Genomic DNA, 57,671 nt, shown 5'->3' on the forward strand with positions numbered 1-57,671 from the left:
CTGCTGTGACGTGTTGGCAGCATGAACTGCGAATCCCATGCCCGATGCCACTTCACAACAGGCTTTGAGCACAGGAAGGTCGTCATCGACGACGAGAAGTTCAAGTTTGGGCTCGGACGGGGAGAACTGCGGAATTTCCGATCCTTCCGGGACGGAAGTGAGCGGCGAAGAAGCTGTCCAACGACCGACATTACTAATATCGGAAATATCCGAGACAGGGCCCGACGGGGTCAACAACCTTTCTTTGGAAAGACCGGGGCGCTGGAAATTATTCAGGGGCTTCAATGGTTCGGGCATCGTTCTTGGGGTTACTCAACTAACGTACTATTTGCGACCTAAGTAATGCTCGCAAAGTAACCGAAAGCTGCACGAAGGAGACGTAGTAATTCTGGTTCGCTACGGGAAAATATTCCCATTTTGGGACAAACGGCCAAGGAAATGCGCTGGATAACGCCAATCGGCGATACTTAAAGGGATAAGTGAGGGTAAAGAATTGGTTTTTCGTAGTAATGATCGCGGCACCAGCGAACTTCGTCCAACACGGTTAATCCGGGATTTTGTGGCCACTGCTGAGGGTTCGGTTCTGGTGGAGGTTGGGAATACTCGCGTTCTGTGCAATGCCACTGTGGAACCCACTGTGCCGGGATGGCTTCGGAACAGTGGTAAGGGATGGGTTACCGCCGAGTACAGCATGTTACCGCGGGCAACGCTCACCCGCACGCCCCGAGAGAGCGAGCGCGGCAAGATTGGCGGCCGAACGCATGAGATTCAGCGGCTGATTGGTCGGTCACTGCGCAGCGTGGTGGACCTGAAGGCGCTGGGCGAGCGGTCCATTGTGCTGGATTGCGATGTAATCCAGGCTGACGGCGGTACACGTACCGCCGCGATTACTGGCGCGTGTGCGGCGCTAGCGCTGGCGCTGAACCGGTTGGTGAAGGCGGGAACGCTGCCGAAGTCGCCGATGCGGGAGCTAGTGGCTGCTACGTCCGTTGGCATTGTGGATGGGCAGGTTCTGCTGGATCTGGCTTACGAGGAAGATTCGCAAGCCGAAGTGGACATGAACGTGGTGATGACGGCTTCCGGCGGATTGGTGGAGACGCAGGCGACGGCGGAGAAGGTGCCGTATTCGCGGGCGCAACTGAGCGAGATGCTCGACCTGGCTGAGAACGGCATCCGACAACTTATCCGGTTGCAGGAAGAGCTGCTGCAGGGCTAAGGTATTCGCGCGTTTATCGGTGCGTGAAGGCGTGCAACCGTATCGCACCTTTCATGCGGTGTTCTTGCGCCGATAGAATAATGAAGCGATTCAAAACAGGGAGGATGACAGTGGCAACGAAGCCAACACCGGGAAAGATCAAGGGACTGAAGGCTGTATCCGATGCGCGTGGCGTGATTGCCGCAGCGGCCATGGACCAGCGCGGATCGCTGCAGAAGTCGATTGGCGCAGCACGCGGTTCGGCAGCATCGGGTGATGATCTGGTCATCTTCAAGGAACTGGTGACGAAGACGCTGACGAAGTATGCGTCGGCAATTCTGCTGGATCCGGAATACGGTCTGCCTGCAGCGCGCCAGCGTAACGATGCTGGACTACTGCTGGCCTATGAGAAGACCGGCTATGACGCCGCTACGCCGGGACGCCTGCCGGATCTGCTGGACCTGTGGAGCGTTCGTCGCCTGAAGGAAGCGGGCGCGGACTGCGTGAAGATTCTGCTGTACTACACGCCGTACGAAGACGCCTACGTCAACAACCTGAAGCAGGCATGGATTGAGCGCATTGGCGATGAGTGCCGTTACCACGACATTCCCTTCTTTCTGGAGCCGGTGGGTTACGACGAAGCCGGCAAGGGCGAGAAGACGCTGGAGTATGCGCGCAAGAAGCCCTCTGTGGTAACGAAGACGATGGAAGAGTTCACCAAGGACCGTTACGGCGTGGACGTGCTGAAGGTTGAAGTGCCCGTTGAGATGACCTTTGTGGAAGGCACAAAGGCGTTCAAGGGTGAATCCGCTTACACGCGTGCGCAGGCGCTGCAGTATTTCCGCGATGCCGAGACGGTGACGGATAAACCGTTCATCTATCTGTCAGCCGGTGTGACCAATCCGATCTTCATTGAGACGCTGGCGCTGGCAGGTGAAAGCGGCACGAAGTTCAATGGCGTTCTGTGCGGTCGTGCAACGTGGTACGACGGCATCAAGATCTACGCGCAGCAGGGTGTAGAGGCCTTTGAAGCATGGCTGAACACCACGGGCGTGGAGAACATTCAGAATGTGAATGAGGCTCTGAAGGCGGCTTCGCCTTGGTACCTAAAGTACGGTGCTTCGTCGTTGGCTGAAGTGTAAATTCCCAAAGAAGGATTCGGAAGGTCATCGCATATGCGATGACCTTTTCCTTTTTTGCGCGGCAAGGTTAGACTCTGCGCTATGCTCCGATTTCAATTTGCTGTTCCTGCGGTCATGCTACTGGCTGCTGCTTCCCTTTCTGCCCAATACACCGTGAAGCGCATGGTATTTCAGGGTGGCGCTCCCTACTCGCAAAAACAACTTGAGGCTGCTAGTGGTCTGACACCTGGACAGAAGATTGGCCAGAAGGAGATGAGCGATGCCGCGCAACACATTATAGACAGCGGCGCGTTTGGCGACATTGAAATGTCTCTAAATGGAGCGGCCAGCGGCATTGATGTGATCTTCAAACTGAAGCCTGCTGATCCTGCGACGATGCTGCCGGTTTCCTTTGAAAACATTGCGTGGTTGACACCGGAAGAACGCGAAGCTGGATTGCAGCAGCACGTGCCTCTTTATTCAGACAAGCTGCCTGCTGCGGGCTACCTGCAACAGCAGGTGCAGGATGCACTTCAGGAAATGCTGAAGGCGAAGGGTGTAAATGCAAAGGTAGAGGGCTTTCAGAAGCCCTCTACGCCGGAGCGTCCAACAGCAGCCGTAGCCTTTCGCGTGAGCGAACCGCGACTGGTTTTGAGCAATGTGAAACTGGCTGGCGTAAGCGCCGAGTTGGCTCCCGGAGAACGGAAGTCGATTGGCCAACTGGTTGGGACGCCCTTCAATGAAGGCATTGATAGCCATCTTTCCGACACGTTGTTGAGTGCTTATCGCAACGCGGGTTATGTGGATGCAAAGTTGGAAAATGTGAGCCGCACAGTTGCGGATGGCGCGACTGGTTCGGCGAACGTTACCGTCGCGGCGCAGGTTGTTCCAGGAGAACCGTACCGTGTGGCTTCCATTACATGGCCGGGGACCGCATTGTTCTCAGCCGACGACTTTGCGAAGGCGAACAAGGTGCAAGCCGGCGATACAGTATCCGTTGCTGCGTTGCGTGAGAGTTATCAGCCCATCCTTGATGCTTACCATCGGCAAGGCTATGTGGACGCGGCAATCGTGCCCGCGTTGAAGGCCGATACAACGAATCATACGGTGGCTTACAACCTGACGATTTCGCCCGGTCAGGTTTATCATGTGGACAGTGTCCACACAACGGGTTTATCGGGGCAGGCACAGAAAGACTTTGACACAAATTGGAAGCTGAAACCAGGAGCTGTATGGGATTCCGTTTATGCTGCAAAATTTCTGCAAAACAATACAGCGCTGCGATCGCTGGCACCGTACACGGCAAAGTTTGATTCCGTAGCGCATCCAGAAACACACACTGTAGATGTAACGATTACGTTCTTTGCAAATAACAAGTAGAGGCCAGAATGGGGAAGGTTCGGATTGCGGGGTTTTCGGTTTCGCTGGATGGATTTGCTGCGGGCATTGAGCAGAGCTTGCAAGATCCGCTGGGTAAGCGCGGGCCGGAGTTGATGCAGTGGTTCTTTCCTACGAAGGCATTTCGTGCCATGCAAGGTATGGCGATCGACGGTGAAGATACGGCAGATGACATCTTTGCTCGTCGTGCGATGGAAGGAAATGGCGCGTGGATTCTGGGCCGCAATATGTTTGGGCCAGTGCGCGGGCCCTGGCCGGATGATAGCTGGAAGGGGTGGTGGGGAGAGGAGCCGCCCTATCACGTACCCACCTTTGTGCTGACGCACCATGCGCGTGATCCGATTGTGATGAAGGGTGGCACTACCTTTTACTTTGTGACGGATGGCGTTGGCTCGGCGCTGGAGAAGGCGCAGCAGGCTGCGGGTGAGAAGCATGTTCGCATTGGCGGCGGAGTGTTGACGGCTCGGCAGTATCTGCAGGCAGGACTTGTGGACAGTGTCCACCTGGCGATGGCTCCCGTGATGCTGGGGCGTGGCGAGAACCTGTTGGCGGGAATTGATCTGCCGTCGCTGGGGTTCAGCGTGAAGGAACATGTGGCGACCAATGCTGCGACGCATGTGGTTCTGGAGAAATAAAACGATTCCTCTGCAAAAGTGAACGGCCCGAAGAGAGTATCTTCGGGCCGTTTCTTTTTATTCCCACTCGATGGTGCCAGGTGGCTTTGAGGTGATGTCGTAGACGACGCGGTTGATGCCGCGGACTTCGTTCACGATGCGGCTGCTGATGGTCTTGAGCACTTCGTAGGGGAGCGGCACCCAGTCGGCGGTCATGCCGTCGTCGCTGTGCACGGCGCGGACGGCGCAGGTGTAGGCGTAGGTGCGCTGGTCGCCCATGACGCCGACCGACTTGACCGGCAGCAAGACTGCGAAGCTTTGCCAGATCTGCTTGTAGAGGCCGGCCTTCTTGATTTCGCTGACGACGATGTCGTCGGCATTCTGCAGGATTTCCACGCGCTCGGGGGTGATTTCGCCAACGATGCGAACGGCGAGGCCGGGGCCCGGGAAGGGCTGGCGCTCAAGCACTTCGTCGGGCATGCCGAGATCTTTGCCGACACGGCGGACTTCGTCTTTGAAGAGGTCGCGCAGAGGCTCAATGAGTTTGAGCTTCATGTTTTCCGGCAGGCCGCCAACGTTGTGGTGGCTCTTGATGGTTTGCGATGGGCCTTTGACGCTGGAGGATTCGATGACGTCGGGGTAGAGCGTGCCCTGCACGAGCCATGCAATTTCGTTGCCTGCGGCGTCGTGCTGCAGTTCCCCGCTCTTTTCCTGGTCGGCGAGAATGCGTGCGGCTTCGTCGTCGAATACGGAGATGAATTCACGGCCGATGATCTTGCGCTTGGTTTCAGGATCGGTGATGCCGCCGAGCTGCGAAAGGAAGCGCTTGGATGCATCAACAGCAACGACGTTGAGGCCGAGCTTCTTGCGCATGTTGTTCTGCACCTGCTCGAACTCGTTCTTACGCAGCACGCCGTTGTTGACGAAGATGCAGGTGAGGCGGTCGCCGATGGCGCGCGAAACGAGCACGGCTGCGACTGCCGAATCAACACCGCCTGAAAGAGCGCAGATGGCGTGGCCATCGCCGACTTGCTTCTTGATGGCTTCAACCGTCGAGGTGATGAAGTGTGCCGGTGTCCAGTCTGCCTTTGCGCCGCAGATGTTGAGCACAAAGTTCTTCAGCAGCTCAGTTCCCTGCTTGCTGTGCGCAACTTCGGGGTGCCACTGCACCGCGTACATGTTGCGCTTTTCGTCGGCGATGGAGGAGATGGCGTTGTGTGTTTCGCCTGCGATGACGAAGCCCGCAGGGAGATCGACGACGCTGTCGCCGTGGCTCATCCATACATCAAGCTTTGCAGGAAGACCGGCGAAGAGCTTGTTGGTCTTCTTTACGTCGACTACAGCGTCGCCGTATTCGCGCTTATCGGCGGGCGTTACCTTGCCGCCGAGATGATGCGCCATGAACTGCATGCCGTAGCAGATGCCGAGCGTGGGCAGGCCTAGCTTCAGGACTGCGGGGTCGGCCTTGGGCGCGTCCGCGTCGTAGACGGAGCTGGGGCCGCCGGAGAGGATGATGCCGATGGGGTTCTGCTCGCGAATGCTCTCAAGCGAGGCGGTGCAAGGCAGAACGACGGAGAACACATTGAATTCACGTACACGGCGAGCGATGAGCTGCGTGTACTGCGCTCCAAAATCCAGAATGACAATGGTTGAACTGTCCACAAGCCTGATTGTAACTTCCGCGGGTTACAGACGTGTCTGTGAATCTTCGCCGGGAGTTCGCTATTCGGATTTGTCCTTCTGTCGCGTATTTGCGACGCCGGTAACGATGCCCGCGCCGAGAAGGACGATGACAAGACCGGCGATCCAGTGCTGCGGCACGTGGGCGAGATGCAGCAGGTAGGCTGCGCCGATGATGATGACGATGTAGCCGAAGACGTAAAGACCAAAGGACATAGCCGTAGTCCCTCCGCAAGCTGTGATGCGGAGTGCAGAGGGATTGCTGCCTTTGGTCGCCGAGGATTTTTGGGCTTCTCAGAGCGTTGCAGTAAGCGAAAGGAATGCAGGTCCTTCGGCTTCGCTCAGGATGACGACCTCTGGTCGTATGAGCTTCGCTTGAACAGCCTTGGTTATGTGAGTTCCCGCTGGACGAACTTCGTTCGTAGGATCGCTTTCGCGATACCCAGGTAGCTTCGCGAACCTGGGGCACCCGATTTGATGCGAGGAACTTTGGAGTGTATCGGCGAAGGAAATGTGTGGGGATTCTTCGCTTCGCTCAGAATGACCGGCCTTGGGCTTATTCGGTGGTTTGCGGCCGGATGAGCTGGAGGTAGCCTGCGAGGCGCGCTACGTGGAAGAAGTCAGACGCGATGAAGTACCACACCGCTACGGCGCAGTTCCAGTAGAAGAGGAACTGGTCTGTGAGTTCGGTCTGGAATGGCAGAGGGCAGGCCGAGAAAACAACTGCGAGGATCATCAGCGCGATCTTCACGATGCCGAGGACGAGGTTGATTTCAATGAGACCGCTACGCAGACCGCCAGTGCGGATCGACTGTGAGATGCTGCCGCCCACGCCGGTGCCGTTGAGTACAGAAAGCAGCGGTGCGAGGCTGAAGATCCAGCCGATGAGTGCGGAGACGACGAAGAGGCCCAGCGTGAGGACGATAACGCCCCCCACGTAGCCCATGATGATGGGGTCGCCGCCGTTGGCGATGGGGTTGACGATGGTCCAGCGGCCGAGTGCCTGCACGCCGAAGAACCACACGATACATAGTGCAGCGAGCGGCAGGATGCGCAGCAGTTGCAATGCGATCATGGTGCCGATGCGCGGTTGCAATGTGGCATCCATGCGGCGGAGGACGAGTGTGCGGCCCGCGCCGGAGACGATGGCCCAGGCAACGAGCATGACTGGTGCGAGCCAGGATGCGATGTGCAGCAGACCTGGCAGAACGATTGCTGCGAAATCAGCGATGGTGGCGGAAGCCTTCATGGGATCGGTGAGGAGCTGGTTCACCGTGAGGGCTTCAATGTTGGTTGCGCGCCAGGGCACCGAGGCGAAGACTTTGGACGCCTGCACGTAAACGATGGCAACTGCGGGGATGCCGAAGAGCCATCGCCAGGTAAGTTCCAGCAGCACCCACGAAGGATGGTTGCGCACTTGTGTGAGTGTGGCGACGAATCCCTGCGTGGCGCGCTGCTGTTCCTTAACCAAGTGAACTATCCCTTCACCACGAGGTTGACCATCTTGCCGGGGACGAAGATCTCCTTGACGATGGGCTTGCCTGCGATGCGCACAGCGACCTTCTCGTCAGCCTTTGCGGCGGCCTTGATGGTGTCGGCGTCCGCGGCTGCGTCAACCTTGATGACGATAACGAGTTTGCCGTTGACCTGCACGGGGATTTCGATTTCGTCTTCGCGCGCGAGTTCCGCATCTGCGACGGGCCAAGGCTGGCGGAAGACGATGCCGCTGTGACCAAGTTCCGTCCACAAGTCCTGCGAGAGGAATGGTGCGAACGGTGCGAGCAGTAACACGAGACCGCGGAAGACTTCGCGGATGGTGGCGGGCGAGATGTCGCCTGCGTCCATCTTTGCTTCGCTGGCGGAGATTTCATTCACCAACATCATGATGGAAGCGATGCAGGTGTTGAAGTGCCAGCGACCGCTGAAGTCGAGCGTGATCTTTGCGATGGTCTGATGCAATGTGCGCAGCAAGTGCTGACCGTCGACGCTTAAGCCTTCGAGGGTTTGCGTGTGTTCGGTTGCGCGATGCAGAGCGGCGTATTTCGTGGTGAGGCGATGTACGCGTGAGAGGAAGCGATAGACGCCGGCGACGCCTTCTTCCTGCCACTCCAGATCGCGATCCGGCGGTGCAGCGAAGAGCGCGTACATACGCGTTGCGTCTGCGCCATACTTGGCGATCATGTCGTCGGGCGATACGACGTTGCCCTTGGACTTGGACATCTTCGCGCCGTTCTTGATGACCATGCCCTGCGTGAAGAGGCGCGTTGCGGGCTCGCTATTCTTGATGAGGCCGATGTCGCGCATGACCTTTGTCCAGTAGCGCGAGTAGATCAGGTGTAGGATCGCGTGTTCGACGCCGCCGATGTACTGGTCAATGGGGAACCAATAATTTGCGGCTTCCGATGCGAACGGCGCGGTGTTGTTGCGCGCGTCGGTGTAGCGATAGAAGTACCAGGACGAATCGACGAAAGTGTCCATGGTATCTGTCTCGCGGCGCGCTGGGCCATCGCACTGCGGGCAGGTGGTGTTAACGAACTCTGGCACGCGTGAGAGCGGTGAGCCATCGACCACGGCGAGGTCAACATTCTCTGGCAGCAGTACGGGCAACTGATTTTCCGGTACAGGCTGCATGCCGCACTTGTCGCAATAGACGACAGGGATGGGCGTGCCCCAGTAACGCTGGCGCGAGACGCCCCAGTCCTTCAAGCGATACGTCGTGGTCTTTTTGCCGAAGCCGTTCTTCTCTGCGAAGGACGACATCTTTTCCTGAGCTTCGAGGACAGCTTCGCCCGTCCATTCACCACTGTCGATCAGCACGGATTCTGCCTTGTCCGTGTAAGGTAACGGCAGATCGTTGGTGTCGAGGTTGGGCGCGATGACGCGCTTGATGGGCAAGCCGTACTTCGTCGCGAATTCGAAGTCGCGTTCGTCGTGCGCGGGCACGCTCATGACTGCGCCGGTACCGTAGCCCGAGAGTACGTAGTTGGCAATCCACACCGGCAGCTTTTCGCCCGTGAAGGGATTGATGACACTGCGGCCTGTGGGCACGCCGTGCTTGGGCAGTTCGCCCAGCATGTCGGTGTCGCGCGCGGTCTTTTGTTCGGCCAGCATCTTGTCCACTTCAACGGACAATTCTGCATCGCCGGAAGCCCAGTGCTGGACGATGGGATGGTCCGGCGCAAGCTGCAGCGACGATGCGCCGAAGATGGTGTCAATGCGCGTGGTGAAGACCGTGATGGTCATGTTGTCTGTGCATTGATCCACGGCAAATGTAACTTCCGCGCCTTCGCTGCGGCCGATCCAGTTGCGCTGCATGACGCGCACCTTCTCGGGCCAGCCTTCGAGGTTGTCGAGTCCGTCGAGCAGTTCATCCGCGTAGTTGGTGATGCGGAAGAACCACTGCGTGAGGTCGCGCTGTTCCACCAGCGTGTCTTCATGGCGCCAGCAGCAGCCGCTGATGACCTGCTCGTTGGCGAGCACGGTGTTGCAGTTCGGGCACCAGTTGACCTTGCTCTTGCGGCGGAAGGCGAGGTCGCGCTTCAGCATTTCGAGAAAGAGCCACTGGTTCCAGCGGTAGTATTCCGGCAGGCAGGTGGTGACTTCGCGCGACCAGTCGTAGCTGAGGCCCATGCGCTGCATCTGCTTGCGCATCTCTGCGATGTTGTTCAGCGTCCATTCCCGCGGCGCGGTGTTGTTCTTGATGGCGGCGTTTTCGGCGGGCAGGCCGAAGCTGTCCCACCCCATGGGGTGCAGGACGTTGAAGCCGTTCATCCACTGGTAGCGCGCGAGGGCGTCGCCGATGGAGTAGTTGCGGACGTGGCCCATGTGCAGCTTGCCGGAGGGGTACGGCAGCATTTCCAGCACGTAATACTTCGGCTTTTTGCTGGTGGCGATGGGGTCAGCGGCGTAAAGCGACGGGTCAGCATCCCAGGCGGCCTGCAGGCGCGGCTCAATCTCGTGGGGCTGGTAGCGCTTCGGCTCTTCGGGCGCGGTGGTCTGTTCGACGATCTGTTCGGAAGACATGCACCTTTTATTGTAGGCCGCGCCGGTGTTTCTACTCCACACCGACGCGGATGCGAGGTCAGGCGGCGGTTGCGGCGTATCTGCGGACAGCGGGGCGCAGGAGCTGGCGCGGTGTTTTGTGGGCGTCGCGGCGGAGGAGTTTTTTACCGCGCATGATATGCCCCTCCACGCTGCGAGGTGTGGCTCCGCGATGGGCGGCGATGGCTTCCACCGAAAGGTCGTCAAAGTAGCGCATGCGGAGGACTGCCTGGGTTCCTGCGGGCAAACGTTCCATGCGCAGGAGCAGGATGCTGTGGTCTTCATTGCGCAGGAGTGTGCGCTCCGGTGTTTCCATGTGGTCGGCGCGCTGCATTTCAAACTCGGAGAGCAGCAGCGGATCTTCGTCGATGGACGCGGCGAGGCGCACCTTCTGCGAGCGCAGCAGGGCAAGCGATTTGTTGATGACGATGCTGGTGAACCAGGTCTTCCACTGCGCGTCTTCACGGAAACCGTCGAGCGCTTTCCATGCGGAATAAAAGGCGTTCTGCAGGGTGTCTTCCGCGTCGTGCTCGTTGTGCAGGATGCGATGAGCGATGCGCAGAAAGTAATTGCGGTGGTCCACGACGAGTTGCAGGAGGCGCTGCTGGCGCTCTGAAGTGGTGGGGCAGGCAGATGTCATGACGAAGCTCTCCGTTGGTGCCAAACGAGAAGGAACTACGCGCAAGCAGAGGCTGCGCGAGGGCTTCAGGCGACGGAGAGTGTTGGCGGTGGTCGGAAAAGCAGTGGTGGCGGCCACAGACCCGGCGATGCGGGGAGGGCTGCTTCTGTACGTTGCCGAACGGGCGTTACATGCAGCTGGGGAGCCTGTACGGCGATGTCGAGGTCAGAGCCAAGGGCAAGCGATTCATCTGCCTGCGTGGACTCCGCAACCTTCTCCACACGTTCGCGCTGCGCCATGGAGGCGACCGTACCGCCGGCGCGGGCGTTGAGCCTGCCGGGGATGTGGTTGAACTTCAGCGTGTATGTGGATTGGACCGTGAACATGCTGAAGAGGCCGGCGACTGCCAGCATCAGCCAGAATGCGCGTGTTGTGAGTCGACGCCGCACCATGTTCTGTCTCCTATGAGACTCCGAATACTGCTGAAGGTCAACCCACTGGCTGCTAACCTGAGTTTTATGAACCTGATTGTGAGTACGCAGTGGGTGGCGGATCGGCTGAGCGACAAGAAGCTGGTTCTGGTGGATGCGACGATGCCTCCGGTGGGTGTGACGCCTGCGGTGGATACGCGCGGGCGCTATGTGGCAGAGCATTTGCCGGGTGCTGTGTTCTTTTCCATTGATGACCTGAGCGATCATTCGTCAGGCTTGCCGCATACGCTGCCTTCCGCTGAAAGCTTTGGCGCGAGCATGGAAGCGCTGGGCATTGGGAAGGATGACACCATCGTGGTGTATGAGCAGGTGGGTGTGTTCTCTGCCCCGCGCGCGGTGTGGATGCTGCGCAGCTTCGGCGCGAAGGATGTGCATCTGCTGGATGGTGGATTGGCTGCATGGAAGTCTGCGGGCTTGCCTACGGAGAGCGGCGAGGTGACACGCGAGCGTGCTTCGTTTGCAGCGGAGTTGAAGCCGGGAGCGATGACCACATTTGCGGAGTTGCAAGGAAAGATTGCTCGCGGCGAGCAGATTCTGGATGCGAGGGCGAAGGGCCGGTTTGATGGCACCTCGCCGGAGCCTCGTGCCGGCTTGTCGTCCGGGCATATGCCGGGTGCGGTGAATGCTCCGTTTATGGAGCTGGCGGTGGATGGAAAGATGAAGTCGCCGGAGGAGTTGCGCGAATACTTTGCGGCGAAGGGTATTGATCTTTCGAAGCCCTGTACGACTTCATGCGGGTCCGGTGTAACGGCAGCGGTGGTTTCGCTGGCGCTTGAACTGGCAGGGGCTGAGAAGTTGAGTTTGTATGACGGTTCGTGGGCGGAGTATGCGTCACGACCGGAAGCGGTGATTGTAAAAGATTAGCTTACTTAACTTCTTTATCTTCCCGAAGTATCTCGTGCGGGATAGGAATGCAGGTCCTTCAGCTCCGCTTCGCTTCGTTCAGGATGACGGTCTTCGACCGTTGGAGCTTCGGTTGATGACGGCCTTTGGCCGTACGAGCTTCGCGGGTGTTGTCTCTCTGAACAATACAAAGGGCACGGATGTCTCCGTGCCCTTTGTATTGTTTGATTCGCTTAGCGTGCGATGGCCATGGGGCCTCGCCATGTGGCGATGCGGTTGCCTGCAGGGTCGAGGACGGTGACTTGTATGTCGTACTCGCCTGCGGTGAGGTTGGTTAGCGGCACCTTCATGCGGATGGGTGTCGTTCCGAGGCGGCTTTCAGCGATGGGTTCGGCTTTGACGGCCTGCGTTTCCATTGCTTTTTTGCCATCGCGGAAGATGGAGACGTATGCCACCAGAGGTCCGCGTGCTGGAGCTGCCGGAGCAGCGCCGGGTGTCGCTGCAGCGGCTGGCGCTGCGCCCTGATACGCCTGCAGCAGAATCTCAAGGTCGCGGTCTGTGCGGAAGACACGTGTGACCGACGGGATGAGTTTGCCTTCGGCGCTCATCAGCGGATTCACCGCGTCTGACTTGGCCTGATCCTTACCCTTCATGGTGTTGAAGAGTGCGGACTTGGTGTCGACGCGCTGGTTGCTGAGGACGACTGAGCTGATGGGAAGCTTCTTCGTTTCCTTGTTCAGGTTCGGAATGATGAAGCTGGTTTGGTAGGTGCCGATGCGGCCCGTTTCGTCGTCGCGTGCGAGGAACTTGATGTTGTAACGGCCGGGCAGCAGCGTGAAGCCGGTGCTGTACTCAATGGGACGCTTCGTGAGTTCTGCGGCGGTGTCGTCGCTGATCTTTACATCGACGTTGTCGCGCAGGTTCGTGACGGTGTTGCCGCCGATTTCGTCTTTGATTTCGCAGACGAAGTCGATGACAGTGTGTTCACTGCCAAACTTCTTTGCGAGTGCAAGTTCACGACCGGGGATTTTGACCGTGAGGGGAACGAAGTATTCTGCGCGATTGAGCTGGAAGTAATTCAACTCCATTGCAATGGTGAGTTCGGTGATGGGGTCGCCGAGCATGAGCGCGTCTTCCAACTGGCGCTCTTTTTCGGTGCCGTTGAACTTACCGAATTCCTTGTTCGCGTAATAGCCCTTTCGATAGTCGAGTGTGGCGTTGAGCGAATCGGCAACGGTGATCTTGATCTTGCGGAACGCACCATTCAACGAAGTGTTGGTGGTGTAGTAACCGATGAGGTAGTAGTCCGTGACGGCCTTCTGTGCGCGGACGATGCCTGCATTGAGATCGTTGTTGTCAAAGAAGGCTTTGCCGCCGGTGTCTGCAGCGAGCGCGTAGAGCGTGTCCTGCGACTGCTGGAAGCGATCGTTAACAGCGGTGGCAGATGCGCCGCTGTACATGCCCTGTCCACCGGGCGAACCCTGCGATGCATCACCGAGCGGCGGAGTAGCCACGAGGCCGCGCGCGTCAATGGGCCAGAAAGCCACGCCGGATTTCACGGCAGTTTCAACGGTTGCGTGGAGCTGCGCCTGATTGTCGTTGCCATTAAGACGGAGGCCGCTGGCGAAGTAGAGAAGGATCTTCTTCTCATTCATTGCGCCGAGCATAGTGGCCGCTGTCTGCAATGCAGAAAGCTGACGATCGGTGTTGAAGATGTTGAATTCGCCTGGATCCTGACCGAAGGCTGCTCCTGTGTCTGCGCTGCTGTCGTCAGTGACGGATTCGTCATTGCCCTGCCCTTCACCCACGATCATGGTTTCAAGGATGGAGAGCATCTTGTTGCGGTCCTGCGAGAAGTCCTGCAACACATCGACGGAGCCACCCTGATAACGCAGGATGGAGACGAGATCGGCAGAGGTCATCTGTGTGCGGATGAATTTTTCCGCGGACTGCAGTGCGCGCAACTGATCGTCAGGACGCATGGCCGTCATGTCGAAGTACATGGCGATGAGACGCTTGTCCTTGTACTGCGCGGATTGCTGGAATGATGTGCGCGCCAGCCTCTTGTAAATCTTGACCTGTTCGTCGTTGGGGTCCTGCTTGGGCAGAGGCGCGGCGTCAACGGGCAGCGATTCATGTTCGAAGACGCGAATCTTCTGTGGTGTGCCGTCTTCTGTGATGGTGAAGTCGTTGGCGGTGAGGTTCGGAATGAACTTGCCGCTCTTGTCCTTGATGACGACCGCTTCGGTCACGAGTTGTGACTTGACGCTAAGCGTGTATGAGCCGTCCTGGCCCTGCGGCTGATTGGTGCCAATCTGCTGCGATACGGCCGAGGTTGCGAGCGCGAGAGTTGCGATGAGTACGAGAGATTTCATGGTTAGAAGCGAAGCCTCCCGCTGAGTTCGAATTGACGCATGCCCTTCGCTGAGGCAGGCAGACCGAAGGTAGTGCTGTTTGTAGTGGTGACCCATCCGGTGTAAACCACGTGGTTCAGGATATTGGTGCTGTCGACGCGTAGCTCAAAGCTGTATGGGTCGCGGAATTTGAAGACGCGCGCCAAGGAGCTATCGAGCGTGATGGAGTTGGGCCCTTCAATGGAGTAACGACCCGCGTTGCCGAATTGGCCGTTCGATGGCGTTGCGTATGCGGCGGAGTTGAGATGGTAGCCAGCGGGTGCTGCATAAAGATCTGCACCGGTGCGGTTGGGGCGAAGGATATTGGTAAAACCTGTGCCAGGGATCGTCGCCACGTAGATGGGCGTTTGTGGCAGGCCGCTGCCCGCAGCGAACTCCGACGCGATGGTCCACTGCTTGAGCAGTTTGCCGCGCCAACCCGTCATGAGCGTTCCGCCGCCCATGCCCATACCGCTGGTGTATTGCAGCGTGAACTTCAACAGATGACGCTGATCGAAGGAGGAGCGGCTGCGCTCTGCACGGAGGTTCAGCCAATTCTGTGCGACGGATTCTGCCGGGGTGTTGTACGCCGTGAGAGCCGAAGAGACGGCTGCCGTGTTTGTGCCTCCACCGCCGAGGAATGCGGCGTTGTCGATGGAGTGCGCGTAGAGGTAATCCAACGTGGCGGTGAGTCCACTGCGCAGACGGCGGCGCAACTGCACTTCACCCGCATGGCGAATGGCATTGGCATACGAGGTGCGATACACAAAGCCGCGTGGGCAGGAGGCGCAGGTGGGTGTGCCTCCCGGTGCGTAGGTGTTGGGAAGAAATTCCTGCGGCACGTGTGTTCCCTTGGAACCGAGATACCTTGCGGTGAGCACCAGGGAGCCGGGCAGATCCTGCTGCACGCTCAGATTCCACATCTGCGCGTAGCCGGTGCGGAAGTTTGGATCGATGGCGAAGGTGTTCGACGTTGTTCCAGCGCAATTAATGAAGCCGTTCGCCATGGTGAGCGGGCACGTTGCGCTACGGGAGACGTTGAGGCTGGTGGAGAGCGGCGATTGCTGCGACATGGATTCTGCCGCATTGAGATAGACAGAGGTGTCCACGTAAATGCCGTAACCACCGCGGATGACAAGCGGCTGTGCGGGCAGGGGACGCCATGCGAAGCCAAAACGCGGCTGGAATTTGCGAAGGTCCGGACGTACCAGCGAGGAGGGATAGTGCTGGCCGGTGACTGGGCCGACCGGGTTGTAGCCAAGTACCGGTTGGGCGTTGGTGAATCCTGGTGCGACATCGAGATTGACGAGGCGACCCTTTAGCTCCGTGTTCGGTGCGCCGTAGTCCCAGCGGATGCCGGTGGTGAGCGTGAGTTCGGGCTTGATGCGCCAGTCGTCTGTGACGTATAGATCGCTGACGGACTGACGGAAGTACTTATCCGCGTTGCCATAGGCGACTCTGCTGGCATCTGGTGTGCCCTGCAGGAAGTCTGCGAAGTCGTTGCCGGATGCGGCACCGGTGAAGGTGAAACCGCCGCGCGGGTTGGACTGTGCGAGCTGATTGAACTCCTGCCTGCGGAAGTCGCCACCAAAGGTGACGGTGTGGCGACGATGCGTCCACGTGGCTTCAATGGAGAGCGCGTCCGTGCGGTTGCGATCGAAGGCACTGATGCCGTCCGTGAGGCCTGCGATGCCGCTGGAGAAGCTTAGCGTTGGCGGGCCCCAGTTGGTGGAGTCTTGGTTGTTGCCCGTGATACCCGCGTTGCCGCTGATGTTAGTGCGGTTCGCGAAGAACGGCGTGATGTCAGTACGCAGACGCGTGAAGCGGTAGCCAGTATCGACGAACAACTGGTGCGGGAAGCGATGCTGCCAATGCACATTGGTGTCGATACCAAAGGTCTTGGTGGTGTCACGGAACTGGAAGAGATTTGCAGCGTCCGAACGCAGATTGCGGAAGGCAAACTGGCCGAAGAACGAATCGCGACGACCAACGGATTTGTCCATATGCAATTGCATGGCGTCCGCGTGCGTGCCGTTCACTACCTGCGTCTGGTAGTTGTAGCTGGTGTTGCCGGTGATGTTGGGCAACGGATACAACGCGAGCAACGCCGCGGCCTGCCGGCTGACGGGCACAGGACCAACAACGGGAAGGCCAGTCGTCGGATTGACGATGGTACCGGCAACGATTCCGTTACGCTGATCCGCTGTGGGAACAAGGCCGGTGTAGATGGTGGCATCGTTATCACGCGTCCACTGATAGGCGAGGAAGAAGTTTGGCCCGTTGTAGAAGAGATGCGGAATGCGGATGGGGCCACCAATGGTGGCGATTCCAGTGAACTGCGTATACGACGCCTTGGGCAATTGCAGACCGGCCACGGAGTAGGGCTTGGCGTCGAACGGCGACGCGCTGACCTGGAAGCCGACGCTGCCGGTATACAGTTTTTTGCTGCCAGCACGACGTGAACCGAAGGCCTGTGCCAGCGAATACTTGCTGGTGGCGGCGTTGTTTTCGCTGCCGTTGATGAGCATGCCGTCGGCGCTCTTGTCCGGCTCGGACGAAGCAGCCGAATCGGATGGCGGTGGCGGCGGGGCAGAGTTGTCGCCAGCGTCCTTCGCCTTGCCTTTTGCTGCGGGTTTTTCCACGGCGGCGGTAACGACCGGCGCGGGCGCGTTGGGTAGCATGGCCTTGGCAGAAGCGAGCACTTCTGCCAACGGCATCATCTGCAGTTCCACTGGCGCGGCGGCCGTTGTCTCAGGGATGGTCACTGTCGCGTCGACAGCGCGGAAGCCCTGCATCTCCATGTGCAGGTGCCACTGCCCCGCATCAATCGTCGGGAACTGAAAGATGCCCTGTGCATCAGTGGTGGCGACCAGCTTCTTGTCGCCCTGCGTGGCAGTGACCGTGACACCGGGTAACGGCAGGCCGTTGGTCAGTACGCGTCCGTGATGCTCCGCGGCAGATGCGGTGACTGCGGAAAGAAACAGCAGTGCTGCCGCAGAAGAACGCGCCTTCGATGGGATGGACAATGCTCGGATCAATCAGTTCTCGCTTGGTTTTTCGACGTGGTCGAGGATCATGACATCAACAGCGGTCTTTTCCGCGTCGAGCTTCAAGCCGCTCTGCTGCTGAATGGCAGTAAAGATGGGTGGTGGTGCGTCGGGTGATTCATCCGGAACAATTTTTACATTGAAGACAGCGAACTGGGTTTCATCGGGCGTCCATGTGAGGGTGCCGTTGTAACGGCCCTGCAGACCGGTGTGGTTTACCACCGGACGATCAAACACCGCGCCCTGGAAGCCATGGCAGATGTCATCCATGGTTTGATTGCGCATGATGAGATGGCCGAGCTTGGTGAATTGGAAGCCGCCACCGCTGTGTTCGTCGCCATCGGTCTTGGTCATCTTGATGCCGTCCTTGGCGACGGTGAGGACGTAGGCTGACATCTGCTGCTTGCCCTCATGGAACTTCAGGCCAAAGCGCTGTGCCATCAGCTTGCGCAGCATGGCTTTTACCTGCGCGCCGGTGGGAGCGCCGGGAGCATCCGGTTCGCCGGTGACGATGTCAAACTTGTCTGTCTCCATCCATGCGGGGCCACCCACGATCTGCTTGGGATTCACCTCGTAGGCAAAGCTGATCATGTCATTGAGCGTGGTGTTGCGCGTTTGAAAGTGGCGCGGTGGCCCGCCAAAACCTTTGCCCTGTTCATCGGGCGGTGCGGGCTTAATGGTGGCGACGTCCCACGACGGATTCGCGTCAGCGGCCATGGGAGGGACGGGCTTTGGAGGCTCCGGGATGGCCCATGCGGTGTCCGGCGTAGCGCGTACCAGGATGAGTGGCAACGGCTTGTCACCCTGCTTCCACTGGCCGGTGATCGTAGTGCCATCCGGCGAGAGAGTACCGGTGTACAGGCCATCAATGGCATCGATCTTCAGGACAAGCTGACCCCCCTGAAAGGTGGTGGCATCCACGGGAATGGCACGACCTCCCTGATCGATGCTGAAGAACTGTGTCCTCAACTTGCCGTCCGCGTCTTTGCTGATCTTGATGACGGTGCGGAGGTCTTTTTCCGCGTGCAGCGTCCCCTGCCAGGTGTCGTCAATGTTGGTCTTTGCCGCGGCGGCCTGCACAGCGGCAGCGTGTAGTCGCATAGGGGGAAGACTGACGACGCTGAAGGCAAGCAAGGCAAAAGCCAGGGAACGCATGGACGAACTCCTAAAGGTTTAGGTTACAAGGCTGCACAGGGATATACGCAAAGAAAGCCGATCCGTTCCATACTTTCTTCCGATTCAAAACGGGAATCCTTTCCCTGCAGACTTGAGCGCACTTAGTTGTCGCTGGGTTTCTCCACGTGGTCGAGGATCATGACATCGACGGCGGTTTTTTCTGCGCTTAGTTTTAAGCCCAACTGCTGGTCCATTGCGGGCGTGATGGGCGGAGGTGCGTCAGCCGATTCATCGGGAACGATCTTTACACCGAAGATCTGAAACTGCGTCTCATCCGGCGTCCATTTCAGCGTCCCATCAAAGCGACCGGGTATCTCCGTGCGATTCACCACGGGGCGGTCAAAGACGCCGTTCTGCATCCATGAAGCAAAACCATCCATGCTGATGTTGCGAAAGACCAGGCTGCCAAGCTTGGGGAAGAAAAATGCTGTGGGATCATGAGGATCCGACTTGCTGGCGGTGAGCTTCGGGCCGCCTTTGGCCACACTGATCACATACGCCGACATTTGTTGTTGGCCTTTGTGGAACTTCAAGCCAAAGCGGTCAGCCAGCAGTTTGCGCATCATGGAGCGCACCTGATCATCACTGGGCGCGCCGGGAAGATCAGGCTCGCCAGTGGTGATATCGAACTTATCGGACTCCATCCAGGCGGGACCATTGATGATCTGCTTGGTGTTTACCTGGTAGGCAAACATAACGAGATCGTTCAGGGTGGTATTGCCAGTACGGAAGTGACGCGGTGGACCACCAAACCCTTTGCCTCTTTCGTCCGGCGGGGCGGGCTTCACAGTGGCTACATCCCAGTTGGGATCACCATCCGCCGCCATCGGCGGAACGGGTTTAGGTGGCTCTGGAATGGCCCATGCAGTCTCCTTGGTGGCGCGAGCCAGGATCAGGGGCAGCGGCTTGTCCCCCTGCTTCCATTCGCCCGTAATGGTATTGCCATCGGGCGCCATCTTACCGGTGTAGACACCGCCGATCAGGTCTACCTTGAGCGTTAGTTCGCCATCATGAAAGATCGTATCCGTGACATCGATGGGACGTGGATTCTGATCGATACTGTAGAACTGCGCCTTGAGTTTGCCGTCTGCAGTCTTGCTGATCTTGACCACGGTGCGCAGGTCTCGACCTACTTGCAGTGTTCCCTGCCATGTGTCCGCGATGTCCGTTTTTGCAACGGCAGCTTGAGCGGATGCTGCTCGCGCAGACACGACAGTACAAGGAATAACCGAGAACACTACTGCGGCGAACGCGATGCGGGCCGATACACCAAAGCGCATGAAAGTTACTCCCCGAAGGAACCAGATTAAGAAGGCTGCACCTAGATATACGCGGCAGCGTGAGTTTGGTTGGGAAAAATTGCAATCGTTTTCAAAAAATTAAGCAGCCGGTTCTATATTGACTTTCTTCTCTCCGGCAACCAGCTGTTCCTAGAGATTTAGTTGTCTCCGGTTTCTCCCTGCGATCCACAACCGAAACATCTACTGCTGTTGAAACGTGGCAATCATACCTATGTAGTTTTCTATACGCAATAAAAATCGCTTGCCCTTATTTCTCATACAGAACAGAAACGGAAATGCCGGACTCATGACTAAGTCCGGCATTCCGTTGGCTTGCTATGTATTTACAGGTTTTATGCAGGCAGGGCTTCGAGTGCGGCCTTTGCCTTGTCGTGGAGTAACTGCGTTTCCGACTGCTGTTTCTTCAGGCCTTCGATGACGTTTGCCGGAGCCTTCGCGAGGAATGCCTCATTGCACAACTGACGGTTTGCCGCCTCCAGGCCCTTGGTGAGCTTGGCGATCTCTTTGGTGAGGCGCTCGCGCTCTGCCGGAACGTCGATCTGGCGCTCATATATCACGCGTACGTCGAAGCCCACGCCGGAACGTGCATCCGTTCCGGTAAGGGTCTCTGTCGCGAAGTCCACATCGCTAACGCGAGCGAGCTTGGCCAGCATGTCACGATGCGCGTCGGCCAGTGCGAGGGTGCGGTGGTCGCCGTGGATGAGGATGGGCGCCGCTTCCTTTTCAGGAACGCCGAGATCCTTGCGCAGGCCGCGGATGGTGTTGATGAGTTCCTGCAACGTGGTAATAGCGGAGACCGCGGTGTCATCTGCCGGAAAGTCGCTTGGCTGCGGGAATCGTGTGAGCGCGATGCTCTTGGCGTAAGGCTTGCCTTCGTACAGTGCGTGCCACAGCTCCTCTGTGAGGAAGGGCATGAACGGCGACAGCAAGCGCAGCGATGCTTCGAAGACTCCAACCAAGCCCGCGAGCGAGATGGCCGTCTCCGGGTTCTGAATGGGCTGCTCGCCTTCCTTTACTTCAGGAAAATCGAGACGCAGCTTCACCAGTTCGAGATACCAGTCGCAGAACTCGCCCCAGAAGAACTGGTAAACGGCGTTGGCCGCTTCGTCGAAGCGGTATTCCTTCAACGCCTTATCCACTTCAACAGTCACGGCGTTGAGGCGCGCGAAGATCCAGCGCGTTTCAATGGGCGTGATCTCCGGCAATGCGCCTACCGGATTCGCGGCGCCCATGGTCATCTTGTAACCGGCGGTGCGTGCACGATCGATCTGCAGGAAGAGGAAGCGCGCAGCGTTCCAGATCTTGTTAGCGAAGGCACGATAGCCTTCGGTACGCGCTTCGCTAAAAGCAATGTCTGTACCGGGTGATGCCTGCGATGCGAGTGTGAAGCGCACCGCGTCCGTACCGAAGCGTTCAATGATCTCGATGGGGTCGATCACGTTGCCCTTGGTCTTGGACATCTTCTGACGGTCCGCATCGCGCACGAGCGCGTGGATGTAGACATCGCGGAATGGTACGGCGTCTTTCAATTCGCGCTTGCTGCCGTCTGGCATGGGCACATCGAGCATGAAGTGCGTGCCCAGCATGATCATGCGCGCCACCCAGAAGAAGAGGATGTCAAAGCCAGTGACGAGCAGATCCGTCGGGTAGAACTTTGCGCTGTCTTCCGTAGGCTCGGGCCAACCGAAAACCGTGAACGGCAGCAGACCGCTGGAGAACCATGTGTCGAGCACGTCGGTTTCCTGCTGCAGTTCTGCGTGATCGCAGGAGCCGCAACGTTCCGGACGCGTCTTGGCAACACATGTTGTTCCGCACTGCGGGCAGTGGTATGCCGGAATGCGGTGGCCCCACCAGAGCTGACGCGAGATGCACCAGTCGTGAATGTTGCGCATCCACTCAAAGTACGTCTTGGCGTACATGGGCGGCGTGAACTTGATGTGGCCTTCTTCAACTGCAGCGATGGCCTTGTCGGCAAGTGGCTGAATCTTGATGAACCACTGCATTGAAAGACGCGGTTCAATGACTGCGCCGCTACGCTGCGATGTGGCGATGGCCAGCGTGTGATCCTTCACTTCAACGAGCAGGCCCTGCGCTTCCAGGTCTTCGAGGATGCGCTTGCGTGCTTCGTAGCGATCGAGGCCGTGGTAGGGCGAGCCGGGCAGGTCAATGTGCGCGGTCTCGTCCATGATGGTTAGTTCAGCTAACGAATGACGCTTGCCGATCTCGTAATCATTCGGATCATGCGCGGGTGTGACCTTCACCGCGCCTGTGCCGAACTCGGGCTTGGCCCATTCGTCTGCGAGCAGCGGGATTTCACGTGCTGGTTTTCCAGCCGCGGCGCTGAGCGGTAGCTTGATCGTCTTGCCAACGAGTGCCTTGTAGCGTTCGTCTTCTGGGTTCACGACAACGGCAACGTCGCCCAACATGGTTTCAGGGCGCGTGGTTGCGATGACGATGGAGCCGCTGCCGTCTGCGAAGGGATAACGCAGGTGATAGATCTTGCCGACGGTTTCCTTGTGTTCGACTTCAAGGTCAGACACGGCGGTCTGCTGGATGGGATCCCAGTTGACGATGTAGCTGCCGCGGTAGATGAGGCCCTGTTCGTGCAAGCGCACGAAGGCTTCTGTCACCGCGTTGGACAGGTTCTCGTCCATGGTGAAGTATTCGCGGCCCCAATCGACGGATGCGCCGAGGCGCTTCATCTGCGTGGTGATGGCGCCGCCGTACTGCGACTTCCACTGCCACACGCGCTCAAGGAACGCGTCACGACCGAGTTCCTTGCGGTTGGTGCCTTCTGCCTTGAGCTGCTTTTCCACCATCATTTGCGTGGCGATGCCGGCGTGGTCGGTACCGGGTACCCAAACGCTTTCTTCGCCCAGCATGCGGTGCCAGCGCGCGAGAATGTCCATCTCCGTCTGGTTGAGCATGTGGCCCATGTGCAGGCGGCCCGTGACGTTGGGCGGTGGCAGCAGCATGACAAATGGCTTGCGGCCATCGGAGGGCTGGTTCAGCGGAGTATCGAAAAGTTTTTCGGCGACCCAGAAGTCCGCCCATTTCTGTTCAATGGCGGCGGGGTCGTAGGCTTTGGGAAGTTCGTTCGGCATATGAAAAGGAGCGCGGTTGTGCGCTCCTTTCAGGATACCGTGAATGGCCCGGACTCAACTCTTCGCAGCCTTTTCCGCCTGCCGGATGAGCTTCATAGCGGCGTCCGCGCTCTTTGTGCCCAGAAGCTTGAACTTTTTGCCTTCCATGTTGTGGTAGTTCACGAAGAATACCTCTAACTCGTCAATCCACTTACGCGGAAGATCGTTCAACTTCTTCACGTTCGCGTACATGTGGTTGGCCTCTGCAACGGCGACCAGGCGGTCGTTGCGGATTTTCTTCTTGCCATCGATCTGCTCACCTTCGATGACGCCGATGAGCCGCGCCATGACGGAGATGCCGGGATAAGCTGGCTCGTCCATCAGGAGCAGGACGTCAATGGGATCGCCATCACCGCCTTTTGTGCGTGGCAGAAACCCGAAGTCATATGGAAAGGTCATGCCTGCGGGCAGAACGGCTTTCACCGTGAAAATTTTCTGATCCGGGTCAAAGGCGAATTTGTTGCGGCTGCCTGCGGGTGTTTCAATGATGACCTGAACCAGGCCCTCTTTTTTGTCGACCGGCTTTAATCCGGTTGGATCTGCCAAAGAACTCACGTGCGTACCTCCTGCACGCTTCATTGGATGGGTGCGCAGTAATAAACGTGGTGCCGGATTGGAGGAAACCCATCACATGTTCAGCAATCTAAGAGAAAAGGAGAACACAGTGACCTCCGTGATCACTGCGTTCTCCTTCTTATTTCCCGTTTCTACCGGAACAACAGTGGCGTGAAGTCCACCAGGTCGTCGCGCCAGACCATCCAGGTGTGCATGCCGGGGGTTTCGCGAGTTTGCACGTCGCCTTTGATGTTTGCCTTGGCCCACTTGCCGAAGGCGCGGTTGGCGGTGATGAGTGAGTCTTCTGTGCCGCAGCTCATCCAGAAGAGTTTTACCGGCTGCTGTGTCTTGTAGTTGGGCACGATGGCCTCAAAGCCCTTGGCCCATGCGTCATCATTCGCTGCGCTACGCCAGCCCTCATTTGCCAGCGCAGGCGAGACGACGGCAGAAGAGAACGCACCTACGTAAGCGAAGGTCTCCGGGTGATTCAGGCCGGTGTAGATGCTGTGGCCTCCGCCCATGGAGAGGCCTGCAATGGCGCGGTGGTTGCGGTCCTTTGCGATGTTGTAGCGCGCTTCCGCCATGGGGATAACTTCGTGCAGAAGCTGGTCTTCAAAGAGCTGCTGGTTCTTGAAGATCATGCTGCCGACGCGGTTCCAGCCTGCGTGAACGATGCTCATGGTGCCGTAGCCGAGCGGCATGACCACGACCATGGGCTTGATCTTGCCGTCGTGCAACAGCGAATCCATGATGAGGTTCGCCTGCCCAGCCTGTGTCCATCCGTTGGAGTCGTCGGAGTAACCGTGGTTCAGGTAGAGGACGGGATACTTCTCTTTGCGCTTGGCGTCGTAGCCGGGCGGTGTGTAGACCCAGATGTTGCGATAGCCATCGTCCTCCGCGCTGGGGGTCACGAGCTTGGAACGGTAGTAGAGGTGTGTGACTTCGCCGTGCGGAATGTCCTGCATCTCCCACGGGAGCGGCGTGGCTCCGGAGATGTGGACGACCGTGGTGGGGCTGATGAGGTTTGGGCGGATGTTCGCGTTGCGCGGGTCGAGCGTGCGCTTGCCGTCAATGGCAAATGTATAGCCGTAGTAATCGGGGCGGAGCGGACCTACGGATGCTTCCCAGACGCCGTTGTTCTGGTTCTGCTGCATGTCCACGGCCTTGGCCATGCCTTCCACCGTGACCGTAACTTTCTTCGCATTGGGCGCTTCGACGCGGAAGGTCACCGTGCCATCGGTTGCAACGTCAGGCGAGACAATTTGCGGTGGGGCGACCATGCCCTGCGCGGAGGCAGGAGACGAAGCGGTCTGTCCGTGGGCAAGGGGGAGAACAGCAAAACAGGCGGCGGCGAACAGGCTTAAGGGTCGCATGGATTGCAAGTGTAGCGCGTCATGGTGACGCCGTGTAGTGCAACAAAAGAGGCAGCCCGTGGGCTGCCTCTTCATTGCATTGATTCGCTGCTTTAGAAGGGATTGAGCTTCTTGAGGCCCTTCTTTTTCTTCTGCGTGCTGGAGGATTCTTCGTCCTTGTCGATCTCCGGCTTCACCTTCTTCGGCTTGCCGTTCTTATCGAGCACAGGTGCCTGACCAGCGGGTGTCTTCTGTCCAGCGACGTCGTTCACCGTTTCGGGAGCGTCTGCAGCTTTTTCCACTGCGGGCAGTTCCGTATTGTTGCGCGGGCCTACACCGGAGATGGTGCCTGCTGGGACGCTGCCTGCGGGCGGCGGCGTGTTGGAGTTGCCAGTGCTGTCCGTAGCCCCCGGCGAGAGGATGGTCACGCCGGTGCTGCGGCCTCCGCTGGAGGTCGGCGTTGCGACGCCAGCCGGGGTATCGGTGAAGCTGCTTCCGGTGGAAGCAGGAGCAGCGTTGTCCGCAGGGATGTCCTGAAGCGAGGCGGGAGCGCTTCCGGCTCCAGCAGCAGTGGTGCCAGCGGCGGGAGTTTCATCCGCAGCGGGAGCTGCGGCGTTGTCCGCAGGAGCATTCGTGCCAACTGCAGGAACCGTCGCCTTGGGATCCAGCGCAGCCTTGTAAGCCGCTTCGCTACGACGCGCCACTTCCGGCGCAAGCGTTGCCTTGGGATCAGACAGTGTGGGGTCGCCGATACGGGCGGTCTGTACCGTGTCCGGTCCGCGGAAGATTAGGCCCTTGGCGCGGTTGGCCAGGCTGTATGTCTGGCGGCTGTCTTCCAGTGCCTGGCTGGCAGCAAGCTGCTCCGGCGTGGGCTCTGGGATGGGCCGGTTCATGGCGTCCAGGCGGTCGCGCGCATCTTCCACATGGGGCGAAGCGGCGTATTGCGTGGCCACGCGAGAGTAAGCGGCAGCAGCCTGATCGTCATAGGTCTTCAGCAGGCGCGCTTTCGCGTCTTCCGGCAACTGGAGCGTGCGGATGAAGCGCGACTGTGCCTCGTAGGCGTCGCCCAGGCTGATGAGCACCTGGTCAATGTGGCTGTAGAGCGGGTAGCTGTCCACCACGGTCTGAAGACGCGCAATGCTGGCGACCCAGTTCTCGTGGCTGGCGTAGAACTCGCCGATGGAGTGTTCGCGCTGCGCGAGAACTTCCTGCACTTCACGCAGATGCTGCTTTGCCTCCGGAACCAGCGAGGAATCCGGGTACTGCGCGAGCATGTTGCGGTACTCTTCCTGCGCGTGGATGCCCTTGGTGTAGTCGCGGTCAGGGCGATCCATCTGCTTGAAGTAGATGTCGCCGATGCGCATCTGCGCTTCTGCGGCTTCCGGCGCGTTCGGGAAGAAAATGATGAAGTCGTGGTATTCGGTTTCGGCCTGTGCCAGCGCGGCGCTGCCGCCTTCGCGATACCAGCTGTCTGCAAACGCCAGCTTGGCGCGCATCTGGTATTCGGAATCCGGATAGGTGGAGAGCAGCGTCTGCAGATCAAGGCGGGCGACTTCGAAGCGGCCCTTGTTGATGGCAACCATCGCCTTGTCATACAGCAGTTTGTCCGGCTGCTGGCTCTTCACATCGCCCAGCGGATTCAGCTTCATCTGCTGCTTGCGGGCCTTCTCGCTCTTGACGGTGTCCTTGGACTGAACGACCTTGTCGTCCTTCTTCTCCTGCGAGGACTTGCGCGTCTTCTTGCCGGAGTTGTTGCTGAGGACAGCGGTGGGCGTCTGATCGTCAGGTGTGGCAGTGGTGGTTCCCGGAGGAAGCGACTGCTGCGCGCATGCGGAAGCTGCAATGCCGCCCATCAAGAGAGCGACCGCGACCCCGCGGCGAATGAAGAAGGAACGCGGCGATGCCGACTTCCCGAAGAGTGAAACCATGCCTGAAAACCCCTGGGTCCGGCGGCCGATCTTGCTGCCGGAATAAAGCTCAATTCATTCTAAAGCCCACTCGCACATTGCGCGGGCGCCGTTGGGACGGTTTCCCTGTTGGACGGTGAAAACCGTGGGATGTTGCTAGACCAGGATTTCACCGGCAGAACGCGCCACACGAAGGAATTCCTCAGCGTTCTTTGCCGTCTGCGCCTGATTTCCGGGGCCTGCAAAGATGGCTGACCCCGCCACCAGCAGGTCAGCGCCGGCACGAACGACCTCTCCCACGGTATCCACGGCGATACCGCCGTCGACTTCAATGCGGAAGTTCAGGTTCATCTCTTCGCGCAGCGACGCAAGATGCCGCACCTTCTCCACGCAGCGCGGGATGAAGCTCTGACCACCGAAGCCGGGGTTCACCGTCATGATCAGCACGTGGTGCACCATGGGTAGCACTTCAATAATTGTCTCCACGGGCGTAGCCGGATTGATGACGACGGCAGGCTGCATGCCATGCTCGCGAATTTGCGAAAGCGTGCGATGCAGATGGCGGCAGACTTCCTGGTGGACGATGACCCAGTCCGCGCCGGCCTTGGCGAAATCCGGGATGTAGCGATCGGGGTCTTCAATCATCAGGTGGACGTCCAGTGGCAGGCTGGTGCAACGGCGCACAGCTTCCACAACGGGCGGTCCGAAGGTGATGTTGGGCACAAAGTGGCCATCCATCACATCCACATGGCAAACGGTGCCACCGGCACGCTCGGCCGTGGCGATCTCTTCGCCCAGGTTGGCGAAGTCAGCCGCAAGAATAGAAAACGCAAGGTCGATCATCTAGAGCCGAGTTTATCAAGCCGGTATGGTGGAAGTAGGAGAAACCATGTTGACCGGCGATTCACTGGCCCTGCCCGCAGGCAATTTCAATGCGTACCTGTTTGATTTGGATGGAACAATTGCGGACTCGATGCCCGCACACTTCATCGCGTGGACGAATACGATTCGCGCACATGGCGGCACGTTTCCAGAAAATCTGTTTTACGAGTGGGCAGGCGTTCCGCCGGTGGGCGTTGTGAAGCTGCTGAACGAACGGTTTGGCTACACGATGGATCCCGAAGCCGTGGTGGCCGATAAAGAAGCGCAATATTTGCTGGGCGTGGAGAACATCAAGCCGATTGCCTCCGTCCTGGCACACATCACCGCGCAATACGGAAAGATTCCGTTGGCCGTGGTGTCAGGCTCGCCGCGCGAAAACATCATCAAGACGCTTACCGCGCTGCAGATTCTGGACCGCTTCGAGGTACTGGTGGGCGCTGAGGATTACAGCAAGGGCAAGCCCGATCCAGAGCCGTTTCTGAAGGCCGCGGAACTTCTGCGGATTGCACCGGAAAATTGCCTGGTGTTTGAAGATGCCGATGCGGGTATTGCCGCTGCGAAGGCTGCGGGCATGCATTGGGTACGTGTGCCGGTGGTGTTACCGGGAGCGGGTTCCCCAGCTTTGTAAGGAGTTGCCACACCGTCTGTTGTACGCAAGAGACGGTGTGGGCTAGTTCACGAAGCGGGTCATGCGTACGTTCATCACGATGCCCAGTGCGAGGAACGTGAAGATGACGCTGGAGCCGCCGTAGCTGAGCAGCGGCAGCGGGATGCCGGTGACCGGCATCATCCCCAGCACCATGCCGATGTTAATGGCGATCTGGAAGATCATCACCGCTGCGACGCCCATGATCAGCAGCGTTCCCGGCGGGTCCTTGGCTGTCTGCGCGTTTTGCACGAGACGGATGAGGATGAGGAAGTAAAGAATCAGCACCAGCGCCGCGCCGACAAATCCATGCTCTTCACAGAGCGCTGCAAAGATGAAGTCGGTGTATGGAATGGGAAGGAAGTCGCCCTGGGTCTGCGTTCCCTTGGTTGCGCCCTTGCCCCAGATGCCGCCGGAACCCACGGCGATCAAGGATTGCCGCACCTGGTAGCCGCTCCCCTTGGGGTCGTTCTCAGGATGCTGGAAGCTGGTAAGACGCGCCTTCTGGTACGGCTTGAGCACCTTGCCGCTGGTCCATATGCCAGCCACCATCACCACGAACGTGATGATGAGGATGGTCGCCTTCTTCCACGAGATGCCACCGAAGAATAGTCCCGCGATGAGGATCGGCGAGTACGTCATGGTGGTGCCGAGATCGGGCTGCTTCAGCACCAGCAACATGGGGATACCGATGAGTGCGAAGGCTTTGCCGATGTCTTTCCAATCAAGCTCGTCCTTGCCAGAAAGCCCCCAGAAATAGCGCGCCGCAGCCACAATGAGCACTAACTTCACCCACTCTGACGGCTGGAAGTGGATGCCTCCGGGAAGCGCAATCCATCGTCGAGCGCCAAGTACTTTCTTACCAACGACAAGCACTGCCAGCAGAGACGCGATGCTGATGCCGTAAGCCCAGTGCGCAATCTCCAGCAGGCGGTGGTAATCGATGAGCGAAACGATGAACATCAATGGCACGGCTATCCCAAGGAACATCATCTGCTTGGTATGGAAGCCGTGAAACTTGGTGTGCAGTGTGGCGGAGTAAATCTCCAGAACGCTGATGAGGCTCATCAGCATCACAAAGCCGAAGAGCGTCCAGTCAAAGTCACGATAGGCGGAAAAACGGGTCATCTGCGGCTGAGTTCAGTATAAGTGGCGACAACGATCAGACCAGAGGCCTAAGCGGCAGGCTTCTGCTCTTTCGGCTTCAGCGCTACAGGCTGCGATGCAGGTTTTGCTACGTCCTTGTCCGCAGGCGCAGCCGGCTTCGCGCTGGCGGAAGGCTGCGCGGACGTGTCGTCCTTTTGCTCGGGGTTCTGATTGGGAGGTGTGGGCAGCGCCGCCTGCACCAGACGCAGGTTTCCTGCCTTCTTACGCTGCTTCTCAACGAACGCGTTGATGACCTGCGCGGCGAGCTTCGCGGAGTTGTTACCCCAATAACCGTGCTCCCACAGAACCGCTACGACGATGTCCGGATTGCGGCGCGGCGTCATGCCGACGAACCATGCGTTGGGCAAAGTGGCCTTGTCTGCAGTTCCCTTTTTGCGTCCGCTGATAACGTCTGCCGTGCCGGTCTTGCCTGAAAAATCAATGCCTTCCAGATGCGCTTCGTAGGCCGTGCCAATCGCGCTTTGGGTCACGTTCGCCATGGCGTCGGTGATGGTTTCCCAGTTCTCCGGCGTGATATCGATGCGCTTCTTGCCAGTGCCGGGATAGGTCTCTTCGAGAGCCTGCTGCATCTGTGGGTCAATCTGGTCTGCAATGACCGAGTGAGGCCGAACGAAAACACCGCCAGAGGCGATGCCGCTGAGTGCTCGCGCCAACTGGATAGGGCTGGCCTGCGTGGCGCCCTGACCGATGCCGACCGAGATGGTCTCGCCCGCGTACCACTTGTCGCGCTGCGCCTTCAGCTTCCATTCCGGCGAAGGCATGATGCCGGAGGCCTCGCCGGGAAGGTCGACGCCCGTCTTCTGCCCGATGCCGACCTCATGCCCGTATTTCGCAATGGTGTCGATGCCGAGTTTGTTCGCCAGTGTGTAGTAATACGTGTCGCAGGAGAACGGCAGAGCGTTGTGGATGTCCACGGAGCCGTGATGACGATCGCAGCCGAAGAAGTGGCCGTAGAACGTCGCGCCGCCGTTGCAGACCACGCGCAGGTCCTGCGCGGCATTCTCCTGCAGCCCCGCAAGCGTCATGATGACTTTGAACGTGGAACCGGGCGCAAGCTGCGCCTGAATGGACTTGTTCATCAGGGGATGGTTCGTGTCTGTGATGATGCCGTTCCAGTACGAACGCGAGAGGCGCACCGCGAACTGGTTCGGGTCAAAGGTCGGGCGCGACACCATGGCGAGGATTTCTCCGGTGTGCGGGTCCATGGCCACCAGGCCACCGTTCTTGCCCTCCATCACCTTTTCCGCGACCATCTGCAGGTCCAGGTCGATGGTCAGCTTGAGGTCCTTACCGGGGACTGCGAGTTCTTCACCGAGCTTGCCGATCTCGCGGCCGTGGCTGTTCACGATCACATCGCGCGAGCCGTCCGTACCGCGCAGGATGGCGTCGTATGCCTCTTCCACGCCGAACTTGCCGACGACGTCGCCGGGTTCGTAGAAGTCGTACTTGGGGTTCTTGAGGTCGTTTTCGCTGATTTCACCTACATAGCCGATCAGGTGGGCAGCGAAACCGTCGCGCGGATACAAGCGGCGCTGCTCTTCCAGCGTCTCAAGTTCCGGTAACTCATTGAAATGCGCAGAGATAAACGCCTGTTCGTCCGGCGTAATGTCCTGCTTCAGAGGGATGGGCTGATACTTCGGCGCGTACTGATAGTGACGCAGGATGTACTGGAGCTGATCCATGGGAAGGTGCAGCCCTTCGGAGATCAGCGGCAGGTCGGCGTCACGCATCTGTTCGCGCAGAAGGAAGCAGGTGACGGAGGAGTAGTTATCCACCAGCAGGCGGCCTTCGCGATCAAACAGACGACCGCGTGGCGCGAGAATGGGAACTTTGCGGACACGGTTGGCTTCCGCGAGCAGGCGATAGTTATCCGCGCCAAGAATCTGCAGCCGCCACAATCCGGCAAATAACACCAGCAAAATTGCGGCGATGACATATTGCGCAGCAGCCAGCTTGCCCGGCGCGATTTTCTCGCCGCGCTGGGAAAAGGTCTGGTTGTTCGCGTCAGTCGGAAGCATGCAGAGACATTCTCATGGACGAGTGTAAAAGCAAAAGGCACGGATAGCATCCGTGCCTTTGTGCGAGATATGAAAACTTTTGTGTGAGCTTAAGCAGCCTTGGTGGCCAGAGCCTTCACGCGAGCGTTGAGGCGGCTCTTGTAGCGCGATGCGGTGTTGTCGTGCAGCACGCCCTTCTGGACGCTCTTGTCCAGGATGGAGACGGTAGCGCGGTACTGTGTCTTTACAGCTTCCACATCACCCTTCACGAGGGCCTCGCGCAGCTGGCGCAGCGAACCACGCAGCTTGGTCTTGTTGGAGCGATTGACGGCGGTCTTTGCAATGGTCTGCTTGGAGCGCTTCAGGGACGATACGTGATTTGCCATCGAACTCTTTTCTCTTCCGTTTGCCGCTTGTCAGGGGCTGAAATCTGGTCGCGCCGTCACCATTTCAGGCCGGCTGCAAGATGGGAGCCTCCACAGCACGGGTCTGCCGGGGTTTCTCCAACCCTTCTACGGTACCGGATTTTAGCCATTGACGCAAGAGGTTCCTGCTCTTATTTCCAGAAATAGACCGTCAGGCCACCTGCCACAATCAATGACCCGCCCACCATCACCGGCAGGGTGGGCGCGGTGTGCAACAGAATGTAATTCGTGATCTGGAAGACTACGAACAGGCAGGCGATGTACAGACCGGTGACGGTGGCAAATTCTACCGGGGCAAGGTTGAGCGATGTGCCATAAAGCGCCAGCAGGGCGGTTCCCAACAGATAGAAGGCGATTCGCGTGTGTGGCCTTGGGGCGGCAATCGCGATCCGGATGACTGCATCGCCGACTGCTTCGAAAATCGTGGCCATCAGAACGAACAGGAAGACTTTCATGACTTTAATGTTCGCATCTGGCTTCCAACAGGCGCAGGGGAGGATTTCAGTTAGCGGAAACTTTGGTAGCGAACGAAGTTTCTGATGAAGTTTTCCCAATAATCCGGCTGTTTGTAACCGTACATTCACCGCACTGTAAACATTGGGCAACGCGTAAACGGAATCCTCAGAAGCATGAGGCCAGATACGCTTTTCCGTCTTCCCGCACGCATTGCACTCGTTGCGTGCCTTTCCGCTGCAGCCGCTGGAGCACAGACCACCACGGCAAGGCTTACCGGCATCATCACCGATCCCAGCGGCGCCGCCGTCTCCAACGCACAAGTAAGCATCCGCAACCTTGCCACCGGGCAGGAGCGCGTGGTGACCACCAACGGTGACGGCCTGTATGTGGCGGTATCCCTGCCGCCTGGCAGCTATGACGTCCTGATCTCAGCTCAAGGTTTTGCCAATGCCGAAAACAAGAACGTGGTGCTGGCTGTAGGACAGGAAGTAACGAAGAACTTCTCAGTGGGCGTTGCTGGTGCGGAAACCTCGGTGACCGTGAATGCGGGCAGCGTGGTGGATCTGGATACGTCCTCGGCAAAGATCGGCGCCAACGTTCCGGAGCGCGAAATTAAGCAGCTCCCCATCAACGGCCGCCAGATCTCGCAGCTCTATCTGTTGACGCCCGGCGCAACGAATGCCGGCACCGGCACCTTTGACAACATTCACTTCTCCGGCCGCTCGGTGGAACAGAACATTATCCGTATCGACGGTATTGATGGCGGCTCCATCATCGACACGTCTCCGGGTAACCTGAACGGCGAATTGACCTCGACCTTCCGTCTGCAACAGTCACTGGAAGCGGTTCAGGAATTCCGCGTGGATTCGTCGAGCTATCCTGCTGAACTTGGAACCGGCACCGGCGGCCAGATCGCTTTCGTGACGAAGTCCGGTACCAATAACCTGCACGGTTCGGCATTCGAGTACGTCCGTAACGACCTCTTCGACGCTCGTAACTACTTCAACCGCGTTAACACAGCGAACAACTCGCCGAAGTTCCGGTTGAATCAGTTCGGCGGATCGCTGGGTGGTCCTGTCATCAAGGACAAGCTGTTCTTCTTCGCCGCGTATGAAGGTCTGCGTCAGATCTGGGCTGCTCCGTACTCCGCAACCACGCTGACCGCAGCACAGCGCGCGGCGATTACGAACCCGGCGATTAAAGCATTGGCTGCTGCATACCCAATCGCCACGACCTACAACTCGTCTGGCGTTCTGAACACGGCCGTGGTGGTGGGACAGAACACCATTCAGGAAAACTTCGGCGACATCCGCTTTGACTATCACTTCAACGACAGGTTCAACCTGTATGCGCGCTACAACCGCGATCAGGGCTACTCGTCGCAGGTGCAGGATGCTTCGCTGAGCCGCTTTGGCCAGGTGGAAGTACCGCAGAACGCCGTTCTCGCGTTGAACCAGATCTGGTCTGCGCGCATGTTCAACGAGACCAAGTTCGGCTTCAACGGCGTAAAGATGCGAGTGACGGGTACATCCGGCGCAAGCCCGAATGCTGACCTGAGCAAAGCCCGTGTTGCGGTATCTGGTCTGACGAACGTGGGCGCGCTGATCTCGTTGTCCAGCTCGTTCAACGGCGTGGGCGCACCGTACACAGGGCAGGAGTATTCGTTCATCGATAACTTCTCTTACGTGATCGGCAACCACAACACGAAGTATGGTGTGGAGTTCCGTCCGCGGTCGCTATACAACGACCAGATTGGCGGCACCACGTATACCTACAACTCCGTGACCGACTTCACGAACAACAATCCTTCGCAGATCCAGTTCTACGGCACGCTGAGCGATCTGAGCCCGTTCACTGGCCTGAGCGGCAATGCGCAGGTGAAGCAGACCTACTACATTGGCTACGCGCAGGATGAGTGGAAGGTGAAGCCGAACCTTACGCTGACCTACGGCTTGCGTTACGAGTACTACTCGCCGCTGCATGAAGTCCGCAACAAGGACGTGTTCTTCGACATGACCACGGGCAACATCTATCCGAAGTATTCGGGTGATTGGTTCCACTCGAACATGAACAACTTTGGACCGCGCGTTGCTGTGACCTGGGCTCCGGAAAGCATGCACAACAACACGGTGTTCCGCGCTGGTGTGGGTACGTACTACGGCCCCGGACAGACGGAAGATCAGATCCAGCCGGAAGCCAACGATCGTGCAACGCGTACGTTCACCTCGGGCAAGGTTTACCCCATCGACCCGCAGACAGACGTTTACGCGAACTACGACATTAACTCGCCCACGCTGGGTTATCAGCCGCGCGCCTACACGCCGACCTACAAGGTGCCGGAGCGTGTGACGACTTACACGGCCAGCATTCAGCAGCAGATTCCGGGCGGCTTCCAGTTCATGGTGGGCTACGTGGGATCGTCGGGACGCAACCTGTTCCTGCGCTCCATCACGAACCTGATCACGAGCGTGACAACCAATCCGACGACTGGCGCAGGTACAGCAGTACGCCAGTTCGGTGGCCGCTTCGCAGAAATCGACTACAAGACCAGCGGCGGTACGGACCAGTACCACTCGATGCAGACCACACTGCAGCGCCGCTTCAGCAACGGTCTGAGCTTCGGCGCGCAGTACACCTGGGCACACGAGCTGGGCACGTCGTCGGGCTCCAACGAAGCCACCACGTCGCAGGAACCGTTGCAGATCTACGGCGCTGCTCCTGAGTACGGCCGCGGCACCTTTGATATCCGCAACTCGCTCAACGTCAGCACGCTGTATGAACTGCCTGTGGGCAAGGGCAAGGCCTTTGACATGGGTAACCTTGGCAACGCAGTGGTAGGCGGCTGGCAGTTCGGCGGTATCTTCAACTTCCGCAGCGGCGTGCCGATCGATGTTCTGATCACGCGTCCTGACGTGGCCTATGTGGGCAAGGCAGGAACCCCGATTGCGGGGCAGGTGTTCTCCAGCCCCGTGGTGACGAACGGTGTGGTGCAGACGACGGGCGTGCAGAACGTTCCCGGCGGCGGTAACACGCGTAACATCCGTCGTCCGAACATTGTGCCGGGTGTCAATCCGTACCTCAAGAATGGACTGCAGTATCTAAATCCTGCCGCCTTCTCCACCCCGGCAGCAGGCACCTTCGGTAACTCGCGCCGCAACGACTACAACGGTCCGCAACTGACGCAGCTTGACCTGACGCTGGCGAAGGAATTTGCCGCAACCGAACGCTTCCACCTGAAGTTCACGGCGGATGCATTCAACATTCTGAACCACCCGAACTTTGCCAGCCCCGGCACGGTACGACTGGGTCAGGCAATTCCGACCACCGTGGGCCAGGCAAACACCATCCAGCCGGGCACGGCGATGTCGCTCTCAAACCTGAACAACGGCGGATTCGGTCAGTTGACCAGCACTGTCGGCAACCAGGTTGGTCTGGGCGCTTCCCGCCAGTTCCAGCTTGCACTGCGCGCTACGTTTTAACCCCTGCCCAGCTTCATGGGCGCCTCGGGCCGAAACCTTCGGGTTTCGGCCTTCTTTTCCTCGTTTCTTTGCTTGACGATGCTGTTACACGGCGCTATTCTCAGCGCAACTTCGACTGATTTGGTGATGCTCGCCAATTCGATCTGTTCCACCCGACGCTGCATCTCTGTGGCGCGTGGAACTCAGTCGGTCGGGGTCTCTCCCGCATCTAATTCCTGGCACGTAAATTCAACGCACCCCAGCCTATGGAGGCATAGCGCACATTGGCCAATATCCTGCTCGAAATCACGCCCCATACGGAAGCTCTACTCGGGCTTCGTGACGAAAACCTGCGGTGGATGGAGAGTGAGCTGGGCGTATCGATCGATCTTCGATCGAACGGCCTGCTTGTGGAAGGAACGGACGAGCACGTGGCGCTGGTGGAACGCATCTTCAAAGACTTTGAAGCTCTGCGCCGCAGCGGCGTAACGCTGGCCGGACCTGAGCTTCATGCACTGGTAAAGATGGCTGTAGCCGATCCTTCCTCTTCACTCAAACAGCTTGTGGATAGCGGACGCCAACGCACCGCCAATGGCGTAAAGCGCATGGTGAATCCGCGATCAGCCAACCAGAAAAAGTATGTCGAGGCCATTGAACAGAACGACATGACCTTTGGCATTGGCCCTGCCGGTACGGGCAAAACGTATCTCGCCGTGGCAATGGCTGCAAGCGCCTTGATGGCAAAGAAAGTCGAACGCATCATTCTGGTGCGTCCTGCAGTCGAAGCAGGCGAACGGTTAGGTTTCTTACCCGGTTCGCTACAGGAAAAAGTCGATCCGTATCTACGTCCGCTGTACGACGCACTCTATGACCTGCTGGAAAAAGAGCGCGTGGACAAGATGCTGGAGAAGGGCATCATCGAAGTGGCTCCGCTGGCCTTCATGCGCGGTCGAACGCTATCCAACGCGTTCATCATCATGGACGAAGCGCAGAACACGACCAACGAGCAGATGAAGATGTTCGTTACGCGTCTGGGTATGAACAGCAAGGCCGTCATCACAGGCGACCTGACGCAGATTGACTTGCCGAATCCGAAACGCAGCGGCCTGGTGGAAGCACTTACCGTGCTGGATGGCGTGGAAGGCGTGGGCTTCTGTCAGTTTGAAGACAAGGATGTGGTGCGCCACAACCTGGTGCAGCGCATTGTTCGTGCATACGAGACACATCAGCGCGAGCAGCAGCTTTCGCTGGGTCTGGAAGGCGGCATGGACGTTCCGACAACAGAAACGAAGCCGACCGTGCGCAAGACACAATAAGTTTGCATCAGAACAGGTAGCATAAACAGGAGAGGGATTTCCCTCTCCTGTCTCTTTTCTCTTAGTACGCGAGGCGCATTGATCGTTACAGAACCTCCGAGTCGAACTGGCAAACAGCCTTCGCTGCAGAAGGCCCCCCTTTCACGTTTTCTGAAACGTGCACAAAAGGCCGCGGGGCTGGACGGCGAAGTAACCGTGCTGCTGGCGGACGATGCGCGATTGAAAGAGTTGAATCGCAGCTTTCGTGGCAAAAACAAACCTACAGACGTTCTAAGCTTCCCTGCCTTTGAAAATGAAGGAGGCTACTCAGGTGATCTTGCTATCTCGCTGGAGACAGCGCAGCGACAGGCCGACGAGCATGGGCATTCGCTGGAAGATGAACTGCGGACGCTGATGTTGCATGGCGTTCTGCATCTTGCCGGATACGATCATGAAACCGACAAGGGCGAGATGCGCGCGCTGGAAGCAGAGCTGCGCGAGAAGTTGAAGCTGCCTACGGGATTGATTGAACGCACGCTGTCTTCTCCTAAGAAACGCACCGTCGCGAAAGCGAAGAAGACAGCAGCAAAGAAGAGTCCAGCGAAGAGGACGCGGCGATGAGCCCACTCTTCTTCGCGCTTTCCATCCTGCTGTTGCTGATGGTGCTTACGCTGTCGTCGTACGCAGATCGCGTGTACAGCGAGATGGGCAAGTTCCTTGCGCGTGCCTATCAGGAAAATCTGGATGCATGGACGGAGCGCATTGAACCGCGGCTTGGACTCTCGCGCGATTCCGTTGCGCTTTCTGCTTCCATTCTTCGACAGGGCTCACTCGCTCTGCTTGCGCTGATTCTGGGTGTACACCGTGCACGTGTTGGCGGAGGGTGGCCTGCATATGCAGAGACAGTGGCAGAGCTTGCACTGATCATCATCGTGTTTGATCGCATGTTGCCGCAGGTGCTGTTTGCACGCACGCGTGGTGATTGGGTTTCCAATGCACGCATTCCGTTGCAGGTGCTGTTTTATTTGATCCTGCCATTGACGCTGACGTTGGGACTGCTGGAGTCCATTGTTTCGCTGGCAGAACCGGACGACCAGGAAGAAGAGGACCACCCTGACGAAGGCGTGGATGCTCTTCTGGAGGCCGGTGAAGAAGAAGGCATTCTGGAAGAGAGCGACCGTGCACTGGTGCGCAGTGTGGTGGAGTTTGGTGACCTGGTAGTGCGCGAAGTGATGACGCCGCGACCGGAGATGTTCACCGTGCCGGACACGATGACACTGGCAGAGTTCACAGCGGTGTTGAACGAGAATGCGTTCTCTCGTGTACCTGTCTATCACGACACCGTGGATGAGATCACTGGCATCGCCTTTGCGCATGACCTGCTGCAGATCACCGATGTGGACGCGAACACTCGCACGGTGCGCGAGATGCAGCGACCTGCCGCGTTTGTGCCGGAGCCGAAAAAAGTCAACGAACTATTGCGCGAGATGCAGAGTGAAAAACAGCACATGCGCATTGTGATTGATGAATACGGTGCAGTTGCTGGTTTGGTCACCATCGAAGACCTGATTGAAGCCATCGTGGGCAACATTGAAGACGAACACGATGAAGATGCCGAAGTGCTCGACGAAGAAGACGGCTCATGGGTAGTTCCCGGCAACATGGATGTTGCCAAGCTTCGCGATCTGCTCCAGAAGGACGCCGAAGAGGACGAGCGCGAACCGCTGCGGCTGCGCACCGATCTGGAAGCCAGCACCGTGGGCGGCCTTGTTTCAGAGCTTGCGGGACACATTCCGCATCCTGGTGAAGTGGTGGAAGAGGATGGTTTGCGACTGGAAGTGGTCAACGCTACGTCGCGGCTTGTAAAGCGTGTGCGCGTGAGCCTGCTACCGCCGGATGACCCCACCGAAAACTAGTGCGCGTAAACTAAGCAGAATGGCATTTCGCGCAGGTTTCGTCTCCATCATCGGCCGCCCCAACGCAGGCAAGTCCACGCTGCTCAACGCTCTCCTTGGCGAGAAGCTGGCCATCGTCACGCATAAAGCTCAGACCACGCGCACACGCATCCTGGGAGTCCTGGAACAACCGGCACAGTCGAAGACAAAGACACGCGAAGCCCTGCCTGCAGCACAGATTGTTCTGGTCGACACGCCCGGCGTTCATAAGCCCAGCACGCAGCTTGACCGCCGCATGATGCAGGAAGTGCACGACGCACTGGAAAGCCGCGACGTGGTTTTGTTCCTCGTCGACGCGACGCATCGCATTCACGAGCCCGCGCCGCGTGTGGAAGGCAAATCGCCCACACCGTCAGAAGACAAGAAGGCCCTGAGCGCGGCAGAAGATGCATTTGCGCTGAGCATGTTGCGCAACGTGGAATGCCCGGTGATTCTTGTGTTCAACAAGATCGACCTGGTGAAGCGCGAGGACCTGCTGCCGCTGATTACGCACTGGACCACGAAGTTTGCCTTCACCGATACCGTGCTGATCTCTGCCGAGAAAAAAGACGGCCTGGATACGCTGCTGAATCGCATTGTGGAGCACCTGCCCGAAGCGAATCGCTACTTCCCTGAGGACCAACTCACCGATCAGCCGATGCGCTTTCTTGCAGCGGAACTGATTCGCGAAAAGATCCTTCTCTTCACCGGTGAGGAAGTGCCTTACGCATCCGCTGTTGTGGTGGAGAAGTGGGAAGAGCCCGGTCCGCAGCGCAAGCCGAAGAAAGGTGAAGAGCCGAAGCTGCCGGTAACAAAGATTGCCGCAGCCATCTTCGTGGAACGCAGTGGGCAGAAGGCCATCCTCATTGGCAAGCAGGGGGCGATGCTGAAACAGATTGGCACCGCCGCACGCAAAGAGATTGAGAACCTGCTTGGCACACGCGTTTTCCTGGAACTGTTTGTGAAAGTGAAGGAAGACTGGCGCTCGAAGAAAGGCTTCGTGGAAGAGCTGGATTGGCGGCGTCAGCTGGAATCGTTGCAGGCTTCGCAGACGCTTAAGAAAGAGAATGAGGCCTAAGTTTCCGCCCATCTCCGAGGAGATGCGTCGCCGTGCCGTGATGCTGGAGCATGAAGTGCTGACATGGCCGAATACGCGATGCGGCAAGATGTTCGGCATGGTGAGCCTGTATCGCAACGACGCAATCTTTGCTCTGCTGCCAGCCACACGTGCGATTGAGAACCCCAATGCAATCGGGCTGCGGCGACAGAAACCAATTGCTGGCAGCACGCACAAGTGGGAGTTCTTTCCTGTTACCAGCGACAAAGAACTTGGCGTAGCGCTGGAACGATTGCGAAAAGCCTACGATGCTGCTGGCTGAGCATCGCCCTGTGCTGTCCTGTTATGCTTGCTTCGCGCCTATGACTGTCTCCTGCTGCTAAGTGATTTCGCACGCACCGCTTCTTCGCGGTGCATGCGCTGACCTTTGCCTGTAGCCCATCCTGATGGAGACAATCACTTGAATACACCTGACATTCTTACGGCGCGACTGCGCCTTGTGGCCATTACACCGGAACTGCTGGATGCAGAGACCGCGAGCTATGCAGAACTCGCTGCGCGTCTTAAAGCACGCGTTCCTCCAGAGTGGCCTGACAGTAACTGGGAGCCACACGTATTCGATTTCTTCCGCAAACAATTCACGGAACACCCGGAAACTATCGGGTGGAATCGCTACGTGGTGCTTCCCTTGCCGGAACCGGTTTTGATTGGAACGGTAGGAGGGTTTCCGACCAGCGCAAACGAAGCTGAAACGGGATACGCCATTCTGAAACCGTGGCAACGCAATGGCTATGCCACGGAAGCAACGCAGGCAGTACTGCAATTGTTGTTCGCACAGGGCGTGCACAGCGTTATTGCACATACTTTTCCTGCCATGCAGGAATCAATCCGTGTGATGGAGAAGTGTGGCATGCGTTTCGATGGCGAAGGTGCAGAAGAGGGCACCATCCGCTATCGCATTACGCTTCCTTCATCGTGACGCCGAGCGCCTTCATCTTGCGATAGAGATGGCTGCGCTCCAGGCCGAGTGCTTCCGCAGCGCGGCTTATGTTGCCGTGACACTCTTCCAGCTTTTTCAGGATGTAGTCACGCTCATAAGCCTCGCGCGCCTGCAGCAGCGTGCCGAAGTCTTCGCTACGGGACTTCGCACTTCCTTCGCGCGACAGGAGCGCGGGAAGGTGCTTGCGTTCAATGCGGAGCGCCTTGGGATTCAGAATAAGTACACGCTCCACCACATTGCGCAGCTCACGCACATTCCCTGGCCATGAATACTGCTTCAACGAAGCAATGGCATCAGGCGAAATCTCCACACGCGGACGCCCATACTGCCGGCCAAATTCACTCAGGAACTCCTGCACCAGCGATGGGATGTCTTCCATGCGGTCACGCAGCGGAGGGACATAGAACGGAATCACGTTGAGACGATAGAAGAGATCTTCGCGGAAGTTTCCTTTGATGATTTCGTCTTCCAGATCCTTGTTTGTAGCGGCGATCACGCGCACGTCGACGTGTACCGGCTGCGACGCACCCACGGGATAGAAGCGTTGTTCATCCAGCGTGCGCAGCACTTTGGCCTGTGTCTTCAGGCTCATGTCGCCGACTTCATCCAGAAACAACGTGCCGCCATCGGCACGCTCAAAGGTGCCGCGCTTTTCTGGAGGCCCGCCGGGAACTGCTCCGTGACGATAGCCGAAGAGTTCACTTTCAATGAAGTCTTCTGGAATGGCTGCGCAGTTCAATTCAATAAAAGGCCGGTCGGGACGCAGGCTTTCCGCATGCATGGTGCGCGCGATGCGTTCTTTGCCACTGCCAGATTCGCCATAGATGAGTACGCGCCCGTTGGTGGGAGCCATTAGGCGGATCTGCTGTCGCAGCGCCTTCATGGGAACGCTTTCGCCGGTGAGATATGCCTTCTGCGCAAGCTGCTGCTGGAACTCAGAATTATCCAGCCGAAGACGACGCGCTTCCGTCGCGTTCTTCAGCACAAGCAGCGTGCGGTCGAGTGACAGTGGCTTTTCGAGGAAGTCGTATGCGCCTAGCTTCGTGGCACGCACTGCGGATTCGATCGTTCCATGACCAGAGATGATGACGACTTCAGGAGGCGCCGCAAGTGCGAGTTCGCGAATACGTGCCAGCACTTCCAGCCCGTCTCCATCAGGGAGCCAGATATCCAGCAGCACCACGTCGTACTCCACATCGCGTATCAGTTCCAACGATTCCGTGGCAGTGCCGCTGGAGGTGACGACGTAGCCTTCCTCGCGCAGGATGGTCTCCAGCGATTCGCGGATCTCTGTTTCGTCATCAACAACAAGAATGTGGGTCATGCGGATGCGTTCCTAATGTCTGCCTTTGAGAATTCCGATGCAGAGGGTTCGTCACTCGTTGCAATGTCATGCCCCCCACTGCTCTCTAACGGTGCCGCAATGGGAATTTCCAATAAAAAGCGCGCGCCTGTGGGCAAGTTCTTTTCCGCACGGATGGTGCCCTGATGGTCCGCCATGATCTTCGCCACGATGGTCAGGCCCAAACCTGTGCCGCGTTGCTTGGTGGAGAAATACGGCAGGAAGAGCCGCTCGCGCATATCGTCTGTGACACCTGGGCCCGTGTCAGCCACCACAATTTCCAACATGCCCTGCGATTGTTCGCTGCGGCGCGTTTCGATATGAATCTCGCGCAACAGGCCACCGGTCATGGCTTCGGCAGCGTTATCGATGAGATTGGAGAGAGCACGCTTGATGGCTTCGGGATCAGCCATGACCAACGGCAGCCGAGGCTGCAATGATTTCACCACGGTAATACCGGTGAGTCGCCCTGCAAAGAGGCTGAGCGTGTTTTCAATGATGGTGTTCAGATCTGCCGGACGCGGTTGCGCATTGGGAAATTCAGCCAGCGACGAGAACTGATCAACGAGTCCGCGCATGCTTTCCACCGCTGCGCTGATGACTTCACTGGAACGACGGATGGTGCCAACCGACAATGATTCCAGTTGATGCTGTTGCAGAAGATCGCCGAGACGCACAATGTGGCGACGAATCTGTTCCGCATTCAATGAGATGGGCGTGAGTGGATTCTTAATCTCGTGTGCAACACGACGCGCCACTTCTTTCCATGCGGATTGTTTCTGCGCACGCAAAAGTTCTGTAGCGTTTTCCAGCACCAGCACATAGCCCACGGGCGTGCGTGTACCGCTGCTGGTGGTTTCAAGAATGGCCGCAGTCACGGCCAGATTCAGTGTTCCATTGTGTGTGGGCATCTCCGTTTCTGCTGACGCAGAACCCATGCGATGACTGCGTCGTAACAGTCGGTCAATCACTTCCAGACTTTCTGCAGGAATCACCTCATCCAGCAGTAATCCCACAAATGCACGTTGGCCACCGGGGTCCAGCATTTCGCTGAAGGCGCGATTCACCACACGGATGCGACGGTCCACATCCAGCATGACCACACCATTCGGAATGTTCTGCAGCATGGTTTCCAGTTCGCGACGTCGTGCTTCCACTTCCACATTGGCTTCGAAGATTTGCAGCGTGGTCTTCTCCACCATGCGACGGCTGGACTCCAGATCGTCAGCCATGGTGTTAAAAGTCTGCACCAGATCGCCGAGTTCTTCGGTCGCAGACGCTTCCACTCGTTGCTGATAGTTACCCTGAGCGATGGCAGTCATGGCATCGGCAAGTGCTTCCACTGGTTTCGTCACTTGCTTGGAGAGATGCAGTGCAAGCCAGCTTGTGATGAACAGCGCAAGCCCCGTGATCATCATCAGCAACATCATGTACGTAGCGCGTACCTGCTGACGCATGCGGAACAACTGCCAGTACTGCTGGCCCGCACGATTCAACGTGGCGATATGCGCCGTCATGCCGCTGGGCAGCGGCGCACCTGACACCACCAGCAGACCAGACGATGTATGTGCCGAGCCGAGAATGTAATCGACACCACCCGCCGTAAGAATCGGTTCGTCGTTGCGCCGGATACCGGCCAGCAGCATGGCATTCACCGTGCCGCCATCACGTTTCTGCAAAGGCGAACTCAGCCCCTCATCTTCCACAGGAAGCGTATCGGGTGGCTGTAACACGCTCAGGATCGCAGGATCGGGCGGCGTATGGAAACGCGACACCACAACATCACCGCTGTACACCTGAGCAAATCCGCCAAGAAGCGAAACTTCATGGCTCTGCATTGCCCGCTGCAGCGTTGCCGGTGTCACGTCTGGTCCTGCTTCGGAGATGATGCTGGCAATCTCTTCCGCCTCAGACCGCGCGTTGGCCGCAATGTAGCGCGAAAGATCACGCGAAACTGCAAGCGACTCCTGTCGCAGATGGTCCGAAGGCTGGGCAAACCAACGCTCGATCGCGCGGTTCATCAGCAGATAACTGAAGCCATACATACAGCCCACCGGCAGCAGACTGAGCAGTACCGCGCCCAGCAACATGCGTGTCCGCAGGCGAGCACCCAGTACACGGCTGCGCTGCTCTGCATACAACTTCAGTACGTTGCGCATGAGCAGAACCAGGATGGCGAGGAAGATCAGAAAGGCAAGAAACGCGACGGCAATGAAAAGGAAGATGCCACCCGGCGTATCCGGCGTGAGGAAGCTCAGGCGGAATGCATTCAACGCAGCCAGACCGAGAAACAACAGGAGAAGGAATACACCCAGCACAATCATCAAAATCTTGCGCTGGCGTGTTGTGCCCATGATCATGCCTCCTGTGACGGTGTTCGCGATTATAGGCGTTACAGAAACAGAAACGAAAAGAGCCTGCATCCTTTCGCTGTCACGCGGCGTGATACAGGCCCTTCCATTGTCATAACGGACTACAGAAGATCGGCTACTGCTTTCCAGGACTTGTTCTGCGATTCTGCAACGGCCTGGTAGGTGAGCGTTCCCTTGTAAGTATTCACGCCCTCCGCAAAGCCCTTGTCAGCCTTGATAGCTGCTTCAGCACCCTCATTTGCCAGCTTCAACACGTAGGGGAACGTCGCGTTGGTCAGCGCCAACGTTGAGGTGTTCGGCACCGCAGCGGGCATATTTGTGACGCAGTAATGCACCACACCGTCCACTTCGTATACAGGCTCAGTGTGTGTGGTGGGCTTTGCTGTTTCAATGCTGCCGCCCTGATCGATGGCCACGTCCACAATAACCGCGCCCTTCTTCATCTTCTTGACCATCGCAGCCGTCACCAGCTTTGGTGCTGCGGCGCCGGGGATGAGCACGCCACCCACCAGCAGATCAGCCTCTGAAGAAGCTTTTGCAATGTTGTAGCTGTTGGAAGCCAGAGTGAAGACGCGACCGTTAAAGATGTCGTCCAGATCGCGCAGGCGGTTCAGGCTGAGATCCACAATCGTAACCTTTGCGCCAAGGCCGAGCGCCATCTTGGCTGCGTTGATACCAACGATGCCGCCACCGATGATGACCACGTTGCCCGGAGGCACGCCCGGAACTCCACCAAGCAGAAGGCCGCGACCGCCCTTCGTCTTCTGTAGATACTCCGCGCCCACCTGCACGCTGAGGCGTCCCGCAACTTCGCTCATGGGAGTCAGCAGCGGCAATGAACCAGCGCGGTCACGCACCGTCTCATACGCAATGCCTGTAACCTGCTTCTCCATCAGGGCTTCCGTCAATGCGGGCAGCGGTGCAAGATGCAGATACGTGAACAACACGAGGCCGGGACGGAAGTACTGATACTCCTTCTCGATAGGCTCTTTGACCTTGACGACCATGTCCACCAGCCGCCACGTGTCGTAGGCACTGCCCACGATCTCTGCGCCGGCATTCTGATACTCGTCATCGGGGAATGCGGATAGTTCGCCTGCGCCGGTCTGCACCAGCACTTTATGTCCAGCCTCTACCAGTGCGCGTACTCCGGCGGGGGTGATGCCTACGCGGCTTTCGTGATCTTTAACTTCCTTGGGTACACCGACAATCATGGTCTTCTCCTGCTCCATGGATCAGACTATCGAAGGTAGCCTTACGTTGCGAATCCATTGACCCATTTCGCCGTGGCTTCGCCTGTTCGATAACACCAAAGACGAATTGTGTGTACCGTTTTTTCCTCCGTCCGGCGGCTACAATGGGGAGAACGCCTTTTGCTGGGGAAGCACACACCAACCATGCCTCAAAACGGATACCAGGGCCGCACCTCCCGTCAGCGCTCCATGCGCTCGCTTTTTTCGCTGTTTTCGAACGATCTTGCAATCGACCTGGGAACCGCAAACACTCTGGTCTATGCCAGCGGTAAAGGCATCGTCGTCAACGAACCTTCCATCATCGCCGTCAACAAAGTAACGAATGAAGTGGAAGCCGTGGGCAAGGAAGCCAAGGAGATGGTCGGCCGTACGCCGGGCAACATCATCGCCATTCGTCCGATGAAGGACGGTGTAATCGCCGATTTCCGCCACACGGAAAAGATGCTGAACTACTTCATTCAGAAGGCACATAACCGCAAAATGCTGGTGCATCCGCGCATCATCATCGGCGTACCCTCTGAAATCACGCAGGTGGAAAAGCGCGCCGTAGAAGACAGTGCGTATCGTGCGAAGGCCTCTGAGGTCTATCTGGTGGAACAGGCCATGGTGGCCGCGATTGGGGCCGGACTGCCCATTACGGAGCCGGGTGGCAACATGGTTGTCGACATTGGTGGCGGCACCACGGATATCGCGGTCATTTCGCTGGCAGGTATCGTCTATTCGCGTTCGGTCCGCATGGCCGGTAATCAGATGGACGAAGCCGTGATGAATTTCCTGAAGCGCAAGTACAACCTGCTGATTGGCGAGCGCACTGCGGAAATGATCAAGATGGAAATCGGCTCGGCGTTCCCGCTGGACAAGCCGCTGACCATGGAAATCAAGGGCCGCAACCTGATTGAAGGCGTGCCGAAGACCATTACGGTAGACGATTCCGAGATTCGCGAAGCTCTTGCTGAATCCATTGCCACCATCATGAACGCCATCCGCGTGGCATTGGAACGGACCCCTCCGGAGCTGTCTGCCGATATCTCTGACCGTGGGATTGTGCTGACGGGCGGTGGCGCGCTGATCAAGAACCTGGATCGCCGCATCCGTGAAGAAACAGGGCTGCCAGTCTCCATTGCGGACGATCCTCTGGCATCCGTCGTGTTGGGCACTGGCCGCATGTTGAATGACTTTGGCCTGCTGCGCAAGGTGGCCATCGACTAAAGAACCGGGGCTTTTAGCTTTTAGCTCTTAGCTAACGGCTAAAAGCTAAAGGCCAAAGCTGACTTCATGGAATCCTTCTTCAGCCGCTTCAAAAGTGCTCTGGTGCTTGTGGCTGTGCTTCTGGCGCAGGTAATCGGCCTTGCGTCGCAGATGAAGAGGGCGAATTACGCGGCGCGGGAGGATGGTCATCATGTACGCGGTCTGCGGGCCTGGCCTGCGTACACCATTGCGCCTGTGGAATCGCTGCTAAAGCACATGGGTGGCGGCGTGCGTGGCGTGTGGCATAGCTACATTGACCTGCGCCACGTCCGTCAGCACGACAAGGATCTCCAGTACCAAATCGACCAGTTGCGCCTGCGCGAAGCGTCGTTGGCAGAAGATGCGCGGCAGGGCCAGCGACTCCAACGCCTCCTGGCGTTTAAGCAACAGTACGTAGGTAAGACCGTAGCTGCTCAGGTAATTGGCACAGGTGGCGGTGATCAGGGCCGCATCGTCACGATTGATAAGGGTTCCAACGACGGCATTCGCCCCGATATGGCGGTAATTACGCCGGACGGCGCTGTGGGCAAGATACGCGATGTGTTTGCCATGTCGTCACAGGTGCTGTTGCTGAATGACATGAGCTCAGGTGCTGGCGTGATTCTGCTGAATACACGCAGCCGCGGCATTCTGCGTGGTGGGCCGGGCGGCGTACTCATCATCAACAATCTGCTGCCCGACGAACGCATCAAGGCAGGTGAACCGCTCATCACCAGCGGTGGCGACCGCGTATATCCTCGCGGCCTTCCCGTGGGCAACGTGATCTACATGAAGCCCGACCCGGATCATCAACCCTATGCCACCATTGCGATCAAGCCTGCGGCGAATCTCGACCGGCTGGAAGAAGTGCTGGTGGTAACTGAGGTTTCGCAGCAGTTGAACACCGCAGCGGACGATGATCAGGAAGAGGGCAAGAAGGCAGCCGAAGTCGTTGCGGATCGCCTGCCGGGCTTGAAGAAGGCCGATGAGAAAGCGGGTGACGAGAACGCTGCGACCAGTCCGGCTCCTACTCTGCCAAGGCCGCAGCCCGCAATCCACACGGATCGTTATTCACCGGGAGCGGCTCCACCTGCCACCAGCCTCACGCCGGGAGCTCCGAATACGCAGTTTGTAACGCCTACACAGCACACCACCCCCAACGCGCCGGAGGAACCGTAAGATGCCCCGTCGCCACTTTACGAATCGCCGTGAGTTGGAAGAGCACAGCTTTCATCCAGCCGTATTGCTGGCAGTACCGCTGTGTGCGCTGTTCCTGCACGCTTATCTGCCGCGTATTTGGGAGCCGCTGTCGATCCTGGATCTGCCGATGATCATCGTGCTGTACTTCTCCATTGCGTGGAGAAACCCGATAGCCGGCACTCTCTTTGGCACCGTTATTGGGTTGCTGCAGGATCTTCCGGGAAACCAGTTCATCGGCGTGAATGGCATTGCCAAGTCTGTTCTGGGATATGCTGCAGCGTCTATCGGACTGAAAATTGACGTGGAGAACATGGCGACGCGCGTCCTCATGAACTTCGTCTTCTGCCTGCTGCAATCAGTGCTGCTGTACCTGATTCAAAGCATCCTGCTGGGACAGGCGGAAGCGCATCCACGATGGGTGCACGAACTGCTGCGTGCCGCGATTAATTCTGCTGTCGCAATCCCGATCTTCCTGCTGCTGGATCGCACGCGCATGGATAGCGTGCTGTAGAGCAATTACGGAGCTCGGTTATCGCTGCCGCTGCTCAACACGTTGAGAACACTCAGCGTTGCGGCAGGACGCAGCGGTGCCAGTGCTCCCTGCTCCTTGTTATGCAGAGAACGTTCCGCAGGCTTTAGTTCCGGCAGTTTGAAGATGGAAAGTTGCGATCCCTGGAAAACTGCCAACTGCATACCGTCGGGCGATAGTGCAAAGTTTCCTGCAGGACGCTGTACCGGCGTCGCGTTGACACGGAGTAACTCATTGCCCTCACGATTGCCATAAACACGAATCTCTTCTGCGCGTACCTCGGTTGCGTCGGCGGCAATGCCAGCCCCCTGTGCACTTACCGATGTCAGAGTATTGCGTACGGCGAATCGGCCCGTAGCAGGTGAATTCTCCACCGCCAGCCACAACGGTTCATCGTCGGTCGTGAACACCCATTTTGCCTCAGCCAGCAGGTTGAATCCGCCCATCAGCTTGTGTTCTTCGCCACCGCGGCAGCCAAAGGCAAAAAACTCGGCGTCCGAGATGAACATGCTGATGGGGCGGCAGGTGGAGGTGAAGCCTCCCAGTTCCATCTTGGCGCCGTTATAACCGTGAAAATCGAAACCCCAGTGTGTGCGATCTTCACGCACCGTCTCCAGAACACCCATGGAAGTGAACGACAGCGTGAATGCGTTTTTGGTCTCCGCACGGCCACGGTTCGACAGGCGAACAGACCCATCGGGCTCCAGGGCCACACCATAGAAGAAGACCGAAACGGGGCGTTCCTTCTGATCCGTAGGATCGTCTCCGATTTTGCGCGCGGGTGTTGTCTCCAGAAGCATCAGATCGTGCTGCGGACTGAATTGCAATGCTTCCAGATCATCTTCGTTTTCAATCAGGAGCCGCTGCCCTAAATGCAACGGATCGTAGCTGCCAATTGGATCCAGCGAATAGAGATTGTTTCGAACCCGCAACAGAAAGCGTCCGTTGCCGAGGGGCCACAGGTATGGCGCGCGGTCATGCATGCGCCACTCCGCCTCGCGTTGCACTTTTCCGTCAGGCAGGCTGATCACCAACGCACGCACAAAGTGGTCGTCGTCGGTTTCGCGCTGATCCGGCAGACGCTTGATCAGTTTCTTTGCCGTGTAGGTCAGGAGAAGATGGTCAGCATCAATGAAATGAACCGTGGCACTTGTATAACCAGCCCGCAATCCCATGTCAGACGTCATGGGACGATAGCCAAGGGGCTCCAAAGGTAATTGAATCGCGGGAACGGCTGGCTTGGTCGCAGGATCGTCATTCACTGCCGCCGCAAAGACATGACCGGGCAATAACAGCGCGAGCAAGAACAAGCGGTGACGGAGCGAGGCAGGCATTGCGGCAATGGTCCGGGTTGCGAATCCTATGGTAACGCGAGCCTTCAACAACCTGCTCACGATGCGTTGCGCCATCCTGTGCGACAGTGGAAAGATGCCCTCTTCTACCACTTCCCGTCCGCTTGGATTTCTGGCTTGCGCCTCGGCCGGAGCGCTCTGGGGCACAGGATTCTTCTTTGGCAAGATCGCCCTGCGCGAGGTCAGCGTGGGTCACATGGTGCTGTATCGTTTTCTTTTTGCAGCACTTCCCATCCTGCCACTGGTTAAAGGCCGCGGAGATCGCTGGACGGCTGGCGAATGGCGATTGATGCTCCTTGCTGCGTTTTTCGGTGTTCCCCTTCAGTTCCTGGTGCAGTTTAAGGGGCTTTCGCTCACTTCCCTTTCGCATGCTGCGCTCATGATCGGCACGCTGCCCGTCATCCTTGCCGCAGCTGCTGCCATCTTCCTGAAAGAGCGTCTGGATGCCGTGGGATGGAGTGCGTTGATCGCGTCCACCACGGGCGCCTGCATGATTGCGTTGGGTGGTCATGACGCCAGCGGAACTTCTTCTCTGCTGGGTGATTCTCTGATCGTTCTTTCTGTGGTGATTGCGCTGGTGTGGCTGCTGGGCAATAAAAAACTTCTTCTGCGCCACAGTGCGCTGGAGGTGAGTGCGCGCAGCCTGGTGCTGGGAACGATCATACTGCTGGTGTGGGTGCCGTTGCAGTACGGCATGCCGCCGGTACACAACATATCTGTAAAAGCGTGGCTTGCACTGGCAGCCAGCGGTGTTCTTTGCACCGCTGCAACCAACCTCCTATGGAATTGGGGCATGACGCAGGTACCTGCATCGCAGGGCGGCATCTTCATCAATCTGGAGCCGGTCATCGGATCAGTGCTTGGCGTGACCTTATTGCATGAACGTCTCGGTCTAATTGCATGGGTTGGTGGATCGTTGATTGTGGGCGCGGCTGTGGTGCTCTCGACGCGCGGAGAGGTAGCCAGCGATTCCATCCAGATGGAGACGGTATGAGCGACACGCCGAAGATGATTGCCATCGATATGGATGGCACACTGGTGCATCCCGGCGGCACCGTGTCGCCCGGCAATCAGGATGCCCTGGATCGCGCACGCAGCGCCGGTGCGCGCATCGTCATCGCTACGGGGCGTCGCCATAGCTATGCCATGAAAGTGCTGCAGACCGGCAACTTTCAGCCTGACGACATCGTGCTCAGCTCCAACGGGGCCGTGGCGCGCACCATGGATGGTCGCCTGATCTTCCGCGAAGAGATGTCGGCTGAGACTGCCCTATGGCTATGCGAAACGGTCAGCGGCTATCGCAACTGCCTTGTTTTTACCTTTGACACTATGGACGCGCACGGCAACGACGCCGGTGGTGCACTGGTGCTGGAGGAAGTGGAAGATCTGCACGCCAGTATTGAGAAATGGATGGTGGCAAACGCAGCGGATATTCGCCGTTTTACCCCCATTGAATCCGCTTTTCATACAGCAGAGTTCCCCACAATTCAGGCAATGTTGTGCGGCGGCATAGAACGTATGGAAACGGCGTTCCGCCATCTGGATGCAGCGCACGGAGGCCGCCTGTCACTGACAAGGACGGTCTATCCGCTGCGCGATCTGTGCATTCTGGATATCCTTCCGCAGGGCTGTTCGAAGGGCGCGGGACTGTCGCATCTGCTGAATGAAGAAGGACTTGCAGCAGACGATTTGATGGCCATTGGCGACAACTGGAACGATCTGACCATGCTGGAACATGCCCGCTGGCCCATGTTGATGGGCAATGCCCCGGACGAACTTCGTCTACTGGCGGAAGAGCGTAACTGGACCGTCACGCGGCATCATCACGAAGATGGCGTCGCCGAAGCGATTGCCCTCTGCTTTGGCGAATGATATTGGCTTCCGCTGACACGATCTGTAAAACCCCGGATGCTACTCTGATGGGGATGGCCTCCCTCTCCGTCCGAAGGATTGCAGCGCTTCTTTTGCTACCGGGTATGTGCGGTGCTGCGGCACGCGCTGCGGAGGTGGTGACGCTGCGCAATGGGTTCAGCATTACTTGCGAACGCCACGAGGCACTCTCCACGGACGTGACCCGACTGTATCTCCGCGCAGACAACTTCATGGATGTTGCGGCGTCTTCCATCACCTCAGTTGAGGTAGCTCCGGATGTGCCTGCATCCACGTCCACGAAGGCCGAGCCCCACGAAAAGACCGGGACCGCCACCATCCTTGCCGATTCCGGCGCACGCCATAACGTGAACGTGGCACTGTTGGCGTCTGTTGTGCAGGCTGAGAGCGGCGGCAACACGAAGGCCGTATCGCGTACAGGAGCACGTGGCCTGATGCAGTTAATGCCAGGCACTGCGAACCAATTAAACGTGAAAGACAGCTTTGACGCCGCATCGAATGTGAACGGCGGCAGCGCCTATCTGGACCAACTTCTGACTCGATACCACGACAATCTTGCTCTCGCGCTGGCCGCTTACAACGCGGGCCCCGGGGCAGTGGATCGTTATCATGGCATCCCGCCCTACCGCGAAACGCAGGCGTATGTGGCGCGCGTGATCCGTGAATTTAATCGCCGTGTTGCGGAACAGGCACGCGCAGTTTCCGCCACGGTGGTTCGCTAAAAGCATGAATAAACGCCGCATCGCTCTCTGGACGGTCGTTGTCCTCCTTGCAGCATTTCTTCTTTGGAAGATTCACCAATCGCATTTTGACTGGCACGCATTCTGGCTGGCATGCCGACAGGTAAATCTGCCGCTGTTTCTGCTGGCAACTCTGATGGTTTACAGCAACTCCGTGGCACGCGCCGTTCGGTGGACAATCTTTCTGAAGCCGTCTCTGCCGCCAGAACAACGGAAACCGTGGTGGACGCTGCTTGGCGCTCAGTTCATCGGCTTTACTGGCCTCGCCATCTTCGGGCGCGTGGGTGAACTGATTCGCCCTTACCTCGTCAGCCGACGCACCGGCCTGTCGTTTTCTTCGCAGATCGCGGTTGTCGCTGTGGAGCGCATCTTTGATCTCGCAGCCTTCGGCATTCTATTTGCCGGAAATCTCATCGTTAGTCCGCAACTGAACGCGTTGCCTTACCATGAGCTGTTTCACAAGCTGGGATGGGTCATCGCCGCCATGATCGCTGTCCTGGCCGCTTTCGTTATCGCTGTTCGAGTAGCGGGCGAATTCATGGCGCGGCTGATTCGCCACATTGTGGGCATCCTTTCCAAGCCGGCAGGACAAAGCGCGGAAGTCAAAGTATTGGAATTCCGCAACGGCCTGAACGTAGTCGGCAGCACGAGTGATTTCATCGGCATTGTCGTGTGCAGCTTTGCGCTGTGGGGAGCCGTTGCGATTGCCTATGTGCTCACCATGAAGGCGTTTCCCGCGCCGGTGCACAACCTGACCATCGCACACTGCTTGCTGTTGATGGGATTCAGTGTGGTGGGAGGAATTGTGACGTTGCCGGGTGTTGGTGGCGGAGCACAAGCACTCACCTTCGGCGCGCTGACTCGCCTGTTTGGTGTTCCGGCAGAGCTCGCGGCAAGTGCAGCCATCATCATGTATTTCGTAACCACGATCAACGTGATCCTGCCCGGACTGATCTATGCCCGCGTGGAGAGCGTGAACCTTCGCACCGTGGCTCGCGAAAGCGCACAGAAGTCATGACGACAATGCTTGATAGAATGGGCTTCGCATGAAGTGTCCGTTTTGCGGCTGGGCTCAGGATAAAGTCGTTGATTCACGCGAGAGCAAGGAGGCGGATAGCATCCGTCGCCGCCGCGAGTGCGAGAAGTGCAACAAGCGCTTCACCACCTACGAACGCATCGATGAAATTCCGTACATGGTCGTCAAGAAAGATGGCCGACGTGAGAAGTTCGACCGGCAGAAGGTCCTGAACGGCCTGTTGCACGCCTGCCAGAAGCGGCCCGTACCCACAGGCAAACTGGGCAAGATCGTGGACGAAACCGAGGCCTACGTGGTGGATTCGCCGGAGCGCGAACGCACCACCGTGGAAATCGGCGAGATGATCATGACGCGGCTGAAGGACATTGACACCGTGGCCTACATCCGCTTCGCCAGCGTCTACCGCGACTTTAAGGACGTGCGCGAATTCAAGGCAGAACTGGAAGAGCTGCTGGGATCGCGGCTCCGTAAGACCTCTCCGGGAATATAAAACTTCCCCGCTTCGCTAACCACATCCATTCGCATGGCATCACAGCAGTTATGAAATTGCTGGCTGGAACGCTGTTGTGCGTTCTGATGGTTGCCATTGCCGGATGCAAACCCGACGCCGCCGTGAAGCGTGGCGCGGTGATTGATTCTGCGCCCAGCGGCCATGACGCCGGCAAGGCTGGACAGGCTGCGCCCGTTCCGCCACCACAAAATCAGCAGCCTCAGGCTCAGACTCCTCCCCCAACAAAGGTGCAATAAGCCATGCCCGATCTCCATTCGCTGGGACTTCCCCTCTGGTTTCTTATCCTCAGCCTGTTCCTGCCGCGGCTTTCGCTGCTGGCGCTGTACCTGCAGGGGCATACGGGAAATGTCTTTGTCATCAGCCTGATTCCTACGCTGGTGGCGCTTCTGATTCCGCGCATTCTGATTCTTTTCTGGATTTACACCACGCAGGGCCTCAGCATCTGGTTCCTGATTCACGCTGTTGGCCTGCTCATCGCATGGGGCGCTATCGGTACTCGAACGCGAACGGTTTACGTCACCCGTCGCGGCGTTACGGAATACTAAAGCCGAAATTCGATGGTTGCCGCTGCAATCCGGTATCCTTAACAGATACATCCGGTATGGATTAAGGACTGCAGAACAACATGGAACGTCGCAAGGTGGGGATTCTCGGCGCGACCGGAACAGTCGGCCAACGCTTCATTCAACTTCTGGACCAGCACCCGTGGTTTGAGATCACGTGGATCGCGGCAAGCGATCGTTCGGCGGGCAAACGCTATGCCGACGCCGCCAAATGGAAGCTGGACACCCCCATGCCCGCGCGGATTGCCGACCTGGTGCTGCAGCCGAACACGCCTGCCGCCAACACCGGCGAAGTGCCGAAGATCATCTTCGCCGCGCTGGACAGCGACATTGCAAAGGAACTGGAGCCGCAGTTTGCGGATGCGGGATGCGCCGTCATCTCCAACTCGTCGGCCTTCCGCATGACGCCGGATGTGCCGCTGGTCGTGCCTGAGGTCAACGCAGACCATCTGCCGTTGCTGACGAAGCAGGCTGCTTACACCTCCAAGAGCGGTGGCTATATCGTCACCAATCCCAACTGCTCTGCCATTGGCCTCGTCCTTGCGCTGAAGCCGCTGGAAGAGCGCTTCGGTATTGACGCGCTGTTTGTCAGCACCATGCAGGCCGTCAGCGGCGCGGGTTATCCCGGTGTGCCTTCCCTGGACATCCTCGGCAACGTGGTTCCCTTCATCAAGAACGAAGAGGAAAAGCTGCAGGAAGAAGTGGGCAAGCTGCTGGGCAAGTTCAACGGCAATAGCATCGACATGCTGCCCGCGAAGGTCAGCGCACACTGCAACCGTGTTGCCGTGATCGATGGCCACACCGAGTGTGTCTCCATCAAGTTCAAGAAGCCCGTCACGCGTGAAGAGATTCTGGCCGCGTGGAGCGAGTTCCAGCCACTGGCACAGCATCATCTGCCCACTGCCCCTGCTCAGCCGGTGATCTTCACCGATGCAGCAGACCGCCCGCAGCCGCGCTTTGACGTGGGTGCAGGCAACGGTATGAGCACCACCGTGGGCCGCTTGCGCGAGTGCCCGCTGCTGGACTGGAAGTTTGTTCTGCTGAGCCACAACACGCTGCGCGGAGCCGCTGGCGCCGCTGTGCTGAACGCGGAGGTCCTGGCCAAGATGGACCTGCTTCCCGGCAAACATCTGCACACAAAGACCGGCGCTGGACTGGCCGAGAATGAGTTGGTGAATGCATGAGCACCGCATCCCGTCCGCAACTCGTTGTGATGAAGTTTGGTGGCACCTCAGTGGAGGATGCTGCTGCAATCCGTCGCACTGCAGCCGTTGTTCGTGGCCGCCGCGAAAAGGGTCTGGAAGCTGTTGTTGTTGTCTCCGCGATGGCGAAGGTGACTGACACGCTCCTTGCCGCCGCAGCAGCAGCCGGTAACGGTGACAAATCCGGCGCGCTCGCGCTCTCCGCGCGTCTGCGTTCACGCCATCTGGAGACCGCCGGCGAACTGGTGAAGCAGCCGCAGTTGAACGCGCTGCTGAATCACATCCAGCACGACTTCGATCACCTGGACGACCTGCTGCGCGGCATTGCCGCAGTGGGTGAGCTGACACCGCGCACCACCGACAACGTGGTCAGCTATGGCGAACGACTCAGCAGCCAGATCGTTGCTGCTGCATTCGACGCTGCCGGTATCAAGGGCACACACCTGGACGCGCGCCACTGCATCGTGACCGACGACAGCTACGGCAAGGCTGTTCCGAATGAAACATTGATCGAAGCCCGCCTCAAGGAACATGCACTTCCCTTGATTGAGCAGGGCCTGACGCCTGTGATGGGCGGCTTCATCGGAGCGAACGAAAAGGGCGTCACCACCACGCTGGGCCGCGGTGGTAGCGACTTCTCTGCTGCTCTGGTGGGTGGCGGTCTGCACGCCGGAGCCATTGAAATCTGGACCGACGTAAACGGCATCATGACCACCGATCCGCGCATCTGTGCGGACGCGCTGCGTGTGAAGACCATCTCGTTTGAAGAAGCCGCGGAACTCGCTTACTTCGGCGCGAAGGTACTGCATCCTGCAACGATTCTGCCTGCTGTACAGCAAAACATCCCCGTTTTCGTGCTGAACAGCCGCAATGCTGCAAACGAAGGTACACGCATCAGCGCGGTTGCGCCGCCGTGCCGTTCGCCGTTCAAGTGCATCGCGGTCAAGAAGAAGCTGACCATCGTGGACATCGTCGCCAGCCGCATGCTGATGACGCATGGTTATCTGAAGGCTGTCTTCGACGTATTCGATAAGCACAAGGTCGTCATCGATATGGTCTCCACTTCGGAAGTCTCCATCTCCGTAACCGTGGATACCAGCGATAAGCTGCCGCAGATTGCGGAAGACCTTTCGAAGATTGCCGACGTGAAGTACGAGAGCAACAAGGCGCTGGTCTGCCTTGTTGGCGAAGACATTCGTGGACACGCTGGCATTGCCGGCAAGGTATTCACAGCTATCGGTCACGTCAACGTGCGCATGAT

At 58.2% G+C, this 57,671-nt stretch carries 48 protein-coding genes and 1 pseudogene (1 of these 49 running past the window's edge); 25 read left to right on the top strand and 24 right to left on the bottom strand.

Features of this window, described 5'->3' with window-relative positions; genetic code table 11:
• Window positions 1-297, bottom strand: a pseudogene (locus JAO32_RS04760) (hypothetical protein); the annotation flags it as partial.
• A gap of 196 nt (window positions 298-493) precedes the next feature.
• Here JAO32_RS04760 and rph point away from each other — a divergent pair.
• The 4 genes from rph (at window position 494) to JAO32_RS04780 (ending at window position 4,349) form a co-directional block, all read left to right on the top strand.
• Window positions 494-1,216, top strand: coding sequence for a ribonuclease PH (rph, locus tag JAO32_RS04765; RefSeq protein WP_334238024.1), 723 nt, complete (start codon window positions 494-496; stop codon window positions 1,214-1,216).
• Window positions 1,217-1,326: 110 nt separating this feature from the next.
• Window positions 1,327-2,337: a tagatose 1,6-diphosphate aldolase gene (locus tag JAO32_RS04770; RefSeq protein WP_443082571.1), complete on the top strand. Its 1,011-nt coding sequence runs from the start codon at window positions 1,327-1,329 to the stop codon at window positions 2,335-2,337.
• A gap of 81 nt (window positions 2,338-2,418) precedes the next feature.
• A complete protein-coding gene (locus tag JAO32_RS04775) occupies window positions 2,419-3,696 on the top strand; it encodes a POTRA domain-containing protein (RefSeq protein ID WP_334238028.1) in 1,278 nt (425 codons plus the stop codon).
• An 8-nt stretch (window positions 3,697-3,704) separates the two neighbouring features.
• On the top strand, window positions 3,705-4,349 hold the full coding sequence (locus JAO32_RS04780) for a dihydrofolate reductase family protein (RefSeq protein ID WP_334238030.1): 645 nt from the start codon (window positions 3,705-3,707) through the stop codon (window positions 4,347-4,349).
• A gap of 57 nt (window positions 4,350-4,406) precedes the next feature.
• Here JAO32_RS04780 and guaA read toward each other — a convergent pair whose 3' ends face one another.
• The 6 genes from guaA to JAO32_RS04810 all read right to left on the bottom strand — a co-directional run bounded on the left by guaA (window position 4,407) and on the right by JAO32_RS04810 (window position 11,120).
• Complete coding sequence (gene guaA, locus JAO32_RS04785; RefSeq protein ID WP_334238033.1) at window positions 4,407-5,990, bottom strand: glutamine-hydrolyzing GMP synthase; 1,584 nt, start codon at window positions 5,988-5,990, stop codon at window positions 4,407-4,409.
• Window positions 5,991-6,050: 60 nt separating this feature from the next.
• A complete protein-coding gene (locus tag JAO32_RS04790) occupies window positions 6,051-6,224 on the bottom strand; it encodes a hypothetical protein (protein ID WP_172838110.1) in 174 nt (57 codons plus the stop codon).
• A 340-nt stretch (window positions 6,225-6,564) separates the two neighbouring features.
• A complete protein-coding gene (locus JAO32_RS04795; RefSeq protein WP_334238037.1) occupies window positions 6,565-7,479 on the bottom strand; it encodes a hypothetical protein in 915 nt (304 codons plus the stop codon).
• Between the two features lie 5 nt (window positions 7,480-7,484).
• Window positions 7,485-10,031, bottom strand: a complete 2,547-nt coding sequence (gene leuS, locus JAO32_RS04800; protein ID WP_334238039.1) for a leucine--tRNA ligase — start codon at window positions 10,029-10,031, stop codon at window positions 7,485-7,487.
• A gap of 58 nt (window positions 10,032-10,089) precedes the next feature.
• Window positions 10,090-10,689 (bottom strand): RNA polymerase sigma factor, encoded by a 600-nt coding sequence (locus JAO32_RS04805; protein WP_334238041.1) that lies wholly within the window; start codon window positions 10,687-10,689, stop codon window positions 10,090-10,092.
• Between the two features lie 65 nt (window positions 10,690-10,754).
• Window positions 10,755-11,120 (bottom strand): hypothetical protein, encoded by a 366-nt coding sequence (locus tag JAO32_RS04810; RefSeq protein ID WP_334238043.1) that lies wholly within the window; start codon window positions 11,118-11,120, stop codon window positions 10,755-10,757.
• Window positions 11,121-11,132: 12 nt separating this feature from the next.
• Here JAO32_RS04810 and sseA point away from each other — a divergent pair, with 12 nt between their 5' ends.
• Window positions 11,133-12,023, top strand: a complete 891-nt coding sequence (sseA, locus tag JAO32_RS04815) for a 3-mercaptopyruvate sulfurtransferase (RefSeq protein ID WP_334238045.1) — start codon at window positions 11,133-11,135, stop codon at window positions 12,021-12,023.
• A 212-nt stretch (window positions 12,024-12,235) separates the two neighbouring features.
• On the opposite strand, the gene JAO32_RS04820 is transcribed toward sseA, so the two are convergent.
• The 9 genes from JAO32_RS04820 to rpe all read right to left on the bottom strand — a co-directional run bounded on the left by JAO32_RS04820 (window position 12,236) and on the right by rpe (window position 27,719).
• Complete coding sequence (locus JAO32_RS04820) at window positions 12,236-14,377, bottom strand: VWA domain-containing protein (RefSeq protein ID WP_334238047.1); 2,142 nt, start codon at window positions 14,375-14,377, stop codon at window positions 12,236-12,238.
• Between the two features lie 2 nt (window positions 14,378-14,379).
• Complete coding sequence (locus JAO32_RS04825) at window positions 14,380-17,433, bottom strand: TonB-dependent receptor (RefSeq protein WP_334238049.1); 3,054 nt, start codon at window positions 17,431-17,433, stop codon at window positions 14,380-14,382.
• Complete coding sequence (locus JAO32_RS04830) at window positions 17,434-18,597, bottom strand: TIGR03435 family protein (protein ID WP_334238051.1); 1,164 nt, start codon at window positions 18,595-18,597, stop codon at window positions 17,434-17,436.
• 122 nt (window positions 18,598-18,719) lie between these two features.
• Window positions 18,720-19,898 (bottom strand): TIGR03435 family protein, encoded by a 1,179-nt coding sequence (locus JAO32_RS04835; protein WP_334238053.1) that lies wholly within the window; start codon window positions 19,896-19,898, stop codon window positions 18,720-18,722.
• Between the two features lie 353 nt (window positions 19,899-20,251).
• Entirely contained in the window at window positions 20,252-23,023 is a 2,772-nt protein-coding gene (locus JAO32_RS04840) for a valine--tRNA ligase (RefSeq protein WP_334238055.1), read from the bottom strand.
• 54 nt (window positions 23,024-23,077) lie between these two features.
• A complete protein-coding gene (locus tag JAO32_RS04845; RefSeq protein WP_334238057.1) occupies window positions 23,078-23,617 on the bottom strand; it encodes an inorganic diphosphatase in 540 nt (179 codons plus the stop codon).
• Between the two features lie 152 nt (window positions 23,618-23,769).
• A complete protein-coding gene (locus JAO32_RS04850) occupies window positions 23,770-24,990 on the bottom strand; it encodes an esterase (RefSeq protein ID WP_334238059.1) in 1,221 nt (406 codons plus the stop codon).
• Between the two features lie 92 nt (window positions 24,991-25,082).
• On the bottom strand, window positions 25,083-26,897 hold the full coding sequence (gene bamD / locus JAO32_RS04855; RefSeq protein ID WP_334238061.1) for an outer membrane protein assembly factor BamD: 1,815 nt from the start codon (window positions 26,895-26,897) through the stop codon (window positions 25,083-25,085).
• A gap of 135 nt (window positions 26,898-27,032) precedes the next feature.
• A complete protein-coding gene (gene rpe / locus JAO32_RS04860; RefSeq protein WP_334238062.1) occupies window positions 27,033-27,719 on the bottom strand; it encodes a ribulose-phosphate 3-epimerase in 687 nt (228 codons plus the stop codon).
• A gap of 46 nt (window positions 27,720-27,765) precedes the next feature.
• On the opposite strand from rpe, the gene JAO32_RS04865 reads away from it, so the two are divergent.
• Window positions 27,766-28,386, top strand: a complete 621-nt coding sequence (locus JAO32_RS04865) for an HAD family hydrolase (RefSeq protein ID WP_334238064.1) — start codon at window positions 27,766-27,768, stop codon at window positions 28,384-28,386.
• A 42-nt stretch (window positions 28,387-28,428) separates the two neighbouring features.
• Here JAO32_RS04865 and rodA read toward each other — a convergent pair whose 3' ends face one another.
• From rodA to JAO32_RS04885, 4 genes are all read right to left on the bottom strand, one after another.
• Complete coding sequence (rodA, locus tag JAO32_RS04870; protein WP_334238068.1) at window positions 28,429-29,532, bottom strand: rod shape-determining protein RodA; 1,104 nt, start codon at window positions 29,530-29,532, stop codon at window positions 28,429-28,431.
• 47 nt (window positions 29,533-29,579) lie between these two features.
• Window positions 29,580-31,589 (bottom strand): penicillin-binding protein 2, encoded by a 2,010-nt coding sequence (mrdA, locus tag JAO32_RS04875; RefSeq protein ID WP_334238070.1) that lies wholly within the window; start codon window positions 31,587-31,589, stop codon window positions 29,580-29,582.
• A gap of 89 nt (window positions 31,590-31,678) precedes the next feature.
• On the bottom strand, window positions 31,679-31,954 hold the full coding sequence (gene rpsT / locus JAO32_RS04880) for a 30S ribosomal protein S20 (protein WP_047496143.1): 276 nt from the start codon (window positions 31,952-31,954) through the stop codon (window positions 31,679-31,681).
• Between the two features lie 170 nt (window positions 31,955-32,124).
• Entirely contained in the window at window positions 32,125-32,448 is a 324-nt protein-coding gene (locus JAO32_RS04885) for a hypothetical protein (RefSeq protein ID WP_334238074.1), read from the bottom strand.
• Window positions 32,449-32,622: 174 nt separating this feature from the next.
• On the opposite strand from JAO32_RS04885, the gene JAO32_RS04890 reads away from it, so the two are divergent.
• The 7 genes from JAO32_RS04890 (at window position 32,623) to JAO32_RS04920 (ending at window position 41,172) form a co-directional block, all read left to right on the top strand.
• Window positions 32,623-35,928 carry a TonB-dependent receptor gene (locus tag JAO32_RS04890; protein ID WP_334238076.1) on the top strand — a complete coding sequence of 1,102 codons (3,306 nt, stop codon included), beginning with the start codon at window positions 32,623-32,625 and terminating at the stop codon, window positions 35,926-35,928.
• Between the two features lie 263 nt (window positions 35,929-36,191).
• Window positions 36,192-37,223 carry a PhoH family protein gene (locus JAO32_RS04895; protein ID WP_334238078.1) on the top strand — a complete coding sequence of 344 codons (1,032 nt, stop codon included), beginning with the start codon at window positions 36,192-36,194 and terminating at the stop codon, window positions 37,221-37,223.
• A 78-nt stretch (window positions 37,224-37,301) separates the two neighbouring features.
• On the top strand, window positions 37,302-37,823 hold the full coding sequence (ybeY, locus tag JAO32_RS04900; protein WP_334238079.1) for an rRNA maturation RNase YbeY: 522 nt from the start codon (window positions 37,302-37,304) through the stop codon (window positions 37,821-37,823).
• Window positions 37,820-39,118 (top strand): hemolysin family protein, encoded by a 1,299-nt coding sequence (locus JAO32_RS04905; RefSeq protein ID WP_334238082.1) that lies wholly within the window; start codon window positions 37,820-37,822, stop codon window positions 39,116-39,118. The genes ybeY and JAO32_RS04905 overlap by 4 nt, the downstream gene beginning before the upstream one ends.
• A gap of 19 nt (window positions 39,119-39,137) precedes the next feature.
• Complete coding sequence (era, locus tag JAO32_RS04910; RefSeq protein WP_334238084.1) at window positions 39,138-40,214, top strand: GTPase Era; 1,077 nt, start codon at window positions 39,138-39,140, stop codon at window positions 40,212-40,214.
• Window positions 40,204-40,515: a hypothetical protein gene (locus tag JAO32_RS04915; protein ID WP_334238086.1), complete on the top strand. Its 312-nt coding sequence runs from the start codon at window positions 40,204-40,206 to the stop codon at window positions 40,513-40,515. Before era ends, JAO32_RS04915 begins: the two co-directional genes overlap by 11 nt.
• Before the next feature lie 138 nt (window positions 40,516-40,653).
• A complete protein-coding gene (locus JAO32_RS04920) occupies window positions 40,654-41,172 on the top strand; it encodes a GNAT family N-acetyltransferase (protein WP_334238088.1) in 519 nt (172 codons plus the stop codon).
• On the opposite strand, the gene JAO32_RS04925 is transcribed toward JAO32_RS04920, so the two are convergent.
• The 3 genes from JAO32_RS04925 to ald all read right to left on the bottom strand — a co-directional run bounded on the left by JAO32_RS04925 (window position 41,153) and on the right by ald (window position 46,121).
• Window positions 41,153-42,517 carry a sigma-54-dependent transcriptional regulator gene (locus JAO32_RS04925; RefSeq protein ID WP_334238090.1) on the bottom strand — a complete coding sequence of 455 codons (1,365 nt, stop codon included), beginning with the start codon at window positions 42,515-42,517 and terminating at the stop codon, window positions 41,153-41,155. The two genes, JAO32_RS04920 and JAO32_RS04925, sit on opposite strands and share 20 nt — an antisense overlap.
• Entirely contained in the window at window positions 42,514-44,889 is a 2,376-nt protein-coding gene (locus JAO32_RS04930; protein ID WP_334238091.1) for a sensor histidine kinase, read from the bottom strand. Before JAO32_RS04930 ends, JAO32_RS04925 begins: the two co-directional genes overlap by 4 nt.
• A gap of 119 nt (window positions 44,890-45,008) precedes the next feature.
• Complete coding sequence (gene ald, locus JAO32_RS04935; protein WP_334238093.1) at window positions 45,009-46,121, bottom strand: alanine dehydrogenase; 1,113 nt, start codon at window positions 46,119-46,121, stop codon at window positions 45,009-45,011.
• A 183-nt stretch (window positions 46,122-46,304) separates the two neighbouring features.
• Here ald and JAO32_RS04940 point away from each other — a divergent pair, with 183 nt between their 5' ends.
• From JAO32_RS04940 to mreD, 3 genes are all read left to right on the top strand, one after another.
• Complete coding sequence (locus JAO32_RS04940; RefSeq protein WP_443082572.1) at window positions 46,305-47,369, top strand: rod shape-determining protein; 1,065 nt, start codon at window positions 46,305-46,307, stop codon at window positions 47,367-47,369.
• A 66-nt stretch (window positions 47,370-47,435) separates the two neighbouring features.
• Window positions 47,436-48,566: a rod shape-determining protein MreC gene (mreC, locus tag JAO32_RS04945; protein ID WP_334238097.1), complete on the top strand. Its 1,131-nt coding sequence runs from the start codon at window positions 47,436-47,438 to the stop codon at window positions 48,564-48,566.
• Window position 48,567: 1 nt separating this feature from the next.
• Window positions 48,568-49,098 (top strand): rod shape-determining protein MreD, encoded by a 531-nt coding sequence (gene mreD, locus JAO32_RS04950; RefSeq protein ID WP_334238099.1) that lies wholly within the window; start codon window positions 48,568-48,570, stop codon window positions 49,096-49,098.
• Between the two features lie 5 nt (window positions 49,099-49,103).
• On the opposite strand, the gene JAO32_RS04955 is transcribed toward mreD, so the two are convergent.
• On the bottom strand, window positions 49,104-50,510 hold the full coding sequence (locus tag JAO32_RS04955; protein ID WP_334238101.1) for a hypothetical protein: 1,407 nt from the start codon (window positions 50,508-50,510) through the stop codon (window positions 49,104-49,106).
• Window positions 50,511-50,544: 34 nt separating this feature from the next.
• On the opposite strand from JAO32_RS04955, the gene JAO32_RS04960 reads away from it, so the two are divergent.
• The 9 genes from JAO32_RS04960 to lysC form a co-directional block, all read left to right on the top strand.
• On the top strand, window positions 50,545-51,462 hold the full coding sequence (locus tag JAO32_RS04960) for a DMT family transporter (protein WP_334238104.1): 918 nt from the start codon (window positions 50,545-50,547) through the stop codon (window positions 51,460-51,462).
• Entirely contained in the window at window positions 51,459-52,340 is an 882-nt protein-coding gene (locus JAO32_RS04965; RefSeq protein ID WP_334238106.1) for an HAD-IIB family hydrolase, read from the top strand. Before JAO32_RS04960 ends, JAO32_RS04965 begins: the two co-directional genes overlap by 4 nt.
• 47 nt (window positions 52,341-52,387) lie before the next feature.
• Complete coding sequence (locus JAO32_RS04970; protein WP_334238107.1) at window positions 52,388-53,080, top strand: lytic transglycosylase domain-containing protein; 693 nt, start codon at window positions 52,388-52,390, stop codon at window positions 53,078-53,080.
• Between the two features lie 4 nt (window positions 53,081-53,084).
• Window positions 53,085-54,116, top strand: coding sequence for a lysylphosphatidylglycerol synthase transmembrane domain-containing protein (locus JAO32_RS04975; RefSeq protein WP_334238109.1), 1,032 nt, complete (start codon window positions 53,085-53,087; stop codon window positions 54,114-54,116).
• Window positions 54,117-54,144: 28 nt separating this feature from the next.
• Window positions 54,145-54,624, top strand: coding sequence for a transcriptional regulator NrdR (gene nrdR, locus JAO32_RS04980; RefSeq protein ID WP_334238111.1), 480 nt, complete (start codon window positions 54,145-54,147; stop codon window positions 54,622-54,624).
• A 50-nt stretch (window positions 54,625-54,674) separates the two neighbouring features.
• Window positions 54,675-54,881: a hypothetical protein gene (locus JAO32_RS04985; RefSeq protein ID WP_334238113.1), complete on the top strand. Its 207-nt coding sequence runs from the start codon at window positions 54,675-54,677 to the stop codon at window positions 54,879-54,881.
• 3 nt (window positions 54,882-54,884) lie between these two features.
• Entirely contained in the window at window positions 54,885-55,190 is a 306-nt protein-coding gene (locus tag JAO32_RS04990) for a hypothetical protein (RefSeq protein ID WP_334238115.1), read from the top strand.
• Between the two features lie 80 nt (window positions 55,191-55,270).
• Window positions 55,271-56,392 carry an aspartate-semialdehyde dehydrogenase gene (gene asd / locus JAO32_RS04995; RefSeq protein ID WP_334238116.1) on the top strand — a complete coding sequence of 374 codons (1,122 nt, stop codon included), beginning with the start codon at window positions 55,271-55,273 and terminating at the stop codon, window positions 56,390-56,392.
• Window positions 56,389-57,671: the 5' portion of a lysine-sensitive aspartokinase 3 gene (gene lysC, locus JAO32_RS05000; RefSeq protein WP_334238118.1), read on the top strand. It continues 187 nt past the right edge of the window; only the first 1,283 of its 1,470 coding nucleotides appear in the window; the start codon lies at window positions 56,389-56,391; its stop codon lies beyond the right edge, outside the window. The genes asd and lysC overlap by 4 nt, the downstream gene beginning before the upstream one ends.

Origin of the sequence: Terriglobus sp. ADX1, assembly GCF_036877645.1 — a bacterium.
Classification (GTDB): domain Bacteria; phylum Acidobacteriota; class Terriglobia; order Terriglobales; family Acidobacteriaceae; genus Terriglobus.

Excerpts from the sequence above, each read along its gene's own strand:
- JAO32_RS04775 (WP_334238028.1), top strand. The coding sequence starts at position 2,419 with ATGCTCCGATTTCAATTTGCTGTTCCTGCGGTCATGCTACTGGCTGCT.
- JAO32_RS04780 (WP_334238030.1), top strand. The coding sequence starts at position 3,705 with ATGGGGAAGGTTCGGATTGCGGGGTTTTCGGTTTCGCTGGATGGATTT.
- JAO32_RS04790 (WP_172838110.1), bottom strand. The coding sequence starts at position 6,224 with ATGTCCTTTGGTCTTTACGTCTTCGGCTACATCGTCATCATCATCGGC.
- leuS (WP_334238039.1), bottom strand. The coding sequence starts at position 10,031 with ATGTCTTCCGAACAGATCGTCGAACAGACCACCGCGCCCGAAGAGCCG.
- JAO32_RS04805 (WP_334238041.1), bottom strand. The coding sequence starts at position 10,689 with ATGACATCTGCCTGCCCCACCACTTCAGAGCGCCAGCAGCGCCTCCTG.
- JAO32_RS04810 (WP_334238043.1), bottom strand. The coding sequence starts at position 11,120 with ATGGTGCGGCGTCGACTCACAACACGCGCATTCTGGCTGATGCTGGCA.
- sseA (WP_334238045.1), top strand. The coding sequence starts at position 11,133 with ATGAGACTCCGAATACTGCTGAAGGTCAACCCACTGGCTGCTAACCTG.
- JAO32_RS04820 (WP_334238047.1), bottom strand. The coding sequence starts at position 14,377 with ATGAAATCTCTCGTACTCATCGCAACTCTCGCGCTCGCAACCTCGGCC.
- JAO32_RS04830 (WP_334238051.1), bottom strand. The coding sequence starts at position 18,597 with ATGCGTTCCCTGGCTTTTGCCTTGCTTGCCTTCAGCGTCGTCAGTCTT.
- JAO32_RS04835 (WP_334238053.1), bottom strand. The coding sequence starts at position 19,898 with ATGCGCTTTGGTGTATCGGCCCGCATCGCGTTCGCCGCAGTAGTGTTC.
- JAO32_RS04840 (WP_334238055.1), bottom strand. The coding sequence starts at position 23,023 with ATGCCGAACGAACTTCCCAAAGCCTACGACCCCGCCGCCATTGAACAG.
- JAO32_RS04850 (WP_334238059.1), bottom strand. The coding sequence starts at position 24,990 with ATGCGACCCTTAAGCCTGTTCGCCGCCGCCTGTTTTGCTGTTCTCCCC.
- bamD (WP_334238061.1), bottom strand. The coding sequence starts at position 26,897 with ATGGTTTCACTCTTCGGGAAGTCGGCATCGCCGCGTTCCTTCTTCATT.
- rpe (WP_334238062.1), bottom strand. The coding sequence starts at position 27,719 with ATGATCGACCTTGCGTTTTCTATTCTTGCGGCTGACTTCGCCAACCTG.
- JAO32_RS04865 (WP_334238064.1), top strand. The coding sequence starts at position 27,766 with ATGTTGACCGGCGATTCACTGGCCCTGCCCGCAGGCAATTTCAATGCG.
- rodA (WP_334238068.1), bottom strand. The coding sequence starts at position 29,532 with ATGACCCGTTTTTCCGCCTATCGTGACTTTGACTGGACGCTCTTCGGC.
- mrdA (WP_334238070.1), bottom strand. The coding sequence starts at position 31,589 with ATGCTTCCGACTGACGCGAACAACCAGACCTTTTCCCAGCGCGGCGAG.
- rpsT (WP_047496143.1), bottom strand. The coding sequence starts at position 31,954 with ATGGCAAATCACGTATCGTCCCTGAAGCGCTCCAAGCAGACCATTGCA.
- JAO32_RS04885 (WP_334238074.1), bottom strand. The coding sequence starts at position 32,448 with ATGAAAGTCTTCCTGTTCGTTCTGATGGCCACGATTTTCGAAGCAGTC.
- JAO32_RS04890 (WP_334238076.1), top strand. The coding sequence starts at position 32,623 with ATGAGGCCAGATACGCTTTTCCGTCTTCCCGCACGCATTGCACTCGTT.
- JAO32_RS04905 (WP_334238082.1), top strand. The coding sequence starts at position 37,820 with ATGAGCCCACTCTTCTTCGCGCTTTCCATCCTGCTGTTGCTGATGGTG.
- era (WP_334238084.1), top strand. The coding sequence starts at position 39,138 with ATGGCATTTCGCGCAGGTTTCGTCTCCATCATCGGCCGCCCCAACGCA.
- JAO32_RS04915 (WP_334238086.1), top strand. The coding sequence starts at position 40,204 with ATGAGGCCTAAGTTTCCGCCCATCTCCGAGGAGATGCGTCGCCGTGCC.
- JAO32_RS04925 (WP_334238090.1), bottom strand. The coding sequence starts at position 42,517 with ATGACCCACATTCTTGTTGTTGATGACGAAACAGAGATCCGCGAATCG.
- JAO32_RS04930 (WP_334238091.1), bottom strand. The coding sequence starts at position 44,889 with ATGGGCACAACACGCCAGCGCAAGATTTTGATGATTGTGCTGGGTGTA.
- ald (WP_334238093.1), bottom strand. The coding sequence starts at position 46,121 with ATGATTGTCGGTGTACCCAAGGAAGTTAAAGATCACGAAAGCCGCGTA.
- JAO32_RS04940 (WP_443082572.1), top strand. The coding sequence starts at position 46,305 with ATGCCTCAAAACGGATACCAGGGCCGCACCTCCCGTCAGCGCTCCATG.
- mreC (WP_334238097.1), top strand. The coding sequence starts at position 47,436 with ATGGAATCCTTCTTCAGCCGCTTCAAAAGTGCTCTGGTGCTTGTGGCT.
- mreD (WP_334238099.1), top strand. The coding sequence starts at position 48,568 with ATGCCCCGTCGCCACTTTACGAATCGCCGTGAGTTGGAAGAGCACAGC.
- JAO32_RS04960 (WP_334238104.1), top strand. The coding sequence starts at position 50,545 with ATGCCCTCTTCTACCACTTCCCGTCCGCTTGGATTTCTGGCTTGCGCC.
- JAO32_RS04965 (WP_334238106.1), top strand. The coding sequence starts at position 51,459 with ATGAGCGACACGCCGAAGATGATTGCCATCGATATGGATGGCACACTG.
- JAO32_RS04970 (WP_334238107.1), top strand. The coding sequence starts at position 52,388 with ATGGGGATGGCCTCCCTCTCCGTCCGAAGGATTGCAGCGCTTCTTTTG.
- JAO32_RS04975 (WP_334238109.1), top strand. The coding sequence starts at position 53,085 with ATGAATAAACGCCGCATCGCTCTCTGGACGGTCGTTGTCCTCCTTGCA.
- nrdR (WP_334238111.1), top strand. The coding sequence starts at position 54,145 with ATGAAGTGTCCGTTTTGCGGCTGGGCTCAGGATAAAGTCGTTGATTCA.
- JAO32_RS04985 (WP_334238113.1), top strand. The coding sequence starts at position 54,675 with ATGAAATTGCTGGCTGGAACGCTGTTGTGCGTTCTGATGGTTGCCATT.
- JAO32_RS04990 (WP_334238115.1), top strand. The coding sequence starts at position 54,885 with ATGCCCGATCTCCATTCGCTGGGACTTCCCCTCTGGTTTCTTATCCTC.
- asd (WP_334238116.1), top strand. The coding sequence starts at position 55,271 with ATGGAACGTCGCAAGGTGGGGATTCTCGGCGCGACCGGAACAGTCGGC.